57 protein-coding genes (1 of these 57 cut by a window edge) are annotated in these 57,671 nt (G+C 44.6%); 49 read left to right on the top strand and 8 right to left on the bottom strand.

Annotation, left to right across the window (positions count from 1 at the left end):
* Nucleotides 1–303: 303 nt before the first annotated feature.
* Nucleotides 304–561, bottom strand: coding sequence for a DUF1294 domain-containing protein (locus tag BM299_RS01090; protein ID WP_092481610.1), 258 nt, complete (start codon nt 559–561; stop codon nt 304–306).
* Between the two features lie 3 nt (nt 562–564).
* Nucleotides 565–828: a late competence development ComFB family protein gene (locus BM299_RS01085; protein ID WP_092481609.1), complete on the bottom strand. Its 264-nt coding sequence runs from the start codon at nt 826–828 to the stop codon at nt 565–567.
* 398 nt (nt 829–1,226) lie between these two features.
* On the opposite strand from BM299_RS01085, the gene trpE reads away from it, so the two are divergent.
* The 8 genes from trpE (at nt 1,227) to aroF (ending at nt 8,823) form a co-directional block, all read left to right on the top strand.
* A complete protein-coding gene (gene trpE, locus BM299_RS01080; protein ID WP_092481608.1) occupies nt 1,227–2,705 on the top strand; it encodes an anthranilate synthase component I in 1,479 nt (492 codons plus the stop codon).
* A 167-nt stretch (nt 2,706–2,872) separates the two neighbouring features.
* Nucleotides 2,873–3,448 carry an anthranilate synthase component II gene (locus BM299_RS01075; RefSeq protein WP_165608117.1) on the top strand — a complete coding sequence of 192 codons (576 nt, stop codon included), beginning with the start codon at nt 2,873–2,875 and terminating at the stop codon, nt 3,446–3,448.
* Between the two features lie 67 nt (nt 3,449–3,515).
* Nucleotides 3,516–4,553 (top strand): anthranilate phosphoribosyltransferase, encoded by a 1,038-nt coding sequence (trpD, locus tag BM299_RS01070; protein WP_092481607.1) that lies wholly within the window; start codon nt 3,516–3,518, stop codon nt 4,551–4,553.
* On the top strand, nt 4,550–5,374 hold the full coding sequence (trpC, locus tag BM299_RS01065) for an indole-3-glycerol phosphate synthase TrpC (RefSeq protein WP_092481606.1): 825 nt from the start codon (nt 4,550–4,552) through the stop codon (nt 5,372–5,374). The genes trpD and trpC overlap by 4 nt, the downstream gene beginning before the upstream one ends.
* Nucleotides 5,371–6,018, top strand: coding sequence for a phosphoribosylanthranilate isomerase (locus tag BM299_RS01060; RefSeq protein WP_245779585.1), 648 nt, complete (start codon nt 5,371–5,373; stop codon nt 6,016–6,018). The genes trpC and BM299_RS01060 overlap by 4 nt, the downstream gene beginning before the upstream one ends.
* Nucleotides 6,002–7,198, top strand: a complete 1,197-nt coding sequence (gene trpB / locus BM299_RS01055) for a tryptophan synthase subunit beta (RefSeq protein WP_092481677.1) — start codon at nt 6,002–6,004, stop codon at nt 7,196–7,198. The genes BM299_RS01060 and trpB overlap by 17 nt, the downstream gene beginning before the upstream one ends.
* Nucleotides 7,191–8,015 (top strand): tryptophan synthase subunit alpha, encoded by an 825-nt coding sequence (trpA, locus tag BM299_RS01050; protein ID WP_092481605.1) that lies wholly within the window; start codon nt 7,191–7,193, stop codon nt 8,013–8,015. Before trpB ends, trpA begins: the two co-directional genes overlap by 8 nt.
* Complete coding sequence (gene aroF, locus BM299_RS01045) at nt 8,002–8,823, top strand: 3-deoxy-7-phosphoheptulonate synthase (RefSeq protein ID WP_092481604.1); 822 nt, start codon at nt 8,002–8,004, stop codon at nt 8,821–8,823. The genes trpA and aroF overlap by 14 nt, the downstream gene beginning before the upstream one ends.
* 95 nt (nt 8,824–8,918) lie before the next feature.
* Here the strand turns inward: aroF and BM299_RS01040 are convergent, their stop codons facing one another.
* Together BM299_RS01040 and chrA are read right to left on the bottom strand one after the other, a co-directional pair.
* A complete protein-coding gene (locus tag BM299_RS01040; RefSeq protein ID WP_207545088.1) occupies nt 8,919–9,368 on the bottom strand; it encodes a DsrE/DsrF/DrsH-like family protein in 450 nt (149 codons plus the stop codon).
* A gap of 183 nt (nt 9,369–9,551) precedes the next feature.
* Nucleotides 9,552–10,811: a chromate efflux transporter gene (chrA, locus tag BM299_RS01035; protein ID WP_092481603.1), complete on the bottom strand. Its 1,260-nt coding sequence runs from the start codon at nt 10,809–10,811 to the stop codon at nt 9,552–9,554.
* 452 nt (nt 10,812–11,263) lie between these two features.
* Here chrA and BM299_RS01030 point away from each other — a divergent pair, with 452 nt between their 5' ends.
* Nucleotides 11,264–12,013 carry an energy-coupling factor ABC transporter ATP-binding protein gene (locus BM299_RS01030; protein WP_245779584.1) on the top strand — a complete coding sequence of 250 codons (750 nt, stop codon included), beginning with the start codon at nt 11,264–11,266 and terminating at the stop codon, nt 12,011–12,013.
* 656 nt (nt 12,014–12,669) lie between these two features.
* A complete protein-coding gene (locus tag BM299_RS01025; RefSeq protein ID WP_092481602.1) occupies nt 12,670–13,659 on the top strand; it encodes an MBL fold metallo-hydrolase in 990 nt (329 codons plus the stop codon).
* A 328-nt stretch (nt 13,660–13,987) separates the two neighbouring features.
* Here the strand turns inward: BM299_RS01025 and BM299_RS01020 are convergent, their stop codons facing one another.
* From BM299_RS01020 to BM299_RS01010, 3 genes are all read right to left on the bottom strand, one after another.
* Nucleotides 13,988–15,205 carry a M24 family metallopeptidase gene (locus tag BM299_RS01020; RefSeq protein WP_092481601.1) on the bottom strand — a complete coding sequence of 406 codons (1,218 nt, stop codon included), beginning with the start codon at nt 15,203–15,205 and terminating at the stop codon, nt 13,988–13,990.
* 137 nt (nt 15,206–15,342) lie between these two features.
* Complete coding sequence (locus BM299_RS01015) at nt 15,343–16,194, bottom strand: 3-hydroxybutyryl-CoA dehydrogenase (RefSeq protein ID WP_092481600.1); 852 nt, start codon at nt 16,192–16,194, stop codon at nt 15,343–15,345.
* 286 nt (nt 16,195–16,480) lie between these two features.
* A complete protein-coding gene (locus BM299_RS01010; protein ID WP_092481599.1) occupies nt 16,481–18,430 on the bottom strand; it encodes a sigma-54-dependent Fis family transcriptional regulator in 1,950 nt (649 codons plus the stop codon).
* 323 nt (nt 18,431–18,753) lie between these two features.
* Here BM299_RS01010 and BM299_RS01005 point away from each other — a divergent pair, with 323 nt between their 5' ends.
* From BM299_RS01005 to BM299_RS00995, 3 genes are all read left to right on the top strand, one after another.
* Nucleotides 18,754–20,520 carry an acyl-CoA mutase large subunit family protein gene (locus tag BM299_RS01005; RefSeq protein WP_092481598.1) on the top strand — a complete coding sequence of 589 codons (1,767 nt, stop codon included), beginning with the start codon at nt 18,754–18,756 and terminating at the stop codon, nt 20,518–20,520.
* Between the two features lie 226 nt (nt 20,521–20,746).
* Nucleotides 20,747–21,157, top strand: coding sequence for a cobalamin B12-binding domain-containing protein (locus tag BM299_RS01000; RefSeq protein ID WP_092481597.1), 411 nt, complete (start codon nt 20,747–20,749; stop codon nt 21,155–21,157).
* Nucleotides 21,158–21,212: 55 nt separating this feature from the next.
* Nucleotides 21,213–21,623 (top strand): MaoC family dehydratase, encoded by a 411-nt coding sequence (locus BM299_RS00995; protein ID WP_245779583.1) that lies wholly within the window; start codon nt 21,213–21,215, stop codon nt 21,621–21,623.
* A gap of 69 nt (nt 21,624–21,692) precedes the next feature.
* Here BM299_RS00995 and BM299_RS00990 read toward each other — a convergent pair whose 3' ends face one another.
* On the bottom strand, nt 21,693–21,926 hold the full coding sequence (locus tag BM299_RS00990) for a hypothetical protein (RefSeq protein ID WP_092481595.1): 234 nt from the start codon (nt 21,924–21,926) through the stop codon (nt 21,693–21,695).
* A 102-nt stretch (nt 21,927–22,028) separates the two neighbouring features.
* Between BM299_RS00990 and BM299_RS20370 the strand changes: the two genes are divergently transcribed.
* The 36 genes from BM299_RS20370 to BM299_RS00815 all read left to right on the top strand — a co-directional run.
* Nucleotides 22,029–22,151: an alpha/beta hydrolase family protein gene (locus tag BM299_RS20370; protein ID WP_425429452.1), complete on the top strand. Its 123-nt coding sequence runs from the start codon at nt 22,029–22,031 to the stop codon at nt 22,149–22,151.
* A 539-nt stretch (nt 22,152–22,690) separates the two neighbouring features.
* Complete coding sequence (locus BM299_RS00985; RefSeq protein ID WP_092481594.1) at nt 22,691–24,043, top strand: 2-hydroxyacyl-CoA dehydratase subunit D; 1,353 nt, start codon at nt 22,691–22,693, stop codon at nt 24,041–24,043.
* 16 nt (nt 24,044–24,059) lie between these two features.
* Complete coding sequence (locus BM299_RS00980; RefSeq protein ID WP_092481593.1) at nt 24,060–25,211, top strand: 2-hydroxyacyl-CoA dehydratase subunit D; 1,152 nt, start codon at nt 24,060–24,062, stop codon at nt 25,209–25,211.
* 101 nt (nt 25,212–25,312) lie between these two features.
* Nucleotides 25,313–26,161, top strand: coding sequence for an acyl-CoA dehydratase activase (locus BM299_RS00975; protein ID WP_207545087.1), 849 nt, complete (start codon nt 25,313–25,315; stop codon nt 26,159–26,161).
* Between the two features lie 27 nt (nt 26,162–26,188).
* A complete protein-coding gene (locus BM299_RS00970) occupies nt 26,189–26,974 on the top strand; it encodes an acyl-CoA dehydratase activase (protein ID WP_092481591.1) in 786 nt (261 codons plus the stop codon).
* A 499-nt stretch (nt 26,975–27,473) separates the two neighbouring features.
* Nucleotides 27,474–28,472, top strand: coding sequence for a BtrH N-terminal domain-containing protein (locus BM299_RS00965; protein ID WP_165608116.1), 999 nt, complete (start codon nt 27,474–27,476; stop codon nt 28,470–28,472).
* Between the two features lie 99 nt (nt 28,473–28,571).
* Entirely contained in the window at nt 28,572–29,354 is a 783-nt protein-coding gene (locus BM299_RS00960; RefSeq protein WP_092481589.1) for an enoyl-CoA hydratase/isomerase family protein, read from the top strand.
* Nucleotides 29,355–29,618: 264 nt separating this feature from the next.
* Entirely contained in the window at nt 29,619–30,443 is an 825-nt protein-coding gene (locus BM299_RS00955) for a thiamine pyrophosphate-dependent enzyme (RefSeq protein WP_165608115.1), read from the top strand.
* A gap of 29 nt (nt 30,444–30,472) precedes the next feature.
* Entirely contained in the window at nt 30,473–31,639 is a 1,167-nt protein-coding gene (locus BM299_RS00950) for a thiolase domain-containing protein (RefSeq protein WP_092481587.1), read from the top strand.
* Between the two features lie 12 nt (nt 31,640–31,651).
* A complete protein-coding gene (locus tag BM299_RS00945; protein ID WP_092481586.1) occupies nt 31,652–32,053 on the top strand; it encodes a Zn-ribbon domain-containing OB-fold protein in 402 nt (133 codons plus the stop codon).
* Between the two features lie 73 nt (nt 32,054–32,126).
* Nucleotides 32,127–32,894, top strand: coding sequence for a 3-hydroxyacyl-CoA dehydrogenase (locus tag BM299_RS00940; RefSeq protein WP_092481585.1), 768 nt, complete (start codon nt 32,127–32,129; stop codon nt 32,892–32,894).
* A gap of 347 nt (nt 32,895–33,241) precedes the next feature.
* Nucleotides 33,242–33,427, top strand: a complete 186-nt coding sequence (locus BM299_RS00935) for a hypothetical protein (protein WP_092481584.1) — start codon at nt 33,242–33,244, stop codon at nt 33,425–33,427.
* 4 nt (nt 33,428–33,431) lie between these two features.
* A complete protein-coding gene (locus BM299_RS00930) occupies nt 33,432–34,595 on the top strand; it encodes a 2-hydroxyacyl-CoA dehydratase subunit D (protein WP_092481583.1) in 1,164 nt (387 codons plus the stop codon).
* Nucleotides 34,573–35,802 carry a 2-hydroxyacyl-CoA dehydratase subunit D gene (locus BM299_RS00925; RefSeq protein ID WP_092481582.1) on the top strand — a complete coding sequence of 410 codons (1,230 nt, stop codon included), beginning with the start codon at nt 34,573–34,575 and terminating at the stop codon, nt 35,800–35,802. The genes BM299_RS00930 and BM299_RS00925 overlap by 23 nt, the downstream gene beginning before the upstream one ends.
* Before the next feature lie 188 nt (nt 35,803–35,990).
* On the top strand, nt 35,991–36,962 hold the full coding sequence (locus BM299_RS00920; protein ID WP_092481581.1) for an MBL fold metallo-hydrolase: 972 nt from the start codon (nt 35,991–35,993) through the stop codon (nt 36,960–36,962).
* 20 nt (nt 36,963–36,982) lie between these two features.
* Nucleotides 36,983–38,164 carry a DUF362 domain-containing protein gene (locus tag BM299_RS00915; RefSeq protein WP_092481580.1) on the top strand — a complete coding sequence of 394 codons (1,182 nt, stop codon included), beginning with the start codon at nt 36,983–36,985 and terminating at the stop codon, nt 38,162–38,164.
* A 337-nt stretch (nt 38,165–38,501) separates the two neighbouring features.
* The gene (locus tag BM299_RS00910; protein WP_165608114.1) at nt 38,502–39,542 is read left to right on the top strand and encodes a hydroxymethylglutaryl-CoA lyase-like TIM-barrel protein; all 1,041 of its coding nucleotides are present in this window, start codon (nt 38,502–38,504) and stop codon (nt 39,540–39,542) included.
* 156 nt (nt 39,543–39,698) lie between these two features.
* On the top strand, nt 39,699–41,729 hold the full coding sequence (locus tag BM299_RS00905; protein ID WP_092481578.1) for a thiamine pyrophosphate-binding protein: 2,031 nt from the start codon (nt 39,699–39,701) through the stop codon (nt 41,727–41,729).
* A 71-nt stretch (nt 41,730–41,800) separates the two neighbouring features.
* The gene (locus BM299_RS00900; RefSeq protein WP_092481577.1) at nt 41,801–43,039 is read left to right on the top strand and encodes a radical SAM protein; all 1,239 of its coding nucleotides are present in this window, start codon (nt 41,801–41,803) and stop codon (nt 43,037–43,039) included.
* Between the two features lie 18 nt (nt 43,040–43,057).
* On the top strand, nt 43,058–43,381 hold the full coding sequence (locus tag BM299_RS00895) for a hypothetical protein (RefSeq protein WP_092481576.1): 324 nt from the start codon (nt 43,058–43,060) through the stop codon (nt 43,379–43,381).
* Nucleotides 43,382–43,398: 17 nt separating this feature from the next.
* Complete coding sequence (locus BM299_RS00890; protein WP_092481575.1) at nt 43,399–44,583, top strand: acetyl-CoA C-acetyltransferase; 1,185 nt, start codon at nt 43,399–43,401, stop codon at nt 44,581–44,583.
* Nucleotides 44,584–44,642: 59 nt separating this feature from the next.
* Nucleotides 44,643–45,473: a 3-hydroxyacyl-CoA dehydrogenase NAD-binding domain-containing protein gene (locus BM299_RS00885; RefSeq protein ID WP_092481574.1), complete on the top strand. Its 831-nt coding sequence runs from the start codon at nt 44,643–44,645 to the stop codon at nt 45,471–45,473.
* A 52-nt stretch (nt 45,474–45,525) separates the two neighbouring features.
* Nucleotides 45,526–47,091 carry a class I adenylate-forming enzyme family protein gene (locus BM299_RS00880; RefSeq protein WP_092481573.1) on the top strand — a complete coding sequence of 522 codons (1,566 nt, stop codon included), beginning with the start codon at nt 45,526–45,528 and terminating at the stop codon, nt 47,089–47,091.
* Nucleotides 47,092–47,118: 27 nt separating this feature from the next.
* Nucleotides 47,119–48,648 (top strand): acyl-CoA carboxylase subunit beta, encoded by a 1,530-nt coding sequence (locus BM299_RS00875; RefSeq protein ID WP_092481572.1) that lies wholly within the window; start codon nt 47,119–47,121, stop codon nt 48,646–48,648.
* Nucleotides 48,649–48,726: 78 nt separating this feature from the next.
* Nucleotides 48,727–49,797 carry a ferredoxin oxidoreductase gene (locus tag BM299_RS00870; protein WP_092481674.1) on the top strand — a complete coding sequence of 357 codons (1,071 nt, stop codon included), beginning with the start codon at nt 48,727–48,729 and terminating at the stop codon, nt 49,795–49,797.
* Nucleotides 49,787–50,542, top strand: coding sequence for a thiamine pyrophosphate-dependent enzyme (locus BM299_RS00865; RefSeq protein ID WP_092481571.1), 756 nt, complete (start codon nt 49,787–49,789; stop codon nt 50,540–50,542). The genes BM299_RS00870 and BM299_RS00865 overlap by 11 nt, the downstream gene beginning before the upstream one ends.
* The gene (locus BM299_RS00860; protein ID WP_092481570.1) at nt 50,539–51,102 is read left to right on the top strand and encodes a 2-oxoacid:ferredoxin oxidoreductase subunit gamma family protein; all 564 of its coding nucleotides are present in this window, start codon (nt 50,539–50,541) and stop codon (nt 51,100–51,102) included. The genes BM299_RS00865 and BM299_RS00860 overlap by 4 nt, the downstream gene beginning before the upstream one ends.
* A 29-nt stretch (nt 51,103–51,131) precedes the next feature.
* A complete protein-coding gene (locus BM299_RS00855; RefSeq protein ID WP_092481569.1) occupies nt 51,132–51,389 on the top strand; it encodes a 4Fe-4S dicluster domain-containing protein in 258 nt (85 codons plus the stop codon).
* Between the two features lie 24 nt (nt 51,390–51,413).
* Nucleotides 51,414–52,310, top strand: a complete 897-nt coding sequence (locus BM299_RS00850) for an AEC family transporter (protein WP_165608113.1) — start codon at nt 51,414–51,416, stop codon at nt 52,308–52,310.
* Between the two features lie 20 nt (nt 52,311–52,330).
* Entirely contained in the window at nt 52,331–52,894 is a 564-nt protein-coding gene (locus tag BM299_RS00845) for a gamma carbonic anhydrase family protein (protein WP_092481567.1), read from the top strand.
* A gap of 139 nt (nt 52,895–53,033) precedes the next feature.
* Complete coding sequence (locus BM299_RS00840; protein WP_092481566.1) at nt 53,034–53,189, top strand: OadG family protein; 156 nt, start codon at nt 53,034–53,036, stop codon at nt 53,187–53,189.
* A gap of 20 nt (nt 53,190–53,209) precedes the next feature.
* Complete coding sequence (locus tag BM299_RS00835) at nt 53,210–53,419, top strand: acyl-CoA carboxylase biotin carboxyl carrier protein subunit (protein ID WP_092481565.1); 210 nt, start codon at nt 53,210–53,212, stop codon at nt 53,417–53,419.
* Between the two features lie 28 nt (nt 53,420–53,447).
* Nucleotides 53,448–54,563, top strand: a complete 1,116-nt coding sequence (locus BM299_RS00830) for a sodium ion-translocating decarboxylase subunit beta (RefSeq protein ID WP_092481564.1) — start codon at nt 53,448–53,450, stop codon at nt 54,561–54,563.
* Nucleotides 54,564–54,662: 99 nt separating this feature from the next.
* Complete coding sequence (locus BM299_RS00825) at nt 54,663–55,841, top strand: acetyl-CoA C-acetyltransferase (protein WP_092481563.1); 1,179 nt, start codon at nt 54,663–54,665, stop codon at nt 55,839–55,841.
* A gap of 25 nt (nt 55,842–55,866) precedes the next feature.
* Complete coding sequence (locus BM299_RS00820; RefSeq protein ID WP_092481562.1) at nt 55,867–56,649, top strand: enoyl-CoA hydratase-related protein; 783 nt, start codon at nt 55,867–55,869, stop codon at nt 56,647–56,649.
* Nucleotides 56,650–56,735: 86 nt separating this feature from the next.
* Nucleotides 56,736–57,671, top strand: the 5' portion of a protein-coding gene (locus tag BM299_RS00815; RefSeq protein ID WP_092481561.1) for an ArsB/NhaD family transporter. Its footprint extends 465 nt past the window's final position; only the first 936 of its 1,401 coding nucleotides appear in the window; the start codon lies at nt 56,736–56,738; its stop codon lies off the right edge, out of view.

Raw genomic sequence — 57,671 nt, 5'->3', positions numbered from 1 at the left:
CGGCTTTTCCGGTGCTCACGTATTGTTTCAAGTGCAGCGATATAAAAGTCCTATTTCATAACATGCGGATAATTTCTAAGCCTACATTGGACTTTTATGTCAAAGCTGCACGCTTTCAATGATACTAGTGCCGAAGGCACTAGTCGCTCCGCTCCTCAAGGCCTTCGCCGCCTTGAAATCTCGTGTCTATCGTGTTCCTTTTCGAACAAACACTTTAAGTATTATTATTGTTACCGGGGACGGAAAAAGTTATTTTGCAGGCTGACGAAAAAATATTTTACCGGTAAGGCAAAAGCAGCGCGGTTAAAGGCGCAACAAAAGGGCGGCCGGCGTTGTCTGAAGCAGCAAAACCAGCGGTATACCCAGGGTGAATTTGGGCCGCCGGGTTTTGTGGCGAAACAGGTACATGCCAGCCAGCGCCCCCGCGGAGCCGCCCGCCCAGGCCGCCAGAAACAGCGTCCTTTCGGCTACCCGGTAATGTTTGCGCCGGGCCCGGCGTTTATCCAGGCCGAACAGAAAAAAAGAAATGCCGTTGATCAATACGAGATAGGCCAGAAACATGGTTTATGCTCCGGCTTTATGATGCGGCTGGTGTTTAACCACTTCAACGGCCTTGGCAACCATTCGCATGGCGTCAATGCGGTATTGAGAAAAGTTTGATTTAATGCTTTGCCCTTCCGCCGTAACCACGTAAACGGGCGGTAAATTGTTCAGAGCGATGGCGGCGGTGTCGAGCCGGCATCTTGGGCAGTCGCATAACTTTTTTTGTTTGACCGTTTCATCAATTACATCCATAACCAGCGTTTCCATGACATTGAACAGGTGCATCTAACCCCTCCTGTACGATTTAATACTTGACCGGTACGTTTTTTTGCCGTAACGGTAATTCACTGTTGAAACATTTATATGACTAGTTTATAATATATTTGTCAAAAAGCAATATGGTCATTAGTTTAGTTGAGCGGAGTTTTAGTTTTAAAGTGTGTTTGAAAAGGAGCACGATAGACACGAGAATTTCAAGGCGGCGAAGGCCTTGAGGAGCGGAGCGTATACGTAATACGTGAGCACCGGAAAAGCCGAGCCAACGCAGAAATTCGACGTGGATCCTGCGCGGACTTTTCAAACAACCTCTTTTAGATGAGCTTAGGTGAGTGATGATAGGCGCATGCTGATGCGGCACTCATTTGAGTGCCGTTTTTTGATTTTTTGCAAAGGGAGTGGCCAATATGTTGTATCCCGAATTGCAGGAGTATCTTTCTCTGTCCCGGCAGTACAACCTCGTGCCCGTGTTTACCGAGTGCCACGCGGATACCGAAACCCCCATTACCTTGTTCCTCAAGCTGGCGGGCCGGGGGCCGTCATGCCTGCTGGAAAGCGTGGAGGGGGGACGGTACCTGGGCCGTTATTCTTTTATTGCCCTGGACCCGCTGCTGACTTTCCGGTCCCGGGACGGGCGGGGGGAGGTGGCCCATTGCGGCGGGGTGGTCAGGGTGGCGGACGGACCGCCCCTGGAAACCCTGGGCAAATTGCTGAGCTCTTTTCGGGTGCCGGAGATGACGCAATTGCCCCGCTTTTACGGTGGCGCGGTGGGTTTTGTCGCCTACGATGCGGTGCGTTCGCTGGAAGATTTACCCGGCACGCCCGCTGATGAATTGCATATGCCCGACTGCCTGCAGTTTTTCCCCGGTACGGTTGTCATTTTTGACCACGTCCGGCATAATGTCACCTTTGTGGTGAATATCCCGCAGGACGGAACCGACCCGGCGGTGTTATACGAGCGGGCGGCGCGGAAGCTGGAAACCATGCGGGCGGCCCTGCGTAAGCCCCTGCCTGTTTCAAGCCAATTTAGCTTGCGGGGTGCGATAATGGCGGATTTACCGGAGCACGAATTCAGACAGCGGGTGGGGCGGGCCCTGGAGTACATCCGCTCCGGCGAAATTATCCAGGTGGTACTGTCCAGGCGTTTCGCCGTGGGGTTTCACGGGGATGACTTTGCGGTCTACCGCCGGCTCAGGAGCGTAAACCCCTCGCCATACATGTACTACCTGAACCTGGGGGATATCAAGGTGATCGGTTCTTCCCCGGAGATGCTGGTACGGATGGAGAACGGGCGGGTAACCACCTGCCCTATAGCGGGTACGCGCCCCCGGGGAGACAGCCCGGCGGAGGACGGACGGTTGGCCGACGAGCTTCTGGCGGATGAAAAGGAGCGGGCCGAGCACCTGATGCTGGTGGACCTGGGGCGCAATGACCTCGGCAGGGTGTGCGTGCCGGGCACCGTGCAGGTCCCCAGGTTTATGGACATTGAGTATTTCTCGCATGTTATGCACATAGTATCCCGGGTTGAAGGCGATCTGGCGCCCGGCGCCGACGCCCTGGACGCGCTGGCGGCCTGTTTCCCTGCCGGTACGGTGAGCGGCGCGCCCAAGGTGCGGGCCATGGAGATTATCGACGAACTGGAGCCCTGCCGGCGGGGGGTATATGCCGGCGCCGTGGGTTACCTGGGCTTCAACGGAAACATGGACACCGCCATCGCCATCCGCACCCTGGTCATCAAGGGGAATACGGCCTACATACAGGCCGGGGCGGGAATTGTGGCCGATTCAGACCCGCTGCGGGAAAGCCGGGAAATAGCCAGCAAGGCCCGGGCCATGTTCAGCACGCTGGGGGTGGAAGAAAAGAGGGTTATTGACAGGTGCTGTTAAACGTAGTATAGTTAATACAATAACTGTATAATTTTTTGAGGCTAGTTGAGTTTAGTTTGAGTGGAGTGTTTTCCAGGGTGAGCTGAGATGAGTGATTTACCGGATTTCTATACCGGCGCTCATTTGAGTGCCGGTTTTTTGCGTTTTTATTGAGGAGGTTGAAATACGTGCTGCTAATGATCGATAATTACGATTCCTTCACCTATAACCTGGTGCAGTACCTGGCCGTGCTGGGGGAAACGGTGGCGGTGCGGCGCAACGATCGGGTCACCGTTACGGAAATAATCGACCTGCGCCCCGATTACCTGTTCTTGTCGCCGGGGCCGGGCACGCCGGATGACGCGGGGGTGCTTCTGGAGGCGGTGCAAAAATGCGCCGGCCGGCTGCCCGTGTTTGGCGTGTGCCTGGGGCTGCAGGCCATCGGCCAGGCCTATGGCGGCCGGGTGGTTCGGGCCAGGGCCCCCATGCATGGCAAGATTTCCCTGGTGCACCACGACGGGAAATCCATATTTGCCGGCCTGCCCTCGCCGTTTAAAGCGGTGCGCTACCACTCCCTGGTGGTGGAAAGGGAGTCTCTGCCCGCCTGTCTGGAAGTGAGCGCCTGGACGGACGAGGGGGAGATCATGGGCCTGCGGCACCGGGAACTGCCGGTGGAGGGGGTACAGTTCCACCCCGAATCCATGCTCAGCGAACACGGCCTGGACCTCCTCGCCAACTTCCTCAGGGGGTCAGACTTACACTAGTTTAAACTAACTATAATATTATTATATATGGATGTGTATTTTTAAGAGCTGAGAGGAGGAAAGCAGAGTGATCAAGGATTTATTGAACAAGGTAGTAGCCGGGGAGAACCTTACCGAGGCCGAGGCCATGCAGGCCATGGAACAGATTATGGAGGGCCGGGCGACGCCGGCCCAGATTGCCGGGTTCCTCACTGCGCTGAAGCTCAAGGGGGAAACCATTGCGGAGATAACCGGCTTTGCCCGGGTGATGCGCAGCAAGGCCACCCCGGTATGCAGCAGGCATCCCCTGCTGGTGGACACCTGCGGTACCGGCGGTGACGGGGCCAACACGTTTAACATTTCCACTGCTGCCGCGCTGGTGCTGGCGGGGGCAGGGGTCAAGGTGGCCAAACACGGCAACCGATCAGTGTCCAGCCGCTGCGGCAGCGCCGATGTGCTGGAGGCGTTGGGGGTCAACCTGGATCTGGAACCGGATGAGGCGGCGGCCTGTCTGGAGCGGGTGGGGATGGCCTTCCTGTATGCCCCGGCCTTGCACGGGGCTATGAAGTTTGCCGCCGGGCCGCGGCGGGAACTGGGTTTCAGGACGGTATTCAATATCCTGGGGCCGCTGACCAACCCGGCGGGGGCCCGGGCCCAGGTGCTGGGGGTTTACAGCCCGGACCTGGTGCGGGTGCTGGCCGAGGTGCTGCTGCGGCTGGAGGCGGAGCGGGCCTACGTGGTGCACGGTGCCGGCGGGCTGGATGAGGTGTCCCCGGCGGGGCCGGCTCTGGTTTGTGAGATAAAGGACGGAAATATAACGGAATACACCTTGGACCCCGGGCAGTACGGCTTTGCGCACGCCGGGGTGGAGGATTTGGCCGGCGGAACCCCGGAGGACAACGCGCATATTGTGCGGAGTATTCTGGATGGCGAGCGGGGCCCGCGCCGGGACGCGGTACTGATGAACGCCGCCCTGGGGCTCATGGCGGCCGGGGTGGCGCATGATTTCGCTGCCGGGGTGGAACTGGCCGCCCGGAGCATCGACCAGGGACTGGCCCGGGCCAGGCTGCAGGCCTTGGTCCGGTTTACCGCCGGGTGCCGAAAAGCCAGGGTGGCCGGGTTATGAGCAAAAACATCCTGGAAAAAATACTGCGGCACAAACGGGCCGAGATTGTGGACTGCCGGCGGCAACTACCGCTTCCGGAAATCAAGGCACGCCTCAAGGAAACCGTTATTACGCCGGCCCGCGATTTTGCAGCCGCGTTGCGCCGGTCCGGGGAAGTGGCGCTAATCGCCGAGGTAAAAAGGCGCTCTCCCTCCCGGGGGACCATCAAGGGAGATTTTGATCTTGCGCAAATAGTGTCAGCTTACCGGGAGGCCGGGGCGGACGCCGTCTCAGTGCTGACGGACCGGGAATTTTTCGGCGGGGCGCCGGAATACCTGGCGGCGGCGCGGGAGATGACCGGACAGCCGCTGCTGCGGAAGGATTTTATTATAGATGAGTACCAGGTGTACGAAGCAAGACTTTTAGGTGCGGATGCCGTGCTGCTGCTGGCCGGGGTGCTTACCGGCGGTATGCTGGGTGAGTTTATCGCCCTGGCCCGCTCCCTGGGCATGGAGGCGCTGGTGGAGACCCGCACCCCGGAGGAAATCGGGCGGGCCATGGAAGCCGGGGCCTCGGTGGTCGGTGTCAACAACCGCGACCTGCGCACTTTCCAGGTGGACCTCAATACCACGCTGGAATTAATTAAATATATAAATAACCCCGGGGTTGTCGTGGTCAGCGAGAGTGGCGTCAAAACCCGGGCCGATGTGGAGATGCTGGGGGCCTGCGGGGTGAACGCGGTGTTGGTGGGCGAAACTTTGATGGCCGCCGGCGATCCGCGGGAAGGCGTTCGCCAACTCCGGGGAGCCGCCGCGCGGCCTCGGGAGGCGGTCAGCGCGTGAAAACAGGCCGGATTGTACGGGTGAAAATCTGCGGCATCACCGACGCGGCCACCGCCCTGGCGGCGGTGGAGGCCGGAGCGGACGTCCTGGGTTTTGTTTTCGCGCCCAGCCGCCGCCGTGTCACGCCCGAAGAAGCGCGGCATATTACCCGGCAGTTACCGCCCTTTGTGGGCCGAGTGGGGGTGTTTGTCAACGCGTTGCCCGCTGAAGTGGCGGCTATCGCCGCCTTTTGCGGGCTGACCGCCGTGCAGCTTTGCGGCGATGAGCCGCCCGATTACCATATTGATATTGCCCTGCCGGTGATCAGGGCGCTGCGGGTGGGGCGCGGCCGGCCGGCGCCCGAACTCAGCGGCTACCGGGCCGACGCCTTTTTGTTCGATACTTACCGGGAGGGTTGCTACGGAGGAACCGGAGAGGTTTTTGACTGGAGTATATTGCAAGGTATGGATTGTCCAAAACCGCTGGTGCTGGCAGGTGGGCTGACCGCCGCCAACGTGCGGGAGGCGGTGCGGTCCGTCAGGCCCTACGCGGTGGACGTTTCCGGCGGGGTGGAGACCGGCGGGCGCAAGGATGTATATAAAATACAAGAGTTCATTGCTCAGGCCAAGGGGGTTTTAATATATGACCATGACAGTACCCGATGAGCGGGGGTATTTCGGCCGGTTCGGGGGCAGATTCGTACCCGAGACCCTGATGCCCGCCCTGGAGGAATTAGACGCGGCCTATGCACAGGCCAAACAAGATGATCGATTCCGGGAGGAATTGCAATATTACCTGGCGCATTACGTAGGCCGGCCTTCCCCGCTGTATTTCGCCCGGGGGCTGTCGGAATTTTTGGGCGGGGCCCGGGTTTACCTGAAACGGGAAGATTTGAACCACACCGGGGCGCATAAAATCAACAATACCATGGGCCAGGTGCTGCTGGCGCGGCGGATGGGCAAGCGGCGCATCATCGCGGAAACCGGCGCGGGGCAGCACGGGGTGGCCACGGCCACGGTGGCGGCCATGTTCGGGCTGGAGTGCGCCATTTACATGGGGGAGGAAGACATCCGCCGCCAGTCCCTGAACGTGTTTCGCATGCGCCTTTTGGGCGCCCAGGTGGTGCCGGTGACCTCGGGCAGCAAAACGCTGAAGGACGCCATGAACGAGGCCATGCGGGACTGGGTGACCAATATTGCCACCACCTACTACCTGGTGGGCTCGGTGGCGGGCCCCCATCCTTATCCCGTGATTGTGCGGGATTTTCAGCGGGTGATCGGCGAAGAGGCCCGGCGGCAGATTCAGGAACAGGCCGGCCGCCTGCCTGATTACGTGATCGCCTGCGTGGGCGGCGGCAGCAACGCCATGGGCATGTTCCACCCCTTCCTGGACGATGAGGAAGTGGTCTTGATAGGCGTGGAAGCCGCCGGGCACGGCCTGGACACGCCGCTGCACGCCGCCACCTTGAGCTGTGGCCGGCCGGGGGTGCTGCACGGCTCCCTGAGCTATCTGTTGCAGGATGACGACGGCCAGGTGGCCCCGGTGCATTCCATCTCCGCCGGGCTGGATTATCCCGGCGTGGGGCCGGAACACAGCCATCTTATGGAAGCGGGCCGGGCCCGTTACGTTGCCGCCACCGACCGGGAGGCACTGGATGCATTTAAAATACTGTGCCGCACCGAGGGCATCATCCCCGCCCTGGAAAGCGCCCACGCCCTGGCGGAGGCGGTGCGCCTGGCCCCGCAGCTTTCCCGGGAAAGCATTATCCTGGTGAACCTGTCGGGGCGCGGGGATAAGGACGTGCATACCGTGGCTAAAGAAATGGGGGTGTCCCTTGATGAATAAAATAGAAAAGAGGTTGCGCGAAGTTTTGGCCCGGGGGGAAAAGGGGCTGATTGCCTATATTACAGCCGGCGACCCGGACCTGGCCACCACCGTGGAACTGGCGGTGGCCATGGGCGAAGCCGGGGCCGACGTGTTGGAACTGGGGGTGCCTTTTTCCGACCCGGTGGCGGATGGACCGGCCATCCAGGCGGCCTCTCAGCGGGCTTTGGCCGGCGGGGTAACGGTGCGCGGCATCATCCGTGCGGTGGAACAAATCCGGCGGCGCAGTGACATCCCGCTGGTACTGATGACCTATTATAACCCGGTGTACCAGTACGGGCCGGGGCGGTTTGCCGCTGACGCGGCCCGGGCCGGGGCAAACGGGCTGATTGTGCCCGACCTGCCGCCCGAGGAATCCGGTCCGCTTTTGGAGGCTGCCGGCGATAATCAAATTGACCTGATCCCGTTGGTCACCCCCAACACCCCTGCCCGGCGACTGCCGGTGATTACCGGGCGGGCCCGCGGGTTTATCTACTGCGTTTCGGTGACCGGGGTGACCGGGGAGCGGGAAAGCATCATGACCGACCTGGCTGCCATGACTGACGGGGTGCGCAGCGTTACCCCATTGCCCGTGGCCGTGGGGTTCGGCATATCCCGCCCCGCCCAGGCCGCCGCCGTAGCCCGGCACTGCGATGCCGTGGTGGTGGGCAGCGCCCTGGTGAATACTGTGGCCCAAAAGGCCGGTACACCCGGATTGATTAAAGCGGTTTGCGAGCAGGTCCGGGAATTGAAAGAGGCTCTTACCGCGCGGGAGGTGCAAGGCGTTGCCGCCCTATAAACTGGTAAGCAGGGAAAACAAGCGGGAAAATACCGTAGTGCGGGTGGGGGATTGCCGGATCGGTGCCGGCGCGCCGGCGGTGATCGCCGGCCCCTGCGCCGTGGAAGATGAGGAAATGCTGGTCAAACTGGCCTGCCGGCTCAAGCGGATGGGGGTGCATATCCTGCGGGGCGGTGCCTACAAGCCCCGTACCTCGCCGTACTCCTTCCAGGGCCTGGGCAAGGACGGCCTGCGCATCCTGGCCGATGCCGGACGAGTGGCCGGCTTGCCGGTGATTACCGAGTTGACGGACGTGCGCCATTTGCCGGAAGTGTGCCGCTATGCCGATATCATCCAGATTGGCAGCCGGAACATGCAAAACTTTGAACTGCTAAAAGAAGTGGGCCGGGTTAATTTTCCGGTGCTGCTGAAAAGGGGCCTTTCCGCCACCCTGGAGGAATGGCTGCTGGCGGCTGAATATATACTGGCCGAAGGCAACCGGGAGGTTATCCTGTGCGAGCGGGGTATCAGGGGCTTTGAAACCTACACCCGCAACACCTTTGACATCAACGCCGTGGCGGCGGTGAAATACCTTTCCCACCTGCCCCTGGTGGCCGACCCCAGCCACGGCACCGGCCGCCGGGAACTGGTGCTGCCCGTGGCCCGGGCCGCCCTGGCCGCCGGGGCCGACGGGCTGATGCTGGAGGTGCACCCCAATCCGGAAAACGCTCTTTCCGACGGCCCGCAATCCCTGCGGCCGGAAGAACTGGCCGTTTTCATGCAGGATTTACAAGGGGCGGCCTGCCGCTGCCCCCGGGTGAGCGCATAATAAACTAAAAAGAGGCAAAAAAGGGGACTGGCACTTTTTTCAAAAAGCGAAAAAAGAGCCTGTCCCCCTTTTTGCTTTTTTAACCCGGTTCTTTGTCACATGAAAAGGTTGACTTCTGATTTTAAAGCAGTTTTGATATAACCCGCGGCATCGGATACTTCGACTCCGTCAATCAGATCCTCCGGGGTTAAATTCATCATTTGCATGGTCATGAGGCAGGCCTGAAATTTTACTCCTTCCAGTTGACACATTTCCATGAGCGTTTCAATATTGGGTACGCCGGCGCGGTCTTCAGCCAGCTTGGTCATTATTCTTGTCGAAGCGGCCGGGACACCCGGCAAGACGCCCATTATTCCTTTGGGGTAATATTTTATTTTATTAACGCCGTCTTTGCGTATAACATCTATACCGTCGAATGTAAAGAATATCATTGTTTCAGCCCCCGCCCTTTTGGCCTGCAAAGCCAGAATCAGCGGCGGGTATACGCCGTCTACCGTATTACGTGAGCATATGAAGTTGGCTCTTGGGGATTCACTGATCGTCACTGCAAACACCTCCTTGGGCTAATATTAAGCAAATAATATATATAAATAATACAATTAATTGGTTTATAAGTCAACATGCTAAAGGTAAAAAAGCCGATATTCTACAATTAAGAATACCGGCTTTTTTTATGCGAAATTCGGCCCGAAGCAAAGGTGGCACGGAGCACATTAGCAATATCACGCTTAAAATATCGAGAACAATACAACCGAAACCACTGCGCCACCCAGGATGATCCACAGGGTGTCGATTGGGGTAAATCGCTGCATTACCACCGCTCCCGCAGCCATGAACATGGTGGGGAAGTCAACGATAATATCGGTGGAAAGCCTGATCACCACCGCCCACAGCGTGCCGATAAACGCCGCCACCACGCCCCTGATGACCAGACGGATATTGGTCACCTGCCCGGCGCGCCGGTAAAAGTCGGCGGTCAGGTTGATGATGCCGAAGGTGGGCAGGTAAATATTCACGGTGGCCACCAGCGCCCCGGCCAGGCCGGCGGCCTTGAAGCCGATAAAGGTGGCTATCTTGGTCAGCGGGCCGGGGGTGACCAGGCTGAGGGCCAGGGCGATGGTAAAGTCGTGGGAAGTAATCCAGCCAAATTGGCTGACGGCTGTTTCTTGGATGAAGGGCAGCATTGCATAGCCGCTGCCGAACACCAGCCCGCCCAGCTGCATGAAGGTGACCCCCAGGTCCCGGAACACCGGCAAAGTCGATATAACCAGCGTGTTCACCGCAACCGCCGCCGCTACAAAACCGGCGGTGAAGCCGTAAGAGCGCCAGCTGACGGGCTGTGGGGTGAAAGCCCGGTCCCGGCTGGAACCGTCCGCAGCCATCTTATCCGCCCACCAGGTGGAGTGGATGTGCAGGTAAACAAAGAAGATGCTGGTGACGGTGGCGGCAAGGAGAATCCAGTAAATGCTCAGTTTGGCCAGATAAATCATGGCGAATCCGCCCAGCGCCAGAATCCAGTTTTGCTTGCTTTTCACGCCGGATTGCCACAGGCTCAGCACCGTGTTCAGCACCAGGCCCACCACCAGGGCGCTCAATCCCGTAAATAAGTCTTTTACAACCGGGTACTGGTTATACCGGGCGTACAAATAACCCAGCAAAAGCATCAAAAAGAAAGCCGGAATCATGTAGCCGGTTGCGGCGACCAGAGAGCCCCAGAAACCGCGCAGCCGGTAGCCCAGGTACATCATCAAGCTGACCGCCGGGGCACCGGGCAATAACTGGGAAAATCCCACTCCCTGCAGGTAATCCTCGTCGGTAAACCAGTTTTTTTCCTCCACCAGCCACCGCTTGGCCTCGCCCAGGGCCGCCAGGCTGAAGGAGGTGATGCCGATGCGGAAAAATGTAAAACCGATATCAGCCAGGGGAACAATGCGGCCCGTTTTGGCGGCGGCCGGTTGATCTTTCGCCTGAAGATTACTGTCACCCATTTTTTGTTACCTCCTAGCATCACTATATGCACTATGCATATAGTGATGCTAGGTATATATTAACATGGGATGCGCTTGCTGACAATAAATGTTGCAAAAATATTTTCTGTGGGAAAACGCTATAAAGTCTTTGTTTGCGGATAGGTATATAAGGTGCACGGGGCTTTTGGCGAGGTTGATTTTTGCGACAAACATACTTTCGTTATGTGACTGAATGTTGTAAAATATCAAGTGATAGCTTAGTAACGATTATCATAAAATCGCTGGGTTGAATTTGGCAGCCGTAATTTACTGTGATAATAGGAGGACCCGCCATGGAGCCATGGGGACGGTTCGAGCGTCCCCGAAGCGCAGCGAAGGGCCGAAGGGAAGACGATGGAACCGTCCCCGTGGCGTAGCGGACACAGCGAAATAAGCAATATTACGCTGTAGTGATAGGAGGAACCGCCTTAATGATGCTGAGACTTAAAGATATACTGGTGGTCAGGGATAAAAAGCCGATTTTGCGCGTGAATGATCTCGGGCTGGCGCAGGGGGAGAGGCTGGCGGTAATCGGTCCCAACGGGGCCGGCAAAAGCACCTTTTTGAAGGTGCTGGCATTGCTGGAACAACCAACGGCCGGGGAAATTTTTTTCCGGGGGGAAAGGGTGACCGCCAAAAACCTTCTGGCTTTCCGACGCCGTATGGCCGTAGTGTTTCAGGAACCCTTACTTTTAAATACCACTGTATTTGATAACGTGGCCCAGGGATTGAAGTTCCGGGGCGTCAGCGGCTCGGAGGCGGAGCGCCGGGTGGATTACTGGTTGGACCGGCTGGGTATAGCCGAGTTGCGCCACCGCAGGCCGCTGCACCTTTCCGGCGGCGAGGCGCAGCGGGTCAGTCTGGCCCGGGCTTTCGTACTGGAACCGGAAATTATTTTTTTGGACGAGCCCTTTTCGGCCCTTGATTTCCCCACCCGGATAGATTTACTGGAAGAACTGGGCGCATTGCTGGCCAATACCGGCGCCACCGCTGTTTTCGTGACCCACGACTTTAACGAAATTCCCCATCTGACCGACAATGTGGCGGTTATTGACCGGGGACAGCCGGTTTACAAGGGCGCCCTTAAGGAAATACTGGCCGGGAAAGTTACACTTCCCGTGGTGCGGCATCTGCTTCGCCCGCTGCAAAAAAGCAGGCAAATCAATGAGTATATAAAATAAACCGGCAGCGGGCGCTGCCGGTTACCATACAGGGAAAGTTACTCCGTGTTTGTTCAAATTTGGCCAACAGTTGGCGGAAAGTGCTTTCATCAGGTACCTGCTCAATCCTTTAACCTTACAGTAACCGGAGTCGGATTTTAATGCACCCATATAAATCAATTTTATTGCAGATTTATAGAAATCTTAACATAACAATTCTTTTATGAATTTGAGTAATTAAAATAAGGAAATTAATAAACTTTTCTTTTAGGGTATAATTCTTGCTTGATTCATATTAATGAATGGATTTAAAGGGAAAAGTGGCTGTTGTAACTGGAGGGGGAGAAGGTATGGGAGAGCAGCCTTTATTTGGCCCGTCATGGAGCAACGGTGATAGTAGGAGATGTTAACCCGTTAGTAGTCAAGAAACAGTACCGTTAATCAAAAGGAAAGGAGGATTGCTGCGCAGCCCGTATTTAATGTAACCGATTTTGATCCAGTTTTTGATCCAGTTAAGGAAGCAGTGCAAAAAAACGACAGCCCGATTTCCGTAGATTTCTAAAGTAATTTACGCAAAGATAGAATTGTAAGATAATAGGGGTAAATAAAATTCTAAGGGATAGTAAAGATTGTTGAAAGATTTAGCTTAACACTACTGTGATGGGAGCTGAATGTAGATGGCTGATATTATTGAACTGAGCGGAGATATTTTCCAGGTTGATTTAAAAGAGTGCGGCTATGAAGGTAGGACTGCCGGGTATTTTGTGCGGGGGAAAGACGGCTGGATGCTGCTGGAAACAGGACCAGCTAGTTCAGCCGGAGCTATTATGGAAGCAGTCAAACTTCTGGGGATAAAACCAGAGCAACTAAAATATATAGCTGTAACGCATATTCACCTGGATCATGCCGGAGGATTGGGTGTGGTGGCAAAATATTTCAATGAAGCCCGGGTGGTCCTTCACCCCAAGGGAGCCAGGCACATGATTAACCCTTCCAGGTTAATTGCCGGAGCCTATAATTTTTGGGGTAAAGAAAAGATGGAACAATATGGCGAAGTTATACCGGTGGCAGAGGAAAGGGTTATTAATGTTCTCGAGGGTGATGTAATTGATTTGGGAGATAGAAAAATAGAAGTGTGGGAAACCCCGGGGCATGCAAAAAATCATGTTTGCTATTACGACACAAGAACTAGAGGAGTCTTTAGTGGTGATGCTTTAGGAGTTTTTTCCCCGAAGCTTTCCCGGTTGCTGGAGCGGCCAGTTTTACGTCCAGCAACCCCGGCGCCGGATTTTAACGGAGAGTTAATGTTTAAATCGCTCTACAGGGTGGCAACGAGTAAAATTGAACAAATATACTTTACTCACTTTGGTGTGGGACGGCCATCCCAATTGTTGATAGAAAATATTTTAGGGCAGCTTAGTGTATTTATGGAAATGGGTAGAAGTTATAGCGAGCAAAAAGGTGCAGATGAAAAAAATAATGAGCAAAAAAATCTAGAAAACCTGCAGCTCGAAATGGAACAGTATATACGGAAGGGCTTATTGGGACCGAAAAAAAATTTAGAAAAGACGGGTATTTTAACAGAGCAGGATTGGGAATTTCAGGTAAATATGATTAGAATGTCTGCGGGAGGTATTTTACAATATCTCAATAAAGTAAAATGTTAGGTTTTATTATTAGGATTTTAATATAATATACTTAACCTTTTTAGAGTTAAGTCCGGTTACCAACGGGGCCTTAATTGTGATGCCCCGTCGGTTTATCGTTTAATACAAATATACCCATGTTGCATATACTTTCACAGGCATTATGATTTGCTTGTTAAATGTTTTGTAAGCTAACATTTTATATAGTTAAATCTTATTTATCTAAGAATTTGTTTATAAATTTTTGGGCTTTCGTATATGGATCAGTCTTTCGATCAACCATTCGATCCAAAAATTTGCTAAATTCATTGTTTAGGCTAAAATAGTCCACATAAGTATTTACACTACCTTAAATATTAATAATTTTATCATCTGGGAACGAACTAAGTTTTTCCAAACCCGATTTATTTAATATAAAAGTATTTTCTAATCCTACACCCGCAATACCTGGGAATACAAACTTGGGCTCAATGGCAAAAACCATTCCTTCTTGTAAAGGCTCTTCTATTCCCTTTGCTAAAACTGGCAATTCATTTAATTCCAAGCCAATACCATGACCTATAAAAGATACGGGATATGGTGCACCCATAAAATGGTCGATTAGGTTGTATTTTTTGGCTATTTTATAAGCTAAATCATAGAGCATTTTTGCAGGTAAACCGGGCTTTGCTTCTTGTATTATCGCTTGTTGAATTTCTTTTGCAACCTGATAAGATTTATCTAATTTGCTATCAATCGAACCTATTACGAATGTTCTTGTCATATCTGTAATATAGCCACTTTTTGCTCCTACATAATCAAATAATATTGGTTCATTACGCTGAATAATTTTCCCTCCCGGACCAAATGGTACTTCGGGGTATAATCCTACACCATTTATAGGGCCATCAAAATAGCTGGTTATTGCTGAATTCACTCCGGTAAGCAATTGCCCAAAATAAAATTCTGCGTTGAAACCACGGACCCTTATTAAACCTTGGTGACCTTCACGGCGAGCTACACTTTCTATTTCCCCAACTAAATCAAATTCACTTAAGCCAGGCCTTATAATTTCAAAAAGGGATCTAAAAATTTTGTCCATCATTTTTGAAGTTTCCTTGATCCTGGAAATTTCAAAAGAAGATTTGATGGCGCGTAGTTTACGAATTATATGTGTGCAATCAAAAAATTCAGTATCCAAAAAAATCTTTTGGTAACGTAAAAAAGATGAGACAGGAAGAACGTCCATTTCAAGTCCAAGTCTTTTTGGCAATGGCAGGTTATGTTGTTTAATAAAATGTATTATTTCTGACATGCTTTTAAAAGGAATAATTGGCACATCAAGTTTTGAATCGGTTTTCATCCTATCGATATTCCTGCGTACCATGATAATAGGTCTACCTTCAACCGGTATATAAAGATGGGCATTTTGATATGTTCCAGTAAAATATACAAGATCAGTGCTTTGAATGATTAGTGCCCCATCTAGGTCATATTGTCTTAGCTCCAGCTGAAGCTTTTCAATTCTTTTTTGCAGTTCTGCTTTAGGTGTCAGTAAATTATCATTAAAGTTTTTATTTATCTGCATGTAATTACCCTCGTCCTGTTTTTTTTGTGTGTATTAACTTTATTAGAGATAAACCAAACAAAGCACTTCTTTAAGATTACTTAATATATCAAAAAGAGTGCTTTGTTTTTATAAAATAAATCTTTTAAATAAAAGTATTAAGAATAATTATAGAACCCTTTTCCTGATTTTCTTCCCAGCCAACCTGCAGCAACATATTTGCGAAGCAGAGGGCATGGCCTATATTTGGAGTCGCCAAAACCTTGATGCAAAATTTCCATAATATAAAGGACTGTATCCAATCCTATCAAATCAGCTAATTCAAGCGGACCCATGGGATGATTCATTCCCAATTTCATTACCTGATCCACCGCTTCTGGAGTAGCTATTCCCTCATAAACTGTGTATATAGCCTCATTAATCATAGGGCATAAAACCCGGTTACTGACAAAACCCGGAGCGTCATTTACTTCCACTGGTATTTTGCCCATTTGTTCGGACATTTCCTTTACGATATTAAATGTATCACTAGAGGTAGCCAATCCTCTAATAATTTCCACTAACTTTATTACCGGCACCGGATTCATAAAATGCATGCCCACAACCTTATCAGGTCTTTGGGTAGCTGCCGCTATTTCTGTAATAGGCAAAGAAGATGTATTGGTAGCTAAAATGGTTTGGGTGGGGCAAATGTGATCAAGCTCTTTAAAGATGCCGGTTTTAATTGTTATATTTTCAACTGCAGCTTCTATAACTATATCAGCGTCATGCGCATCTTTCAGGCTGGTTGATTTTTGTAATCTACTAAAGATTTTTTGTTTTTCTTCTTCACTGATACGTCCTTTTGATAAGTTTCTATCCAGGTTTTTTTCAATAACTTTAAGTCCTTTATTTACCAGGTCGTCATGCAAATCATTTAATTTTACACTATACCCGGTGGCAGCTGCTACTTGTGCAATACCGCTGCCCATTTGCCCTGCGCCGACTACAAAGACTTTTTGTATGTTCATTAATACAAACCCCCTCTTTTATATAAAAATTTAAATTTTGCTCATTTTACATGCATTATTCAAGCCAGTTAGCAAGTACTTGCAAGAGGAAGTAGCGGCTTATTTTTATACAGACCTATTTGGGGTTGTATTAATTGTAAATAAGGAGCTAATTAAGGCGGTTTAACCTTTTATAACACAATTTTTGAAAAAGGCAACTTAATTTTCCATTGATAGGGTAATTATTACCTTTCAGGTTAGGATATTGACCATTTAATTCTTGTAACGCAACAAAAAGTTACGATGTTTAATTTTGAAACTCTTCTTTTTGAATGCCCAAAGCTTTTAATTTTCTATAAAGTGTTGTACGACTTATTCCTAAACGTTTAGCCGCAAGAGTACAATTTCCTTTAGATTGTTTTAATATTTCCACGATAGTTAGGGATTCCAAATTTTTTAGGTTAAATGACTTGCCAGTTGTTAGGATATGGCTGTTGCTTGATTGAGTTTTTCGCTTTATTTCATTGGGTAAGTTACTTGGAGTGATTATTCCGCTTATGCAAAAACTAGCTGCTCTTACGATAATATTTTCAAGCTCTCTGACATTACCCGGCCAAAAATATTTACATAATATCGATTCAGCAGGTGGCGAAATACTACATTTCATTGGAGCCTTAGATAGGAAATGGTTTGCCAACGGTAGTATATCTTCCCTTCGCTCTCTGAGTGGAGGAATTTTTATATTTATCACATTTAATCTATAATATAAATCTTGGCGAAACTGTCCTTGTTTTATTTCAGATTCAAGGTCTTTATTTGTAGCAGCTATTACCCTAACATCAATGGGTATAGTTTTCACTCCCCCTACCCTGACAATTTCTCTTTCTTGTAATACACGTAATAGCTTAACTTGAATATATAAAGGCATTTCACCTATTTCATCTAAAAAAATGGTCCCATTATTGGCTAGTTCAAATTTTCCAGGACGGCCTCCTTTTTTGGCACCTGTAAAAGCCCCATCTTCATATCCAAAAAGCTCACTCTCGATAAGTGTTTCAGGTATTGCTCCGCAGTTTATTGCAATAAAAGGGCCTTTATTATAATGACTCTCGTTATGGATAGCCCGGGCAAAAACTTCTTTACCTGTTCCCGTTTCACCAGTTATTAGAATAGTTAAATTGGTAGTAGCTGCTTGCATGGCCAATCTAATGGATTCTTTCATTGAATTACTATTGCCTATTATGTCTTCAAAGGTAATCTCGTTCTTTTGTTTGCGGGGTTTAACCACAGTAATAGTTGAGGTTTTAGGAGACAAACTAAAGGCAATTCCAAGCTTTTCACCTAATGGCCCTACTAAAGGTTTAAGCTGGCACCAAAGAGTATTACCTTGAAAATCTATTTTAATTTGGCCTGAACGATCCAGAAATTTGACGTTGTCACTAATCATTTCCTTGAATGAAGCCGGCAAATTAAAAACATCTTCGATATGACGTCCAATTAAATCGGAGGCATCAACACCAAGTTTATTGCTGCATATAGAATTCAAATAAGTAATGTAACCAAGCTGGTTTACCCAAAAAATTCCATAATCTATGTTGTTAAGGATGAGATTAGATTGTTTTACGCTATTTAACAGTCGTTTTTTTAAGTCATTAGCATAGAGTTGTGTTTCAATGGCTTTTGCAGCTGCGATAACTAGTGCCATTAGGTGAGGATGAGCTTGCTTTGCTAATAATGTAACATCCAATAAAGCAATAAGATTTTTGTTTGTGTCAAAAATTGGGGCTGCAAAGCAACTTAAGTGATGGAATGGCTCACAAAAATGCTCTTCCGCATGGATGCTTACAGGTTTTTGTTCTATAAGTGCGGTGCCAATGCCATTTGTCCCTTTACTTTTTTCATGCCAGTTTGCACCTTCCACTAATCTTATTTTGGTTAATTCATTTAATATTTCGTTGTCTCCAATTGCCTTAAGTATATAGCCATCTTTTTCGATCAGGTATATAGCTGTATTCGTGCCTTTTAACGTAAAGTATAGGTTGGTAATTATTGGAGTAGCAATAAATATTAATTCGCCATATTTATCTCGCAATTCTTTAAAAGCAGTATGCGATAACTCATCATCCCTATTATTTATGTTATAGGGAACAATTCCAAACTGCACGCTTCTTTTCCATGATTTTAAAATTAGTGGCTTATTCTTTAATAAGTTAAAGTCTCCGTTATTAATTACTTTTTGCCATATTTTCTTTGGCACTCTATCACCTCCTTTGGGGAAATATTTTAATCAGGCACTTTTTTTGCATGTTTAATTATGCAAAATTCATAATTTTCAATATTTATTAAAAATTATTTGCTTATCATTATACTAAACGTTGGAAGGAGGAACAAGCCAATTGGGAAGAAAAACAATTTTTGGCGAAGGCTGCATTAAAGCGCTAATTCGGGAAAAAGAAAGGTAGGAAAGGAAACTTTAAGAGGTAAAAACGATGCATTTATGAGGAATCTTTTAATGAATATTTAATACTGGCTTGATTAAATGACTGAAAAATCACGTAATTTTAGGAAGGGTGTGGACATATGCCAGAAGAGGTTGCCAAAAAGAAAACCACCAGAGGGATTTTGCAGGAAAGCTTAACTGGAAGGAAGCGTACTTCTCTTTACAATCCCGAGGCTTTAGAAAAGTTAAGCCATGAATTTAATGTTTGGAAGGAAAGTATTCTCCGAAAGGAGGACCGGGAAAACTGGCATGTAATTCCGCGTACAGTATTAGGTTCTGAATTACCAAGGGAATTACTTTATACACCTCTGAGCGTAGCCGATGTTGATTATATGGAAGATATAGGTTTTTCTGGGCAGGAACCCTTTGCCAGGGGTATTCACGCTAATATGTACCGGGGCAGGACATTTACCCAGCGACAGTTAGTGGGCTTTGGTGGGCCTGAGGATACTAATGCTAGAATGAAATTTTTATTGCAACACGGAGCCACGGGCTTAAATCTTCTTTTTGATATGCCCACTATTCAAATGTACGATTCAGATGACCCCATGTCAAGAGGGCAAGTTGGGTCATGCGGGGCCTGTATTGATTGTGCAAATGACTGGGAATTGTTGTTTGATGGTATAGATATAGGAAAAGAAACCACATCCATAGTGACCCATTACCCGTCTAATACAGCCATATTATTCCCTATGTATTTAGTTTTAGCCGAGCGTAGGGGAACTTCCTGGGATCAGCTGCGAGGCAGCGTGCAAAACGATATGACCCTGGAAGAGTTAGTTCGTAACGCTTCCGAATATATACCGCCCCGGGATTGCTTCCGAATTGAATGTGATAACATAGAATTTATCAGGCAGCATGTACCCCGCTGGAATTTCATTACCCTTAACGGGTACAACTTGCGGGAGTTTGGAACTTCGGGAGTTACTGAAATGGCTGTCGCTCTAGCGCATGCCATGGAAATTTTGGATGAAATGATCAGGAGAGGTCATGATGTTGATTGGATAGGGGAAAGGTTGGCATTTTTCTGGTCTCCGGCCATGGACTTCTTCGAAGAGATCTGTAGGTTACGGGCAGTGCGTAGGCTATGGTACAAGATCATGAAATATAAATACCAGGCTAAAAAACCCCGGTCCATGTGGATGCGGTGTCATGTGCAAACTTCCGGGATAAGCTTGGTTAGGGAAGAGCCGTTAAATAATATAATCAGGTCTGCTTATGAAGCTTTAGCTGCTGTGCTGGGTGGCGCTCAATCCCTGCATGTGGATTCTTATGATGAAGCATACGCCATTCCTTCCGAAGAAGCATCATTGCTATCCCTGCGCAACCAACAGATTTTGGAAAATGAAACGGGCGTTACTGCAGTAGTTGACCCGTTGGGTGGCTCTTTCTATATTGAGGCGTTAACAAACGAAATAGAACAAAAAATTCTCTCTGAAATAGCCGAAATCGAAGAACAAGGTGGTTATGTCGAAGCGGTAAGCAGCGGTTTTTTGCTGCAAAAAATTTATCATTATTTTTACAACGAGCATAAAAGGATTGAAAACGGTGCGATAAAAATAGTTGCTCACAATTGGCAAAAAAGCTCTCGCGGGGAGGATTTCGAGGCATTCCGGTACCCGGAAGATGCGGAGCAAAGACAAATTAGGAGGCTAAAAGAATTCAAAGCTCAAAGGGATTCGCAAAAGGTAGAAAGTGCTTTGAGGGCCTTAGAAGATGCTTGTAAAAAAGGAGTTAATGTCGTACCCTATACGCTCGAATGCGCCAGAGCCGGTTGCACTGTGGGAGAACAATGGAAGGTTTTCAAAAAAGCATTTGGTTTGTGGTCAAAACCCAGCTTTTTCTAGCACTACAGCGTAATTTAAAAGTTAGCGGAGCCATGGGGACGGTTCGAGCGTCCCCGAAGCGCAGCGAAGGGCCGAAGGGAAGACGATGGAACCGTCCCTGTGGCGTAGCGGGCATAATGAAATAAGTAATATTATGCTGTAGTGCTAGATAGTAAATTAGTTAATTCTATTTACTTAATATTTACTTAATATAAGGACATCAGATTATTTGACTGGGGGAGATTAAATGCAAGAAAAAAGAAGGATAAAAGTCCTCATGTGTTGTTTGGGCCCGGAAACTCATAACAGAGGGATTCTAACGGTTTGCGGTATGCTTAGAGACGCGGGTATGGAGATAGTCTATTTAGGTAACGCATCTCCTGAAGAAGCAATAAAAATTGCTATAGAAGAGGACGTAGATGCTGTTGGAGTGAGCTCTTTGTCGGGCGGTCATTTAGGTGTAGGTAAAATACTTATGGATCTAGCCAAGGACCAGGATTTAGATAAGCAAATAGCTTTCTTTATAGGTGGCGTAATTCCACCCAAGGATATACCAAAGTTAAAAGAAATGGGCTTTGATGGTGTATATCCCAGCGGAGCAACAAGAGAGGAAATAATTAATGGTATGCGGGAGCCTATTCTTGCCAAGGCAAATTAAAAGTAAGTTTTCTTAACCAAGCCGGATGTCATAAGGCTGCAGAGGGGGTAAGATTTTGAGCAGGTATGATTCAATAAAAGTTGGTGATAAGGCGTCTTTTACTAAAACAATAACTGAAACAGACATTACCCTTTACGGAGCTGTAAGTGGTGATTTTAACCCTGTTCATTTTAATAGTGTTTACGCCGAAAAAACAATGTTCAAAAATCGTATTGCGCACGGCATGTTAACAGCGGGCTTAATTTCAGCAATATTGGGAATGCAACTTCCAGGCCCTGGAACTATTTATCTATCCCAAAGCCTGAGTTTCCGTAGTCCTGTTTTTATTGGCGATACCATTACCGCCCAGGTAGAGGTATTAGAAAAGGAAGATGAGAAAAAACAAATAAAACTAAGTACGGTATGTAAGAACCAAAATGATAAAAAAGTAATTGTTGGTGAAGCAATTGTGATGCTAAAAGATTAAGTCCAGACTTAAAGTGTGGGCTAATGCAGGTATGAGTTTAATGCTTATACCTGCATTAGATTTATTTTTTTATTCTTTTTCTATAATATTCTTTTGAAGTAATACTTCTTTGATTAGTTCCTTGGCAAAAGTTATGGCATAACTTGACGAAATCCCTGCAGATATTCCTGCTATGGAAATTAATTGTTCCGTTGAAATTTCTGATATGTTTGACAAGCCTTGTTCTTCTAATTCATTTAGACACCCTGGTATTACTTTAACTAATGTTTTTTTAGCCAGCATTTCAAATTCATATTCCTTCAATTTTTCTACACACCTCCTTTAAAAATAGATTTTGCTGCTTTATGACGTAGGAACGAATGTTCCTGCGAGCAACTCCTTTGAAATTATAAAGTCGAATATGATATACGCTCACCAATCAGATTTGTCAATAAGATGATGGCACCGATTTTAATAGTACATGGTAAAAAAGATTCGGTTGTACCTATAATCACGCTTATAACATGGCTCAGGAGCTTTCTCGTTTAAAGAAAAAATTTGCACTGCATGTGTTCGATAAAGAAGATCATAACTTTACCTACTGGGGATTAAAAAAAGCCTGGGATATAACGCTTAATTTTTTTCAAAAAAATTTGTTATAAATTAATGTATCATAAAAACATACCTCATGTCCAAATTAATATCCTGAAAGTTTTGACAAAAAACTTATGAAGCCTGCATTAAGGATTGGGTTATGAAGTTTTTTATTAGTTAACCGAGTTATAGAACAAATCAAACGGGGGCAGTGTGGGAAATGAAATATCCAGGAGTGGGAGCGGCTGTTGTAATAATTCGTGATTCTACAGTTTTAAACCCTTTGATAAATTGGTCTTATTATTAAAGTTGTAATGTTAGGCATAATTTTTGCGTGTGTTTATAGAAAATTTAAAATATTTATAAACCTAATTCCATTTTTTAATGAACTAATCGTTTTAGGCCTGCGGAAGGGCGGAACTTAAATCATTTTCAGGCTGCAATAAACTTTGGTGTAAAGTTAGTGTGGAAGTGAAACATCGGGAGGTTAAAAAATGGGAGATAAGAAGAAAAAAAAATCATCAGCCAAAACTTTGCAAACTGCAAGAGAGGCTGGGAATTTTGGGAAAAAAATACTTGCCAGTGCGCGCACGGCTGCGGAAGAGGGTAAGCCCATTGCATGGTCCATGGTTGACTGGTGGTTGGGGGGTACAATCGCAAAAGCGATGGGTGTTGAACTTTGTTATCCGGAAAATTATGGTGCCTTCTGTGCTTCAGTAAGGCGGGCAGAACCCTATTTGGATTATGCAGAAAGTGATGGTATTCCAAATACCACTTGTGGCTATGCCAGAAACTGTATAGGTTATACGCGTAGGTTGCAAGAAAATAATTTTGTTATACCGCAAGATGCACCTGGTGGAGGTATGCCTAAGCCACTTTTTTTGTTAGCTTGTGGGGCTGTCTGTGATGCTAGATACAAGTGGTTTCAAAGTTTAGGCCGATATATGAATGTGCCGGTTTGGACATTGGAATTCCCTCAAACAGGAGTAGCAGAATATTATTTGGCAGGGAATAAAGAGGAAAATATAAAATTCATGGTGCAAGAATTAAGGGAATTTGTATCTTTTTTAGAAAAGCTTTTAGGCAAAAAAATGGATTGGGACAATCTTAGCGAAAGGTTAGATACAATATTCAAGACACACCAACTGGCACACGAAGTGGATATCTTAAGAAAATCAGTTCCATCTCCTGCGGTTAATACAGACTTTTGGGCTCTTATGATACCGCATTTATATTTACCTGATGACCCGGAGGCGCTGGAATTTTATAAAAGAGTGTATGAAGAAGTAAAATACAAAGTTGATAACAAAATAGGCGCTATACCCAATGAGAAATACCGCATGGCGTTCAGTGAATTACCGCCGTGGCATACCCTTGGTTTATTTGATGAATTTGCTGAAAAACATGGGATCGCTTTTGTTATTGAAAGCTGGAATTATCATGCGCCAAGTCCATTGCCAGAGTCTGAGCGGGAAGGTATCACTGATCCTTTGGAATTAATAGCCAGATATTCCTATCATAAATTTAACGAATCTGCTCCTACAGCAAAAAAGTATTGTATGGATCCTACAATCTTCACAGCACCTTATCTTAAGTGGGTTGAAGAGTATAAAGTTGACGGTTTATTCTGTCATCCTTTGATGTCTTGTCGGCCAGCTACCTATACTTTGATGCATTTGCGCAACCTACTTATGGAAAAATTTAAAGTGCCTTCTGTAGTTGTTGAAGGAGATATTGTTGATTTAAGGGTGTTTAATGAAGAAGAGGCGCATGCCAAAATAGATGCATTTATTGAAACTATGGATTATTACAGAGAAATAAGAAGAAAAGAAGGTTTTGGATGGTAAATTGGGAGGTGTATTCATGACTGTAATTAAAGGTCTGGCCCGGGCGGAACAAATCTACCAGGATCGTGAAAAGAGAGCAAAAGAATTAAAGGCAGAAGGTAAAAAAATTGCAGGATATCTTTGTTGCTACCCTCCCCTCGAAATAATGACTTCTTTGGGTTACATGCCTATTAGAATTATGGGAGAGATGGATGAGCCGTTGACCGAAGCTGACACCTACCTGCCAACAGTAATGTGTGCTTTTTATCGAAGTGTTTTGGATGTTGCTATGAAGGGAAGGTATGATTACCTTGATGCCTTTATAGGGGCGCATGCATGTGACGGGGCGGAAAGAGTAAGTTATGTTTGGCGGTCCTATCTTAAAAGCCCGTGTTCTTTTTATTTGGATATTCCCCATACCAACCACGCTGCAGCCATAGAGTTTTTCAAAAAACAGCTATTTTACTTAAAAGAGGAGTTAGAAAAAACGGCTGGCAAAAAAGCAACAGCAGCCATGATCAAAGAAGCTGTTACACTTCATAATAAGCAAAGGTCTCTGGTACGCCAGTTGTATGAATTAAACAAGCAGGATCCCCCCCTCGTATCTGGTTCCGAAATGTTACAGGTTATGATAGCCATAATGTGCATCCCTCCTGAAGAAGGAAACGTGTTACTGGAAGAAGTTATTGAAGAAGTCAAGGGAAGGGCTGAAGGGCCAAAGAAAAAGAAAGGCAGAATACTCATTTGGGGCTCACTTATAGATAATATTGCGTTTACAAAACTTATCGAAGATTGCGGGTTAAACATAGTAATAGATGATACAGCTATTGGTACCAGAAGTTTTTGGATTGATGTAGATGAAACCGAAGATCCTTTTGACGGACTTGCTATTCGTTACCTTGATAAAATCGTTTGCCCGCGAACTTTTAGGGATACCAAGAATACCCGCATGGAAGACCTTGATAATAGATTTTCCTATTTAAAAAAGATGATAAAAGATTGGAATGTTAACGGCGTTTATATGAATATAATTCGCAATTGTGATATACACGGCTATGAAATTTCGGAAGTTAGAGATTATTTTGAAGAGATGGGGCTGCCGGTATTGGTTATTGAGCAGGATTATTCCACTACCGCTTTGGAGCCTTTAAGAACAAGGTTCCAGGCTTTTGCAGAGAGTATAAATTAATATTCACTTAGTTAAGTTGTCAAATATTTAACAACTTAACTAAGTTTTATAAACAGTTATTTTGTAAGCAAAATTATATAAAGTAAAAAGAAGGGATGAAAGTGATATTTGCAGGTATTGATATTGGCTCAACTATTACAAAGGTCGTAATAAAACAAGAAGAAGAGATACGCGCAATAATTATTCAGCCTACCGGAGCCGAACACCGCAGATTAGCTCACGAAGTAATCAAAAAGGCACTTAATAATGCAGATGTTACCTTTGATCAAATTGATTTTATCGTAGCTACCGGTTACGGCAGGATAAATGTGCCTTTTGCTGATGCTCAGGTAAGCGAGATCACTTGCCATATGCGGGGGGTAAGTTGGCTGTTTCCTAATGTAAGGACAGTCATTGATATTGGCGGACAGGATTGTAAAGGAATCAAAGTAGTCAACGGGAAAATACGCAATTTTATCATGAATGACAAATGCGCAGCTGGAACGGGAAGGTTCCTGGAGGTAATCTCGGAAACATTAGGCTTAAAGTTAGAGGATATAGGAGAAATCTCTTTACGGTCTAATGACCCGGCAGGAATAAGTAAAACCTGTACTATTTTTGCCGAACAAGAAATTTTACTACGCCTTTCGGAGGGAGTATCTATTGAAGATATATTGGCTGGTCTTCATAAGGCTCTTGCCGGAAGAATCTATTCAATGGTTGGTAAAATAAAAATAGAAAAAGATGTGGTTATTACCGGAGGAGGAGCCAAGAATATCGGTTTATGCAAATATTTAGAAAAACGGATTGGTTTTTCAATGCTAACACCTCCGGAACCATTAATAACCGGTGCATTAGGGGCATCTATAATAGCTCAAGAAATGGTTACAAAAGCCGGTGAAGAAAAATTGGCACATATTAAAAAAGAAAGAAAGCTCGAAGCAGTTACTTTTTTCGATGAGGCTGATTAATGGAGCAAAAATAGAGGGGTGCTTTATATGTTTTACAAAGCAGGATTAGATATCGGATCAGTAATGGCTAAAGCTGTGATAATGGATAATGATAAGGTTTTGTCTTATAGCATTATGCCAAATAGAGGGAGCTTTTATAATGCTGCAAATAATGTTCTTAAAGAAGCACTGGAGAAAGCTGGTTTAACCTATGATAAATTAAATATTATAGGAACAACTGGTTTAGGGGCATCTTTCATAACTTACCCTCACATAAAAAATACAGAAGTAGCTTGCCAGAGCCGGGGCATGAATTACCTTCTCCCTTCCGTGAGAATTGTAATTGAAGTGGGTGACCAATCAACTAGAGTTATAAAAGTAACAGAAAAAGGAAGAGTTGCAGATTGTGTAATTAACGATAGATGTGCGGCTGGAAGTGGAAGAATTTTGCTAATAATTTCAAAAGTTTTAAGAGTAAACATAAATGATTTAGGAAATTTTTCAATTACATCAACTAATCCGGTCAGATTCAGTACTAGTTGTTCGGTTTTCGCAGAAACAGAGGCAATTTCACGCATAGCTGAAGGTATCAAAAAAGAGGATATTATTGCAGGTCTTCATCAGTCAATGGCTATTAAGATATACAGCATGATACAAAAGGTAAAAATTGAAGAAAAATGTGCTATCACCGGCGGGGGTGCTAAAGACTTAGGACTGGTTAAGATGCTTCAGAAAATCATAGGAAAAGACCTTTTAGTACCAGATGAACCATTTATTAGCGGTGCTATTGGTGCTGCACTAATGGCTGCTGAAAAGGAAGTGGTATTTACATAAGATATACAACCTATTATTTCTGTTAGGGTGTTTTTTTGTAAAGTTACCTTTTATTGGTAATATAATATGAATATTAATTTTATCAACTAGTTTCTAAAGGGTTTATGTATTTAAATATTGCTGAAAATTTCGAAAAATTATTGGCCTCTGGCTGAGGTTGAATAAAAGTTTTTATCGGCAGCGATAAGCTCACAATTTATCCAAGTAGCTTGCGAACACCTTAAGATTGAAAACCATTGGTGCAACCGACTTAATTTTTAGTGTATCCACACAAGTGATCCTGAAGCGATAGAAACGCGCAAGTAAATCTTATATGACCTTGCCCATAAAATCCTGGTTTGCTGATGGTCTAGAACTGGATTGGGGAAATGAATATACAGTACAAAGGTTAATCCGGAAAACGGCTTATCGTGAAGGTTTTGGTATGTGTTATTTACCATTGATTCTAACAATTAATCTTGGTTATCGTTAATGTGAAATGAGACGAGGAGGTTTATCTATGAGTAAAATTATAGATAATTTTAAATATTTTTCAGGTGTTCACTGTGGTTCTACCTCCTTATTTAATATAGCCAGATACTATGGCCATAACTTAAGTGAAGCAATGTGTTTTGGATTAGGTTCGGGCTTGGGTTTTTTCTATCATCGTAATGAACAATTTTCACCTAGTATTATTTTTCACGGACGGTGTCGTTCCTTAGAGTCATACTTTTTTAAAAATCTTGGGGTAAATTTCCGCTGGCACAAAGATGAAGATTTTCCCTGGGAAAAAATGATAACATGGATTGATAAGAATGTTCCGGTCTTAATCCTAACAGACTTATATTATCTGGATTATTATCATACCAATACCCATTTTGGGGGACATACCGTAGTTCTTGTAGGGTATAACACCAAACGGGGGGTTGCATTATTAGTAGATACCGAAAGAAAGGAACTGCAAGAAACATCTATTCCTTCCTTGGCTAAAGCCATGAGTTCAAAAGAAGTCCCTTATCCGCTTTATAACTACTGGAGCGAAGTTCCCTTCTTTACTTTACAAGATTTATCAGGTTCAATTAAGTTAGCTCTTGCTTTAAACTGTCGAAAAATGTTGTTGCCCCAATCATCAAAGGAAGGGGTTTCCGGTATGGAGGAATTTATTAAAGAAATTCCGCTATGGCGAAATTTAAAAGATTTTTCATGGTGTGCAAAGTATGCGTATCAGGTTATAGAGAGGCGCGGCACTGGCGGTGGAGGTTTTAGGGCACTTTATGCTGAGTATCTTGAAGAAGCAAAAGAAATTCTACCAATATTAAAGGAAATCAATGCCGATACCAGAATGGCTGAAATTGCTTCAAAATGGACTGAGTTGGCTTTTATTTTTAAAGATATGAGTGAAAACGGCCTAATGAGATTGGAACAGGCAGCATCTTTAGCTATGGATATTTTTAAAAATGAAAAGGTATTCTTTCAAGACGTGCATGGACTATTATTTGGAACCAATGATTTAACATAATTTGAATATTTAATGCTATGTTTGATGAAGCATTCATTATTATATATATATATTCATTAGTTAGATATAAGCCATTACAATGTTTGGGGAGGTGCTGTATTGAGTTTTGAGAACATTCTTGTTTTTTCCGAGAGCGGAATAACTACGATAACCTTGAACCGCCCTGATGCTATGAATTCGTTAACCTTTGAAATGATTGAGGAACTGCATCAGTTATTGGAGGATATTTCAAGGGATGACCAATGTAAAGTAATTATATTAACAGGCAGTGGTAAGGCTTTTTCCGCTGGAGGCGACATAAAAGCCATGTCAGAAGGAATGGATGCAATGCAGGGTAAGGCATACCTGCAAAAGATTAATGGAATAATTCTAAAAATTGTAGAGATTGAAAAAATAGTTATTTCTGCTGTAAACGGCTTTGCGGTAGGGGCGGGTTGTAATTTAAGCTTAGCTTCAGATTTAATCGTGGCTTCCAATGAAGCAATATTTTCAGAGGCCTTTTTACCTGTAGGATTGGTCCCTGATGCCGGAGGAACTTATTTTCTTCCACGAATACTCGGCCTTCCTAAGGCGAAGGAACTTGTGTTAACTGGCAAAAAGCTAAGTGCTGAGGAAGCTGAACGCCTTGGTTTAATAAATCAGGTTGTGCCTCCGGAGGATTTAAATAAAACCGTAATGGACATGGCTAAAGAGATAGCTAAAGGGCCGTCCCGTGCAATAGGTCTTACAAAAGTATTAATGAACCGCAGCCTCTGGATGGATTTACGAAGTGCCCTTGAATATGAAGCATACTCACAAGGGCTCTGTATGCAAACCGCAGATCACAAGGAAGGGTTAAAAGCTTTTAGGGAAAAGCGCAAACCAATTTTTCTTGGTAAATAAAACCAGGATATGTAACCAGCAAATTGCGAATTCAATTAAGCCTTTATGACGCGGTGGCTGATGGAATAAGACCTGATACACCGGTGACAAATCTTTTTACCAGAGATGCCATTACTTTTTATGATAATATGTCCTACGATCAATTTGCCAAACTTGTCCGTGCCAGCCGTATAGGAACCGGGCAGGGCGGCTGCTGAAAAGCGGCGCCGTGACAAAGCCATGTATTACGGATTTGAACATCCGAAATACCAAAAAGAAAATTGTATGCACTATGGTTATCTTTCCCGGGCTATCGCTGATTACCTGGAAGAAAAATATGAGAGCAAGGTCCGCATCATGATTGACGGCTATACCATGTCAGATTTTGTGATGCCCTATCTTAAGGCTGTACGTCCCGCCCAAATTCTAAGTTCATCTGAACAGGCCGGTGTCGGTCATGGGGTTGCTATGGCCATGGGTGCGGCTTTTGCCCAGCTGGAAAAGGGAGATAAAACTCCTATTTTGGCACTGATGGGCGACTCCGGCATGTGTAATGCAGGTATGGAGATTGATACGGCTGCTCGCCATAAGCTCCCCATTGTTTACCTGGTGACAGAAAATAACGGCTGGATAGCAGGAATGAAGTATCACTGGTATGGCCCGAATTGGGAGAACCTTGGTGAGCAAGACCGTACGGGAGCTGAGTGGCTGGGAATAAAGCAGGGCTATGGCGGGCTGGCCGGAGAACGCGAACCCAGAATAAGATTTGACAAAATCGCTCGGGACCTGAATTGTTACGGTGAGATAGTGGATAGGCACGAAAACTTTACTGCTGCTCAGGACCGCTGTTTTCAGGCTGCAGAGAAGGGACAACCGGCTGTATTGCACTGCGTAATGGATATTGATCTGATTAACTCTGCTATGACCGGACCGGTCTATTGCCTGATGTTTGCTCACCTGCCCTGGGTAGATCTCCCGCCGCGCGGCAAGCGGGCACGTAGAGCTATTTGGGGTAAACCCGGCAAATTTGATGGATTAGTGGATCTGCCGGAGATGACACACCATGATCACTGGGAGCCGCTTACTGAAGAAGAAAAAATGAAACCTTAAAATTCTATGTGATTGGGGGGGCATAAACAATGCGAAGAGTTGCTGTAGTAGGCGTGGGGATGACTAAATTTGGTTCTTCGGATAAAAGTCAGGTTGAGATGTTCTCAGATGCAGCAATGGAAGCAATCAATGAGTCAAATATAAGGGCAAAGGATATTCAGGCCCTTTTTTTGGGTAATGGGCTGGGGGATTTTGAAGAAGGTCAGATGAACATGGCACCGATGTGTGCCGCTGAACTGGGCATGCCCATGGATGCCCCGGCTACCCGGGTAGAGGGAGCCTGCGCCTCGGCCAGCGTGGCGATCAGGGATGCGTTCATGTGGGTGGCCTCCGGGTTTTATGATATTGTCCTGGCGGGTGGCACGGAAAGGGCAACGGCCATGGGCACGCCCCTGGCCACGCGGACTTTTGCCATGGGTTCGGACAGCAAATACGAAGGGTTTAACGGTATCACCTTTCCGGGCGCATTTGCCATGGTTGCGCGGCTATATGCCAATAAATACGGTATCTCCCTGGAGAAACTCAAGGAGCGTATGGCTATGGTAGCCGTTAAGAATCACAAAAACGGGGTAAAAAACCCTCTGGCCCAGTTTCAAAAAGAAATAACCGTGGAAACGGTGCTCAACAGTTTCATAGTGGCCGACCCTCTCCAGCTTTTCGATTGCTGTCCCTTTTCCGACGGGGCGGCCGCCATCGTCCTCGCTTCCGAAGAAGTGGCGAAGAGGCTGACGGACAAGCCGGTATACATTCTGGGGGTGGGCCAGGCTTCCAACGGCCCCCTGTACCGGCAGAAGGACATCACCAGGATCAGGGCCAGGGAGGCCGCAGCTGCGCAAGCATATAAGATGGCCGGCCTGACCCCTGCGGATATAGATGTCTGTGAATTACACGACTGTTTCACAATTGCGGAAATAGTAGCCAGTGAAGGGTTGGGCTTCTTTGCATTCGGTAAGGGAAGTGAAGCCGTGGAAAAAGGTGAAACCGCCATTGGCGGTCGCATCCCGATCAACCCTTCCGGCGGTCTGAAGGCCAAGGGGCACCCCATCGGCGCCACAGGCGCCGCCCAGGCTTACGAGATAGTCAAGCAGCTGCGGGGTGAGTGCGGCGACCGGCAGGTAAAGGGCGCCAGGGTCGGTATGACCGATACCCTGGGCGGGGACTTTGCCACCGTGGTGAATATAATTTACGGCATTTAAGGGGGATTGAAAATGACCTATCCGCTGACGCACAGGCAATATTACGAAGGGTTAAAAGCCGGTAAACTTTTGGGGTTGAAGTGTAAAAATTGCGGTTCTTATACCGTGCCCCCGAAGATCTGCTGCGCGGAATGCGGCGGCACGGACGTGGAAGTGGCGCAGTTGAGCGGGAGAGGCGAGATCAGGACATTCACCGTGATCAGGGTGGCCCCGGAGGGGTTCAAGGCACCCTATATCGTGGCCCTGGCGGAACTGGAAGAGGGACCGTGGTTGATGGGTAATGTAGATGGTCTCGACCCCGCAAATACGGTGGAAGATATCACCGGGAAAAAAGTCAAAGTGGGGCACAGGGTTATTCCTCCCACAAACTATACCGCCGGCGAAGGGGTGGCCGTCACCTTTTTGCTTGAATAGGTGGCTGCAAAAACCGTACATGAATTAATAAACAAGGAATTTTCGTAAAACCAATGGATAGGAGGATAAATTTATGGAAATAAAAGATTCGGTTGCAGTGGTCACAGGGGGAGCCTCAGGGCTGGGTGAAGCCACGGTTCGGAATTTTGTTGAGCACGGCGCTAAAGCGGTCATACTGGACATGGCGGAAAAAAACGGTAATAAATTGGCCGGTGAACTGGGCGACAGTGTGATCTTTGTCAAAACCGATGTCGCAAGTGATGACAGCGTGAAAAATGCCATAAATCTGGCCGTGGAAAAGTTCGGAAGTATTCAAATCGTCGTTAACTGCGCCGGCATCGCTGTTGCCCAAAAAGTATTGGGAAAAAACGGCCCAATGCCACTGGAGAATTTTAATAAAGTGATCCAGGTCAACCTGATCGGGACATTCAACGTGATTCGCTTGGCCGTCGAGAAGATGGTGCAAAATATTCCAAACCGGGACGGTGAAAGGGGAGTTATTATTAACACAGCCTCTGTGGCCGCCTTTGAAGGGCAGATCGGCCAGGCGGCGTACAGCGCCTCCAAGGGAGGGGTGGTTGGGATGATCTTACCCATAGCACGGGAGTTCGCTGCGCACGGAATCCGTGTTATGGGTATAGCCCCGGGGCTCTTTGAAACCCCCATGTTCGACAGCCTGCCCGAAGCTGCCCGCGAAGCTCTCGGGAAGATGACTCCTTTTCCGCCCCGTCTCGGAAGGCCATCTGAATTTGCCATGCTTGTGCAGCAAATTGTCGGAAACCCCATGCTGAACGGTGCCACCATTCGCCTGGACGGAGCCATCCGGATGCAGCCGAAATAGTAATGAATGTTTATTTTTCCATGTCATTTATGTCAGTAGGCCAACATGATTAATGGGTCAGGTTTATGATTATATTTTTCAAAATAAATTAAACCTGCCCCCTCTCCTGCTGCTCCGGGTTGACCGGCTGCAAGTCGGAACGGGAAGGGGTTAATAATTCCCTGGAACTTATAGCTAGATATTCCTATCATAAATTTAGCGAGTCCGCTCCTACCGCAAAAATAGATGCCTTTATTGAAACGATGGATTACTACAGGGAGATAAGAAAAAAAGAAGGCTTTGAATGGTAAAATACAGGAGGATTATTTTATACCCAGGGATTACCGTGATGCAGGGCATGTAAATTATTGAAATTGGCAAATGTTAATCCGGACGATGTTAACATTGAATTAATTAATAAGAAAGTAATTATAGGACATAAAGTAGTCACCGAAATGAATTATACTGCCGGTGCGGGGGTAGCGCCTACTTTTTATTTTAAAGGGCATATGATATTGGGAAAATCTAATAAAATTATTTTATGGGGTGTATAACATTGTGTCAGAACTGAATTTGGTAACTAATATGTTCAGGGAAATTAACGATACTGCATCTGGCGTCGGAAATTGCCGGCAATATAACCGAGAAAAGTTTATAGGGTATATGTGTAGTTATGTGCCGGTAGAAATTATTATGTCTGCCGGATATGTTCCTTTTCGTTTGTCGGGGAGCACCAGGCCGATTACAAAAGCGTATGCCTATTTACCGTCTGCTTGTTGCAGCGTTGTATCCGGAGCGTTGGAGAGAGCATTACAGGGTGAATTTGACTTCCTTTCCGGACTTATTATCCCTCAAACCTGTGATAGAATGCGAGAAATTTTTGATGTATTTCGAGTTACAACAAATATAACTTTTTATCATAATTTAATTGTACCAATGCGTACAGATATTATCCCTGCCCGGCAATTCTATTATGACGAATTAAAAATGTTTATAGCGAAATTAGCAGAGATGTCAGGTAAGGAAATTGGCACAGACCAAATAAATATGGCTATAAAAAATTATAACGTTCTTAGAGGTTTGCTCCGCAAGGCATCGGATGCCCGCATATCAGCAACCTTAACAGGGCTAGAATACCACAAAGTATTAATGGCAGCCTTCACTACCCCCCCTGAAAAAGTCATTTCTGCAATTAATAATTTATTACAATCTTTATCGGAAAAAAGACCGGAATTGGAGGGGCGGGTGCGCTTACTGGTCAGTGGTAGTGTGATTGATAACTTAGAACAAATAGCTTTGCTGGAAAATTACGGTGCACTGGTGGTAAGTGACGACCTGTGTTATGGCTTGCGCGGGAATGTAGGATTAATTCCATCAGATAGTAAAGACCCGGTTAGTGTTTTAGCACAGAAATATTTAGGTAAGATAAACTGCCCATGTAAATATCCGTCCCAGATTCGTTGGCAGAACATTCTGGAAAACGCTAAAGCCAGTCAAGTGGACGGGGTAGTTTTGATGTTGAAGAAATTTTGCGATTGTCACTGGATAGAACAACCTGAGCTTGAACGCAGACTAAAAGCTGCAGGATATCCGGTGTTAGTCTTAGGGATTGACAATGAAACTGCAATTGAGGCATTACGTACACGTATGCAGGCTTTTTTAGAGATGGTAACAAAACGAAAATCAAGGGGGTTCAGTAATGACTGCCCCAAAAACTTCTAAGGCGCTAAAAAGTTCGCAAAAGCTTTCGCAATTAGTTAAGAAATACTATAAAGATATCCATGAAGCCAAGGCTCAAGGGAAAAAAATAGTTTGGTCCAGTGGGATTGCTCCTGTGGAACTTTTTCATGCTATGGATTTAGTACCGGTTTTCCCTGAAAATTATGCAGCGGCCTGTGCGGTAAAACAAATTAGTCAAGATTTGCAATATTATGCTGAGAAAGCGGGGTATATAAGTGATCTTTGTTCCTATTTTCGTTCTGACATAGGTCACGTACTAAGTAACTGTACTTATCTTGGTGGGCTTCCAAAACCAGATTTATTGGTTGCGTCCCGCAACCTTTGTACGACTCATGTAAAATGGTTTGAAGTACTTTCCCGTTACTTCAATTGTCCCCTTTTTGTATGGGATTTGCCGTTTGGTACATTAAATAAAAAATTTGCACCGGAATTTCACCGTTTAGAATATGCCATTAGTCAATTGCATGAGCTTATAAAAGTTATCGAAAACATTACTCACTGTGAACTTAACACTTGGCGTTTACAAGAAGCAATTTTCCTTGGTGATGAGGCGGCAAGGCTTTGGATAGAAATTAATGAAAGTCGTAAAAACCGCCCTGCTCCTATTTCTTGTACTGATATGTTGGGTAACCTCTTTGTGTTAGTGACACTATCAGGTACACCGATTGCTGTGGAATTTTTAAGGGAAGTGGCAAAAGAGGTAAATAATCGGGTTAGCAATAAAATAGGTATAGTTTCTCAAGAGCGTTTTCGATTGTTATGGGATGTCATGCCTTTATGGCATCATATGGAGCTGTTTGATCGATTCCAAAGTGCAGGAGCTGTATTTGTAGTGGAACTTTACAATTACGGTCGCGTTTGGGGGCAACGCCTTGACTGTGCCCAACCTTTGGAAAGCCTTGCCAAGCGGCATTTGACCCATATGTTTAATATTGACATGGATAGCAGGGTTAAGCTTTTACGGGAAATTCTGAGAGAATTCCAAATAGACGGTTATGTTAATCATGTTATCCGCAGCTGCAATGTCTTAAATGGAAGTACTTTGCATCTGGCAAATAAAATGAAAAAAGAGCTAGGTATTCCCACGTTAACGTTGGAATCCGATCATTGTGACTCCAGGGCTTTTGCTCCTGCTATGATAGAGAATCGTATTCAAGCATTTTTGGAATTGTTGGAAGCTAATCAATAATACACAAGAAACTATGTTTTATAAATATAAGTTAACCTTAATAAGGTCAAGTGGTTGGGGTTACGTGCCTCAACCACTTTTTTAAGCTGGAGAACATGTTTTGTTTATCTTTGGAACTAATCTTGCTTAAATATCAACAATAACAGTTATTCTTCCACTAAAAATTTTTTAGTCAAAGGAGAAGAGTAATGGGTTGTCCCAGGGAAGTGGTGAAAGACATATTCCTAGTTGAATTTACAATCCCCCTTTCGGTTTCAACAGTTAATTGCTATCTAATAGTAGACGGAAATGATGTTTTACTTGTTGATGCGGGAATTTTGCATGATGATTGTTTGGATCAATTGGAGCAAGCCATGAAATGTCTTGGGTTGGAGTTGAACACTCTTTGCGGGGTGGTGATTACCCATGCGCATGTGGATCATTATGGCCTGGCAAGTAAATTGCGCGAGTTTACCGGTGCGGCTATATACTTGCACGCAGAAGAACAAAAATTGATAAATGTACAATTGCTGAATTTAATTACCGAAGAAGAAGGGGCTATATGGTTTAAAGAAAATGGCACCTCTGAAAGAGAAATCGATTTAATAAAACAAGATTTTACCGATTTTACACAATACATTACAAATATATCACCGGACTTTTGGTTATGCGGTGGAGAGATGCTACCGCTCTCAGGTAAAAAAATTCAAATTATATGGACACCTGGGCATACGCCCGGACATGTTTGTTTATATATTCATGAAAAGTCGGTTTTATTGGCAGGAGACCATATTTTAAAGGATACGACAACACATATTGGTAATTTTTGGTGGACAGAGGGTAATCCCTTACAGGATTACTTTGCTTCATTGGACATAATAAGAAACTTAAATCCCAAACTGATTCTTCCTGCACACGGGGAAGCATTTGAAAATGTTGCGGAAAGGTGTGATGAAATTAAAAGCTACAGGTTAGAAAGGAATAGGAGGTTAATACAATACCTCAGATCAGGTCAAAAAAGTGCGTGGGAATTGGTAAACGATTTATGGGGTAGTGCTCTTGATATGGGACATAAGAGACTTGCCCTTGCGGATGTGCTGGCCCATCTTAAGTATCTTTATACTGAAGGTTGCGTTAGCTGTCAAAGACGTAAAAACATAGTTTATTGGGAGTTATCTTAAAGATACGCAGGGGGTGGATTATGGAAAAAAACCGTGTTGCAGTAGTGCGCTATACTCCTGGTAAAAAGGCGGTAGAAAAGGCAATTTCTTTATGTGAAGGTATTAAAGACTTAAAACCATATCACAAGGTGATGATTAAACCAAATGTGGTGCTTGGCGGTAAAGTTTACAAAAACTTACTAAAAGGAGTGGTCACAAACACGGTAATCCTTGAAGAGTTAATTTTGTTTTTAAAAGATTTCGGCTGTACTGATATTTGCATCGGTGAAGGTTCTGTACTTCTGCCGGACCTGGGGGTAGATACCGCTACAGCTTTTAATTATTCCGGCATTACTGAACTGGCTAAACGTTATGAAGTTAAGTTAATGGATTTTTACCAGTATCCTTTTGAAAGTGTGACATTTGAAGGAAAAAAAGTTGATATATCTTTACCTGTACTGGAGTCTGATTACATTATAAATGTGCCGGTTTTAAAAACGCATAACCAGACCAAGGTTAGCCTGAGTATCAAAAATCTTAAGGGTGTATTAAGCTTTAAAAGCAAAAAAAGCTTTCATGATTTAAATCTGGAAAGGTATATAGCTCTTTTGGGTTCTTATATTCAACCCCAATTAAATATTGTTGATGGTATTTACACCGTGAATAACGGGCCAGTTAGTTCAGACTGGCAACAGGTGGGAATAGTATTGGCAGGTAATGACCCACTGTCAGTTGATGTAGTGGGAGCAACAATTTTAGGGTTTGCGCCACATGATGTAGGGCATTTACGAGAATATGCGGATATTACTGGTGGATCTTTGGATATTGATAATTTGGATATAAAAGGCGAACCCCTTGAGAGCATTCACCTGGAAACTCGATGGGACGAGCCATGGCCCGAACAAATTTTAAAATTACACGGAATACAAGGAGTGTCCATACCCGCACCGGGTCAATCTTTGTGTTCCAGTTGTGGCTTCGGTATTGCAATGGCTTTGCACATGTTTTTCCGTGAAGTTCCCGGGCAAAAATTTGACAAGGTGGAAATACGCATGTCCAGGGACGTCAAGGTTTCGCCTGGTTCCAAAAATGTTTTCTTATTAGGTAAATGTGCTATTAATGCCAATAAACACATTATTAACGCTGTAAAAATTAAAGGCTGTCCCCCCTCTATTAATGATTGTTACAACAGCTTTAAGGAACACATGGTTATTGCAACATGAAACAATGTGCAAAAGTGATACGTTTCAGGTAATTAATGGTTTGTACGCTGGGTTGAATGGTAGATATTATGGCTAAGCAGTAGATGCTTAATTTTAATTCGTATATTGAATTGGGAGTTAACGCAACAATTATTTTAATTAACCTTTGTGACAGAAAAAAAAGTATTGAAGTTAGCTAATTTTACAGGCATAGATTTTGCGAGACATATATTTAAAATTAAGAAAATTTTTAATATTTAATCACCAGGTAAAAATGCTGGAAGGATCTTTAATAACTTTGGAATGGCCTCAAGTTTCTCAAAGGAAAAAAGCTGAGAGCCTGTAAGGAGGTATGATCATGAAATTAGAATTCCCAAAGAAAGTTAGGATGACAGAGCTGTTAGCAAGAGACGGTTTTCAACATGAGAGGCATTTTATCCCTACTGAAACAAAGGTATTTTTTATCGATGCTTGTACGGAAGCCGGTTTTGGTGTTGTTGAGGTTACTAATTTCAGTCACCCCAAGTATCTACCTCAGGCTAAAGATGCAGAAGAAGTTTTAAAACGAATCAAACGTAAACCTGGGGTTGAATACAAGTGCTATGGTATGACTGATAAGGCCTTTGAACGTGCGGTGCAGGCAAAAGAGAATGGTTATGGGCCGGATATTCTGGCGTTTACCATTTCCACTACGGATGCGCACTGTATGCGTAATGCCAATCGGCCGGTGGAGAAGTTCTTTGAGCAAATTCCAAAATGGGCCAAGATGTGTAATAGCGTTGATATCAAACTTGATATGGCTATCGCCTGTGTCTTTGGATGTCCCATTACCGGGCCTGTTCCCATGGAAAAAACCTTTGAGCTAATTGAAAGAGGACTGGAAATGGGTTGTGCCAGTGCGACTCCATGCGATACAACCGGCGAAGCGTCACCGGATCGCGTTTATGAATTTTATCGTAAGTTGAAAGAAAAGTTTCCCAATGAAGATGTGCACCGCGCGCATTTTCATGATTCCAGGGGGATGGGACTGCCCAATTATCTCGCCGCTTTGTTAGCTGGTGTTACTGAATTTGAAGCTTCTTTGGGCCAGTTGGGAGGACAGCCTTCCTATATCGTAGACGGCGTTCCCAATATTGGAACTGGCTGGCTATATACCCCAAGTGATATTACAGGCAACGGTTCTACCGAGGACCTTGTAGTAATGTTTGACGAGATGGGGATAGATACCGGAGTGGATGTTGATAGAGTTCTTGAATTGGGTCGCATACTGGAGCATGTTGTAGGTCGAGAATTACGTCCTTATACCACTAAAACAGGGCGCATTCCCAAGGGGCGTGTTGATTGGGGTAAAAGCGTCCCACCTTTTAATGCTCAGCCTTGGGCTCACCCTGATCGGTAATAATTGATTAACTAAATTTCAATTTTTCGCTGCAATAAATCTGAAAGGGGGTTATCATTATTAATTGCCTCGATATTGCAAATGAAAATAGCAGCGAAAGAAATGGGGTGTTAGTAATAGCTTACTTGTATTTTATTAAGGGAGGTTAATGCCGAAGTGAGTAAAATAGGGATTGAATTTGATAAAGAAGCTCAAAAGAAGCTGGACTACAAATTGGGTACACGGGAATTATACCCGAATGCCGGTGTGCATGCCGCAGAAGTTTTGAAAGATCACGGTGTTACAATAGCTTTTGGCGTACCCGGCGGCCATATATGGCACATTGTTGACGCTATTAGCCGTATAGGCATAAAGACTGTAACTTTTCTGCATGAGCAGAATGCAGTTTACTGCGGTGAAGCATATTCCCAGGTCAGCGGCAAGCCGGCAGTGTGTTATGCCACTGTAGGTCCGGGCGTCGCTAATGCCGTCAGCGCCGTGCAGCAGGCTAATCTCAGTAACTCCCCGATAATTTTTATCTGCGGCGGTCACGAAATTGAGCATGATAAACTGTACAACACTATACAGGAGAGTTATGCCACGGAGCTCATGGGGAGTATCTCCAAGTGGGCCCAGCGTATAACATATCCGAATACGGTCAAGCAATTCTTTACGCGTGCCTTTAAAGATGCCCAGGCTGCTCCCAAGGGGCCTGTAGTGATGGAAATGGGTATTAGCTGCCTCTTTACACAAGATGAAGTGAAAAATAAGGTTTGGTGGGGCCTTTGGGGCGACCATGCCACCTGGATTCCCGAATGGCGTGGGGAAGATACCACCAAGCCATTAACCAGCGGCGGAAATCCCGAGGATATAGCCAGGGCGGTAAAACGGCTATATGAGGTTGAGAAGCCGTTCATGATTTTCGGCGACGGCGCCACCTGGGCCGACGCCTCCAAAGAGCTTACCGAGCTGGTTACGCTGGCGAAAATACCGTTTACCACCAGGAGAATTGGCCGGGCGGTTGTTTCCGAGAAACACGATTACTATTATCGCGGGTTGCCTCCGTTCCGCAATGAAATTGAACTAATGCTGCCCGTAGGGGTTAAGGTCGGGTTCTTTGACGGTTATGGCGGAGGATGGCCGGAGACCATCCAGATCAGTGAAACCACAAACCAGATTTGGACCTACGTGCCCACCAGTACGGCCATAGTTGGCAGTCCCAAGGTAGTGGCCCAGCAGATGATTGATTACATTAAGGCCAACAACCTGCAGCCGCCGCCGGGCCGGGATGAGTGGCTGAAAAAAATCCAGCAGGCCAGGGCGGATGCTGAAAAGCGGCGCCGTGACAAAGCCATGTATTACGGATTTGAGCACCCGAAATACCAGAAAGAAAATTGCATGCATCATGGATACCTTTCCCAGGCCATTGCGGACTACCTGGAAGAAAAGTACGAAAGCAAAGTCCGTATCATGATTGACGGCTATACCATGTCTGACTTTGTAATGCCCTATATTAAGGCAGTACGTCCCGCTCAAGTGCTGAGTTCTTCGGAACAGGCCGGCGTCGGCCACGGGGTTGCTATGGCCATTGGCACAGCATTTGCGCAAATGGAAATTGGTGACAAAACTCCGGTTTTGGCACTGATGGGTGACTCAGGCATGGGTAATGCCGGGCTGGAAATTGAGACGGCTGCCCGTTATAAACTTCCCATTGTATATTTGGTCACAGAGAATAACGGTTGGATGCCGGGTATGAAATATCCCTGGTACGGCCCAAATTGGGATAACCTTGGTGAACAAGACCGCATGGGAACTGAGTGGAACGGAGCGGTGCAGCTGGGTCAAGAGCGCAAACCCAGGGTAAGATGGGATAAGATTGCCCAGGAACTGGGTTGTTACGGTGAAATGGTAGATAGGCACGAAAACTTCACTGCCGCCCTGGACCGTTGCTTCCAGGCTGCGGAAAAAGGGCAACCGGCTGTGTTAAACTGCTTCATGGATATACATCTCGTTAACAAGGCTGTTACCTCACCGGTATATTGCTTAATGTATGCCCACCTGCCCTGGTGTGACCTGCCGCAGCGCGGTAAGCGGGCGCGTCGGGCTATTTGGGGTAAACCCGGTAAGTTTGATGGTCTGGTTGATTTGCCGAAGATGACCACTGCCGATCCCTGGGAGCCCCTCACTGAAGATGAAATGAAACCTTGATTTATAAATACACTATGCCCCCCTCTTTAAATATCGGGGGGCATAGCTAAGAAGGAAGAAGTGAAAAAATAATGGCAGCAATATTGCATGTGGCTCAAAGCAATTCTAATTGTATAGACTGTGGCTTTTGTAAATACTTCACTTGTAGCTGGGATAGTAAATGCACCGGTTGTGGTGCATGCGTGATAGGCTGCCCCAACAATGCCCGTGAATTAAAGGAAACAAAAGAAAACAGAAGACCGGTGCGTTTAACCATTGACGGAGTGCAATGCGAAGTGCCCGGACAGATTACGATACTTAAAACATTGGAATTAAATGGCTATAAAATAAATCATCATCACGAACATGAAGAAGGCATACATGCCCCTTGCCGTACCGGGGGATGTGGTGAATGTTCCGTACTGGTGGATGGGGTACTTAAACCGAGTTGTGTAACTCCGGTTAAAGACGGCATGGAAGTTATCACTGACAATTCGGTCATAATTAAATATCCACCCCAGAGAATTGCTTCCATATTTAATAAAAATTTGCACCAAATGGCTGACCTGCAGGGAATTAACGAAACCTCGTTTTTTATGCACGGGTGTAATATGAACTGCGCGGCCTGTCATAATTGGGATATAACATTTAGTTCAATTGGTAGACCTACAACACCCGATCAATTGTTACAACAGCTCTCGGCAAAGAAAAACGGCTCCGGGATTAATCGCATTGGTATATCGGGGGGAGAGGCAACTTTAAATCGCAGGTGGTTAGTGGAATTTGTTAAGAAAGTATCCATGTATGCATCTGATGGTACAAGGATACAGCTTGATACCAATGCTTCTATATTAAGCAATGATTATGTGGATGAACTAATTGATGCAGGCGTAACGGATATTTCTCCCGATTTAAAGGGTGTTACAGTGGGAAGTTTTAAAAAGTTAACCGGTTTAAAAGATAAAACTGTTGCGGCCAGGTATCTAGGTAATGCCTGGCAAGTTGTGCGGTACATTATAGAGCAATGTGCAGATAAGTTATTTACTGTAGTGGGGATTCCTTTCCATAAAGATTTATCAACGGCTGAAGAGCTTTATCAAATTGGTAAGAAATTAGCTGCAATAAATCCTGATGTAGCAGTAAATTTAATTGAATATCAAGCGGCTTTTAGGAAAAGGGACTTAGCATACATATCCGAGGATGAAACAGAGAATTCACTGGCAATTCTTCAAGATGCCGGTCTCCGTAATGTTTTATGTCAGCGAGCAGCTGAAATGCCTTTAGCGGTACACCCCTTGGATTTATTAATCGGTGAAGAGTGTGGTTGGTAGAATAAGGAGAGTGGCTTTATGAATAACACTGCACAGGTAAAACTTGATAAAAACTACATTCTTCAAGCGGTCCTGAGGCTGCTTGAGCAGGGTTTAAGTACAGAAGGCGTAATGATCGTTCTATCACATAATTGGCATTATGCCCTGGGAGATGTAATTGATGTGGATATTTGGGAAGAAATGGGGTTCCTGGTGGGGGCTAGGCCGGATGAACTCATACTTAATTTACCCACGGTTGAAGATTTGGAAAAAGGAATGGTAGGTCTAGGTGAATTAAAGAGTGGCAGTTATCCTTGGCAACTGGTTGACGAGTATAAAAACATCAAACTTATATGGCAATAAAAAAAGGGGGCTGGTTTATGAAAGATGTGGCGATTGTTAGTGCTGTTCGCACAGCGGTCGGCAAGTACAGTGGTAGCTTGCAGAACATTTCACCGGTGGATTTGGGCTCGCTGGTGATAAAGGAAAGTCTCCGGCGGGCGGGCATTGAAGGTAGTCAAGTGAATGAAGTCATAATGGGTAATGTCCTGCAAGGTGGGCTTGGGCAAAACATAGCCCGGCAAGCTTCTGTTAAAGCAGGCATACCACAAGAAATTCCGGCATGGACCTTAAATATTGTCTGTGGCTCGGGACTTAAATCGGTTTCTACTGCCGCCAGTTTAATTGCCCTTGGCGAGGCGGATATAGTAGTAGCCGGTGGTATCGAAAATATGAGCGCGGCACCGTACCTGGTGGAAAAGGCCCGTTGGGGTTACCGTATGGGCGATGGGAATTTGGTTGACTTGATGATTAAAGACGGTTTATGGTGTGCTTTTGGCAATTACCACATGGGAATTACTGCTGAAAATATAGCTGAAAGGTATGGTATTACCAGGGAGGAGCAAGATGCTTTCGCTTTAAACAGTCAACAAAAAGCAATAGCGGCCATAGACGAAGGAAAGTTTAAGGACGAAATTGTTCCCGTGCCTCTTCCGCAAAAAAAAGGCGACCCGGTAATGTTTAATACTGACGAATTTCCCCGTCGCGGTACGTCCATGGAAGCATTGTCCAAACTTCCGCCCGCCTTTAAAAAAGGAGGTACGGTTACAGCGGGAAATGCTTCCGGTATCAATGATGGAGCTGCCGCAGTTGTGGTAATGTCTGCCGAGAAGGCCAAAGAGCTAAATGTTAAGCCCATGGCAATAATTAAATCTTCCGCCGTTGCAGGTGTCGATCCTGCCTACATGGGAACAGGTCCTATCCCCGCCAGTCGGAAGGCATTAGCTAAAGCTGGATTAACTATTTCAGACATGGATTTAATTGAGGCAAATGAAGCTTTTGCCAGTCAGGCCATTTCGGTCATGAAAGAGCTTGAGTTGCCTGTTGATAGAACTAATGTAAACGGTGGGGCTATTGCGCTTGGACACCCCATTGGGGCAAGTGGAGCAAGGATACTGGTAACCCTTCTTTATGAAATGAAACGAAGAAATAGCAAGTACGGTCTGGCAACTTTATGCATTGGCGGTGGCCAGGGTGCCGCAATGATAGTTGAAAACGCTTCCTGAAATTGTTGTTTGAATAGTGAGCTTCGGTTTTAGGGTTCGCTGTAAAGGGGAGAATTCGCATGAACATAGATCGCATAGTGATAATTTATGATGGCACCATTGGAATGGACTTGGCCAAAGAAGCAGAAGGGATTGGTCTTACTGTAGATTTGTTTGATATGCGTGATGATTTCATGCAGAAAATACTTAATCAATACAGCGCTCCTGCAAAGAAGGGCTATCGTCATGGTGTACAAAGAAACTTTAGTAAAAACTCATATATTCAAATTTTTAAGGATGTTGACATAATTTTGGAATGCACTGAAGAAAGCTTAAATACTAAAAAAATTTTATTTAAATTTCTGGATCAAATTTGTCCTGCAAAAACAATTTTTGCAACCAACTGTTTTTCATTTAATTTAACTGTGATTGCTGCGGAAACCAAGAGACCAGCAAAGGTCATAGGGTTACACATTGATAATCAAGGGAATGTTGTAGAAATTATTAGAAATGTCGCCACTTCTGATGAAACAGTGCTGCGATCCAAAGAATTTTTGCAAAAATTAAAGAAAAAAATTTTAGAATTTTCAGATTACCCGCCGCATTTAATTCACCATATGATAATGCCCATGATCAACGAGGCGGCATATTTTCTTATGCAAGGTGTAAGTACCGCTCCAGAAATTGACAACTTAATGAGAATTGGCGCCAATTTGCCGATCGGCCCATTGGCTCTGGCTGATTTGATTGGCTTGGACGATTGTCTTATTTTCTTAGAAAGACTGTATGCTAGTACAGGCGATAATAAATTTTACCCATGCCATTTATTTTACAAGTATGTTAAGTCAAATTGGTTAGGTTGTAAAACCAGACGTGGTTTTCACAATTATCAGGATAGTTTATCTGTATAATTTTTAAATTTAATTTACTTAATTCCTTGCTACTAGATGGGAGGTATTTTAAATGAATTTAGCAGACGGTTTGCGTATTAACTCTTGGCGCTTTCCTGATAAAGTTGCGGCTGTCTTTAATGAACAGCGGGTTACTTATAGTGAATTAAACGCTAGGGCCAACCGTTTGGCACATGGTTTATTGAAAAGGGGATTTAAACGGGGAGATAAGGTTTCGATAATTCTCTATAACTGCATTGAATTTTTGGAAATATATCACGCACTGGCGCGTATTGGTGTTGTTTCCGTACCTATTAATTTCCGTTTAGTCCCAAACGAACGGGAGTATATAGTTAACAACTCAGATTCCAGGGCATTATTTATGGGTTCTGAATTTTTAAAAGATTTTGATCCAAAGAAGGTTCCTAATGTAGCTAATAATTGTATAATAGTTGGTTCACCTGAAGACGTACCTGAAGGGATGGCTTATTACGAAAATATTATCGAAGGTATGCCGGATCACGAACCATTTGTAGATCAAAGTGAAGAAGATTTATTTTATCTGGGATATACTTCTGGTACAACAGGATTTCCTAAAGGGGCCATGATTCAAACCAGAGGAACCCTGGAAGTAATAAAAAATGCCCTTATTCGTAACTCCGGGCGGCAAGGTGTTGATATGACCAAGAGGGTTTTCCTGGCTATCATGCCTATTTGCCATTCCAATAGTATATGGGCTACTTTGATAACTTATTGGATGGGAGGTACCAATGTTATCTTTCCCTCAGGGAAGTTCGATCCTGAAAAAGTCTTGCAAATTATCCACAAGGAAAAAGTTACCACTACGTCAATGGTTCCCACTATGATTACTAGAATTCTTGAATTACCTGATGAAGTTAAATACAAGTATAGCATGGATTCATTAACCTCCGTGGGATCATCTTCTGCGCCGTTATTAACTAAAACCAAAGAAGCAGCTTTGGAATTTTTCAAAAATGCACGCTTCAGTGAAGGTTACGGCTCTACGGAGACGGGAGCTCTTACCACCCTGCGTCACAAGGACCAGCTTAGAAAAGTACGCAGTATTGGCAAACCTAACCCGGGTATTGAGATTAAGCTTATTGACGAAGAGGGACGAGAGGTTACCAAACCTAATGAAGTTGGCGTGCTTTGGGCTAAGGCGCCCTCAGCCTTTATCGGATATTACAAGGACCCTGAAAAAACAAAAGAGGCCATTAATGGTGAATGGGCAACGGCCGGAGATATGGCTTATCTGGATGAAGAAGGATATTACTACCTGGTGGACAGGAAGCATGACATGATCATAAGTGGTGGGGAAAATATATATCCTGCGGAAATTGAGGAAGTACTTATTAAGCATCCTGCTGTTTCGGAAGTTGCAGTTATTGGCGTGCCCCATGAACAGTGGGGGGAAGAAGTTAAAGCCTTGATTATTTTAAAAGAAGGGGCCCAAACAACTGAAGAAGAGATTTTAGAATACTGTAAGGAACGCCTGGCTGGGTATAAGAGGCCGAGGTCTGTGGAATTTAAAGACGATTTTCCACGTACAGCCACCGGTAAAGTTTTAAAACGGCTTGTCAAGAAGCCTTACTGGGAAGGGCAAGAGCGAATGATATGATTCATTTAGTTAAAAAGGAGAATCTTTATGTTAGAAGAGGCTCTTAAAAAATTTGAAGAAATGAAAGAGCTGGCTACCTTATCCCGGCCGGGTAAACAATTAGGCGCCAGAAAAATGAGTGCGCGGGAGATGTGCCAAAAACTTATGGATCCAGGTACTTTTGTTGAGGTAAATATGTTGGTGAAACATCGTTGCACGGACTTTGGCATGGAAAACAAGGGTGCACTCGGCGATGGTGTAATTACCGGCTATGGTAATGTTATGGGCCGTACGGTTTTTGTTTACGCCCAGGACTATTCTGTCTTGGGGGGATCTCTTGGTTTGGCCCAGGCTAAGAAAATATGGAACATAATGGATATGGCTGCCAGAGCCGGTGCCCCTATCGTGGGGTTATGTGATTCGGCCGGGGCAAGAATCCAAGAAGGGACAGATGCGTTGGCCGGGTACGGAGGAATTTTTCTAAGGAATACCCGTTATTCAGGGGTTGTGCCACAAATTACAGCGATCATGGGTATTTGTGCCGGAGGGGCTGTATATTCCCCGGCTATAACAGACTTTATTTATGTGGTAAAAGATGCCTGTATGTTTATAACCGGGCCCGCAGTGGTAAAGGAAGTTATGGGGCAGGAAGTAACAATGGAACAGCTGGGAGGGGCGGAAGTTCAAAGCAAGATTTCAGGCAATGCCCATTTTTTGGTAGATAGCCCGGAAGAATGTCTCAAGCAAATTAGAAAGCTGTTGACTTATATTCCGCAAAATAATAGGGAAAAACCTGCTCCAATAGATTCCAGAGAAGTTTTATATCCTGATCAGGACATAGCGGATCTGGTACCTGATGATTCCCGGGAGCCTTTAAACGTATATAAAGTAATTAAAGCTATAGTCGATAACGGAGAATTTTATGAAGTACAACAACATTATGCTCCAAACATTGTTATGGGCTTTGCGCATATGGCCGGTCAAAGTATTGGGATATTGGCAAACCAACCCCAGTTTTTAGCCGGTGTACTGGATTGCAATAGTTCAGATAAAGCTGCACGTTTTGTCAGGTTCTGTGATGCATTTAATATACCGCTGGTTACTTTCGTGGATGTCCCCGGCTATCTGCCCGGAACCCAGGAAGAACATAAAGGCATTATCAGACATGGCGCCAAGCTCCTTTATGCTTATTCAGAAGCTACCGTACCGAAAATTACGATAATTATGAGAAAGGCATACGGCGGCGCGTATATAGGTATGTGCAGTAAGCACTTGGGTGCAGACCTTATTTTAAGCTGGCCTACTGCTGAAATAGCCGTGATGGGCCCGGAAGGGGCGGTTAACGTTATTTTCAAGAAAGATATTGCATCTTCGTCCAACCCTGAAGAAACAAGGCAGCGGTTAATTAAAGAATACAGAGATAAGTTTGCCAATCCTTATGACGCTTGCTTTAAGCATCATGTGGACGATGTTATCGAACCAAATGAAACAAGGTCTAGAATAATTAGCGCTCTCGGGATTTTAAGAGATAAAAAGGAAAATGTTATTTGGCGGAAGCATGGTAATATTCCTCTTTAATAACTATTGGCAGTTGATTAAAAACTAAGGAGGGGGATTGTGATTAAAAACTTACTCCAAGGAGAAAAAAAAGTATTTATGACCGGAAATGAGGTAATCGCCTGGGCTGCAATTGCTGCTAAGGCAGATATTATGTATGGTTACCCTATTACACCCCAGAACGAAATAATGCACTACTGGACTAGAATGGCACCAAAAGCCGGAAAAAAGTTTCTACAAACTGAGGATGAACTTTCTGCGGGATTCACCACGATAGGTGGGGTTTTGGCGGGAAAAAGAGCTTTTACAGGTACTGCCGGGCCGGGAAACACTTTGATGCAAGAACCTGTGTCTATGGCTGAGATGATGCGCTTACCAATGGTAATTGTGATACAACAGCGAGGCGGTCCGTCAACAGCAACAGTAATTTATTCTCAGCAGGAAACTAATCTAACATGCTATGGTGGAAATGGCGAAGGTTTGCGTGTAGTATATTCCACTGCAACCCACCAGGACTTGTTTGACTATACCATTAAAGCATTTAATACCGCATGGAAATATCGTTTTCCCACGTTTGTTTTGGCGGATGGATATCAGGCCAAGATGAGAGAGTCTTTAACTATGTATGATCCCAAAGACAGGGGCATTGACATGGTGCCTGTTGAACCAATTTTGGGGAAACCAGGTGTGCCGGGTATAGACCGCTCTCCTACTCATATTAGAAACACTTATAATACTGAAGAAGAGTTATATGATGTAATTATGTCCATTGCGCAAGACTATGAGAAATTTGCCCCTGAAATTATTGAATACGATGAGCAAAACATAAACGATGCCGAAATAATTATAATATCTCATGGAGTTGTTAGCAGAGCTGCTTATGGAGCTATGTTGGAATTGCGGGAGCAAGGATACAAGGTAGGTTATTTCCGCCCCATTACACTACGGCCATTTCCAGCAAAACAATTATTTAACAGGGCCAGGCAAGCTAAAATGCTAATAGTCGTGGAATCCGCATTAGGTCAATTAGCTAAATTAGTTAAAGATGCTATTTATGGTTGCGCTACTCCTATAGAAAATCTATCAAAACCCGGGGTAGGTATAATTTCAGAAGAAATTGTTGAACGAGTTAAAACTTTATTGAAGGGGGGGCACTTTAATGTCAGTTGAACCTAAAATGCCAAAATGCTGGCGCAAGGAAAGTAAGCCCCATAAGTTTTGTCCCGGATGCGGTCATGGATTGGCCCTCAAGGCTTTAGGCATGGCCATTGATGAGCTGGGTATTCAGGATAAGGTTGTTTTTGGTTGTGATATTGGCTGTTCTTTGCTGGCATGGGATTTTTTTGACGTTGATATAGTGCAAACACACCACGGGCGTACAACGCCGGTTATTACGGGTTTAAAACGAGCAAACCCCGATCTAATAGGTATTGCCTACATGGGTGATGGTGGGGGTTATGCAATTGGTTCTCAGCATTTAGTAAACGCAGCAACAAGAAATGAAAAAATTACTGCCATACTCGTCAATAATACAAACTATGGTATGACTGGCGGGCAAATGGCACCGACCACTTTACCTAATCAAAAGACTGAAACAAGTCCTTATGGTAGAAGTATTGAAGAAACCGGTTACCCCACCCAGGGGCCGGAAATGGTAGCGGCCATAGCAAGAGATGAGGCATATGCTGCGCGTGGAACGGTTGCAAATATGCGCCAGCTAAAGGGATTTTTTAAAAAGGCATTACAAAATCAAATAGATGGCAACGGCTTCTCCTTCGTAGAGGTTTTATCCACATGCCCAACCAACTGGCGTACGGATGCAAAGGGCACATGGAAATATTTAGAGGAAGAGATGACGAAATTTTTCAAAGTAGGGGAATTTAAAACACCTGCAGCGAAGGGGGAACAATCATGAGTAACCTGATTAAAATTGCTCTGGCAGGTGAAGGCGGTCAAGGCGTGCAAGCTGTAGCTGAGATAATCACAGAGGCGGCTCACGAAGATGGCCGGGAGGCTTTATATATACCTAACTTTGGTGTGGAACAACGCGGCGGCGTTTCCATCGCTTTTGTGCAAATTTCAAGCGACCAAATTAGAGCCCCGAAATTTCAAAAAGGTGATATTGTAATTGCTCTGAGTGAAAGAGCTATAATCAGGACCAAGCAGTATGTTGATCAAAATACTATCTTTGTCTATGACAAAAGTATAACCAACGTTGAATATCTTCCGCAAAACGCTAAATATGTTTTGGGCATCCCGGCGGTTGAAATTTCCAAAACAGAGCTGCATCCGCGTGTCTTTAACGTGGTTATCCTGGGTGCGGTAGTTAAAGCAACTGGGGTAATTAGTGAACAAGATGCCAAAAATGCTCTGGAAAAGAAATTGGGTCACAAATTTGAACAAGACTCAAACTTGCGTGAATTAAATTATAAGGCATTACAACGGGGTATGGAACTTGTTGAAAAAGTAATATAAGTTTTGGCGGGAAGGGGTGACTTTAGTAGGTGAACACGAATTATATTAGGATAGAAAATGGCAAAGCCGCATTTCATATTTTCCCTGGGCTATGCAAAGGTTGTGGTTTATGCATTGAAAAGTGCCCTGTCAATAATCTTGGTTGGTCTCAAGTATTAGGGGTTTATGGCACGCCGAGTGTTGAGCCCGGGCATGGTGAAAAAGAATGCACTGCCTGTACAATATGTGAAATTGTTTGCCCGGATTGCGCTATATATGTTGAAAAGTTAAAAAATAAACAAAATTAATTTATATTTATTAGATGTATGAATATGGCAAATATTTTGTTGCCTATATTGCTTTGTATATCCGTGGGTGTTATTTCAGGAAGAGTGCTGCGGCTGGAAGTAAAAACACTTTCACAACTTGTCCTTTATATACTCGGGCCATGTTTAACATTTAGTTTATTAATCAAAGTCCAATTAACTTCTTCAGAAACATGGCAGATTATTTCCTTTACGGTATTACATTTTGTTTTGGGTATTGCAATAATGGCCGTAGTACTTTACCTTACTTGCTATGCGCGTGAAATTAAGACATCCGCAATATTAAGTGCGGTTTTTATGAACAGCGCAAATTATGGTTTGCCGGTAGTACTTTTTGCTTTTGGCGAAGCAGGTGTGGAGCGGGCGATTATTTTTGTTGTAATGCAATTAGTTTTATTTAATACATTAGGGGTTTTTTGGGGGGCACAGGCTGCTGCGAGTTGGTTAAAAGCTTTTAAAAAGATTGTTTATTTGCCTACTATATTTGCAGTGGCGCTAGCCATCATATTAAGGGTGACAGGTTGGCATTTACCTAAATCATTAATTTCCACAGCGGATCTTTTAGGTCAGGGAGCAATCCCTGTTATGCTGGTGCTGCTAGGTGCTCAGCTGGCAGGTAAAAAAGAACTTAATTTTATAAATTTAGTCTTTGGGGTAACTTTTTTTAGATTAATAATTTCGCCTTTTTTAGCATTTCTAATTTTATATTTTCTTTTTAAAACACAAGATGCCATTACCTGCAAGGTTTTGCTGGTAGAGTCAGCAATGCCTACAGCGGTAAATAACATACTTTTGGCCATAGAGTTTAAAGGAGAGCCTGACGTTGTTTCAAACATTATTTTGGTAACAACTATATTTAGTTTTATTACTTTATCCGTACTTATCAAAATTTTATTGAGCTAATGTTTTCGGGGTGAATCTAATTGACATGTTATTCCTTTGGTCCACATAAACCTGAAATTGCCTTAAATACTTTTATTGCACCTAGCGCACTTATCATAGGCAGAGTTAACATATCAGAAGGAGCTAGTATTTGGTATAATTGCGTTTTACGTGGCGATGTTGCAAATATTAAGGTAGGTTATAATACAAATATTCAAGATGGAAGCGTATTGCATGGCGCAGAAAAACCAGCACAAATGGATGTAGAGGTTGGAGATTTCGTCAGCGTCGGTCATAATGCTGTATTACATGGATGCAAGATTGAAACTAACGCTTTTATAGGCATGGGAGCTGTTATATTAAACGGTGCTCATATCGGGGAAGGAGCTATAATCAGAGCAGGGTCCCTTGTTCCTGAGAGGTTTGAAATTCCCCCTAACGTTGTGGCTATGGGGGTACCTGCTAAAATTATACGGCCGGTTACTGACGAAGAAAAACAATGGGTTATGGCAATTAATATTGCTTATTATCGAAGGGCTGTGCTCTACAACCAGGCTGTAAAACCAGTGCCGTTAAGTTCCATAAAGCCTTTTACCGGCGGGTGAATTTCTCCCAATTCTAAAAGAAGAGGTTCTTCTTTCTTAAATATACGGTAATAAAGGAGTGATGTTTACTTAGATTAATAATTAGCAAGACTATCTTTTAAATGTATGTCATTATTAACTAATGAATGGGGGGGTATAGGTGGTTGATTGGGATGCTGCTTTGTCGGTAGCGATTACGGGTATTGTGTCTGTTTTTATAGTATTAGGTGTTCTAAGTTTAGTGGTAAATTTAACTGGTACCTTATTAAATAAAACTACGAATAAACAAAAAGATAAGGTGCAATTAGAAAAATAAAGAGGAGGTAATAAAATATTATGCAAGTTAAAGCGCCAATGGTGGGAAAATTGGTTTCTATCGATGTAAATGTTGGTGATAAAGTTAATGAAAATGATACCTTGGCTACTTTGGAAGCTATGAAAATGATTATAAAAATATTTGCTCCTTCAGATGGTGAGATAAAAGAAATTTTGTCATCGCCTGGTGCTGTTGTTGATCCAGATACGCCGATTGTTACTTTAGTATAGTTTTAACCCGGGAAAGGGGAAATTACTTATGTGGGAACAGTTTTTAGAAAATTTTATGAATATTGGCTTGTTCCACATTGAAATTGGCCAGGTAATTATGTGGATGATTTCATTTATTTTATTTTACCTGGCTATTAAGAAGGGCGTAGAACCTTTATTGCTTATACCTATTGGTTTTGGTGTTTTTGCAGCAAATTTTCCATTAGCGGGCTTAATGGAAGAGGGTGGATTATTCTATATATTTTTTCACTATGGCATTGAAACGGAGTTAATTCCACCGCTTATTTTTTTAGGGCTGGGTGCTATGACGGATTTTGGCCCTGTAATAGCCAACCCGAAAACTTTTTTCCTGGGTGCGGCGGCTCAAATAGGTGTATATATGGCGTTTTTTTCTGCCCTTCTTTTGGGGTTTAGCGTACCTGAAGCCGCTTCCATCGGCATTATAGGGGGGGCAGACGGGCCTACCTCCATCTTCTTATCCTCAAATTTGGCACCGCATTTGTTAGGTGCGGTTTCTGTAGCTGCATACTCTTACATGGCTTTGGTACCTATTATCATACCACCCATTGCTAAAGCATTGACCACCAAGAAAGAGCGGCAAATTATCATGAAACAAATGCGTCCCGTGAGTAAGACAGAAAAAATTATCTATCCTATTTCAGCGAGCATAGTAATCATATTATTAGTTCCCCAATCCGCACCGTTAATTGCCATGTTTATGCTGGGTAACCTTTTTATGGAATGCGGTGTTGTGGACAGGTTAACTGATGTATCGCGTAATGCGTTAATGAATATAGTTACCATTTTCCTTGGCATCGGTGTGGGGGCTACTATGTCAGCGGAAAACTTTCTGCGGGCTCAAACGATTTATGTATTTATACTCGGGGTAGTTGCTTTTGCTTTTGCTACTGCCGGTGGAGTAGTATTTGCAAAAGTAATGAACCTTTTTGCCAAAGAAAAAGTTAATCCGTTAATTGGTGCAGCTGGTGTTTCTGCTGTTCCAATGGCCGCCAGGGTTGTACACGTTATGGGTACGGAAGCAAACCCGCAAAATTACCTTTTGATGCATGCTATGGGTCCTAACGTTGCGGGAGTCATCGGTACGGCGGTAGCGGCAGGAGCATTTATATCGGCAATTATGTAAATTTGAGGCCTCGTCTTTAAATAAAGGTGAGGCCTCAAATTACAAAAAATTTTAAATTTTATAAAACTTAAATTTTATTTATTTTAGAGGAGGTATTTAATGAAAACGGTAATAGTAAGTGCTGTCAGGACGCCTTTTGGAAAGCTAGGTGGTAAGCTATCCAGCATTAAGGCAACAAAATTAGGTGGTATTGTTATTAAGGAAGCATTAAACAGGGCCGGGCTTGGAAACGGTGCAATAGTTGACAACGTAATTATGGGGCAAGTCCTTCAAGGGGGATGTGGGCAAATCCCTTCTCGCCAAGCTACACGCGAAGCCGGTATGCCTTGGGAAGTGCCCTCGGAAACCCTAAACAAAGTTTGTGCATCGGGTTTACGCTCCGTAACTATGGGCGACCAGATGATTAGGTGTGGAGATGCAGATATTATTGTCGCCGGCGGTATGGAAAGCATGAGTAATGCACCTTATTTTGGAAATTGCCGTTGGGGGTTACGTATGGGGGATGGCAAGCTTGTGGATCTGATGGTACATGACGGACTATGGTGCGCTTTTTACAACAGACATATGGGCATTCATGGTGGGGTAGTTGCTAAAGAGTATGGGGTCAGCCGTGAGGAGCAAGACGAGTGGGCCCTTCGAAGCCATGAATTTGCAATAAAAGCTATTGATTCCGGTAAATTAAAGGAAGAGATAATATCAGTACCCATTCCCCAAAAGAAAGGTGATCCACTGGTAGTGGATACTGATGAGGGACCTAGAAGAGACACTAGCATGGAAAAGTTACGCAAGCTACCACCTGTGTTTGATCCCGAAAATACTGTTACTGCGGGTAATGCTCCAGGCATAAATGATGGTGCAGGAGCACTGGTTATAATGTCTGAAGAAACAGCAAAGGAATTAGGCCTCAAGCCATTAGCTACAATTCTAGGCCATGCATCTGTATCACAGGAAGCCTCTTATATTGCTACAGTTCCAGGATTATCAATCAATAAATTATTACAAAAAGAGCATCTAAACATTAATCAGATAGATTTATTTGAAGTTAATGAGGCTTTTGCGGCAGTTACCCTGGTTAGTGGTAAGATTTGCAACTGGGACAGCAATAAAGTAAACGTTAACGGGGGAGCAGTTGCTTATGGACACCCCATCGGTGCCAGCGGGGCTAGGATTCTTATGGCGCTGGCCTATGAATTGCGCCGTCGCGGGGGTGGATTGGGCGTCGCGGCTATATGCAGCGGTGCGGCTCAGGGGGACGCTGTTCTAATTAAAGTGGAATAAATTGTTAAATTAAGGAGGCATCGTTATGGATTGGAAAAACATCATTATCGAAAAGGAAGATAACATTGCAATTATCACAATTAACCGGCCAAAGGTTTTAAACGCTTTAAATTATGAAACTGTTATGGAGTTAGGGAATGCTATTTCGCAATTAGAAAACGAAAATGGTATCAAGGTGATTATATTAACAGGTGCAGGCGAAAAATCTTTTGTTGCCGGTGCGGATATAGCTTATATGCAGAACCTTACCCCACTGGAAGCGAAAAAATTCGCCCGGTATGGCCAATCTGTATTAAGTAAGATTGAAAATTTTCCTAAGCCTGTTATTGCTGCAATAAATGGCTATGCACTGGGAGGCGGGTGCGAGTTGGCCATGGCCTGTGATATTAGAATAGCGAGTAGCAATGCTAAATTTGGGCAACCAGAAGTAAATTTAGGGTTAATTGCGGGTTTTGGAGGTACTCAACGTTTAACAAGGCTTGTAAACCCGGGTCTAGCCAAGGAAATTTTGCTAACTGCAAATGTTTATGATGCTGAGGCTGCATGTAAGTTTGGTTTGGTTAATCATGTGGTTGAGCCGGGAGAATTAATGAATTATTGCAAAAAGATGGCTTCCGTAATTGCCTCTAGAGGACCTATAGCCGTGCAGCTGACTAAAGAAGCAATAAATGATGGGTTAGAGATGGATTTAGAAAAAGCCTTGGCTCATGAGGCTGATTTATTTGCGATTGTTTTTGCAACCAAAGATAAAGAAGAGGGTATATCCGCCTTTTTATCAAAACGCAAACCTGAATTTAAGGGACAATAGTGTTCATATCTATACTGTTATTTCTATAACAGAATTACGACTAAAAATTATTATTTTATTTGGGGTGTTTATTGGAGGGATTGATCATGTCCGAACAGACCCAGGTGATTTTTGCTACATCAATTTTCTTACTTACCTACGCTATTATTGTTTCGGAAAAGATTCATAGAACGGTGGCCGCTTTAGTAGGAGCAGCTTTGTTGGCATTAAGCGGCATCATTAAACCCGAAGAAGCAGTTCACGCGATTGACTTTAATACCATTGGGCTTTTAGTAGGGATGATGATCATTGTTGGGATCACCCGCCAGACTGGAGTCTTTGAATATCTGGCTATCAAGGCGGCTCGTCAAGCTAAAGGTGAGCCCGTGCAGATATTGGCAGCTCTTTCTCTGGTAACCGCATTACTCTCTGCTTTATTGGATAATGTAACAACTGTACTATTAATTGTTCCAGTTACCTTTGCCATTGCCAGCAGGTTGCAAATCAGTCCTATCCCCTTTTTAATTAGTGAAATAATCGCATCGAATATAGGTGGCACGGCCACATTGATCGGCGATCCTCCCAACATTATGATCGGCAGCCAGACTCACCTGGGATTTATGGATTTTGTTATCAACCTTACTCCGGCAATTGTGGTAATTTATATTTTAACTATTTTCTGCCTGCGCATTATTTACCGCCGGCAAATGAAAGCCCGTATAGAATTAAAGGCTAAAATCATGCAGATGAATGAAAAGGATGAAATTAAAAACCCGATTTTGTTAAAAAAGTGCCTGATAGTGCTGTTCATTACCATTACGGGATTTGTACTGCACCAATACTTGCATTTGGAATCATCTGTCGTTGCCCTATCATGCGCCAGCCTCCTTTTACTAATCACCCGGGAGGATCCCGAACATGCCCTGCATGCGGTGGAATGGCCAGTAATCTTTTTCTTTGCCGGTCTTTTTGTGGTGGTAGGCGCGCTGGAAAAAGTAGGTGTCATTGAGGCAGTTGCCCGTTTTTCTTTAGATGTTACCCAG

It is taken from the genome of Desulfoscipio geothermicus DSM 3669 (assembly GCF_900115975.1).
Classification (GTDB): Bacteria; Bacillota; Desulfotomaculia; order Desulfotomaculales; family Desulfallaceae; genus Desulfoscipio; species Desulfoscipio geothermicus.
This window is presented reverse-complemented; position numbering and strand designations above follow the sequence as displayed.

What these genes read in the sequence shown, in the direction of transcription:
- BM299_RS01090 (WP_092481610.1), bottom strand. Translation starts at nt 561, where the DNA reads ATGTTTCTGGCCTATCTCGTATTGATCAACGGCATTTCTTTTTTTCTG.
- BM299_RS01085 (WP_092481609.1), bottom strand. Translation starts at nt 828, where the DNA reads ATGCACCTGTTCAATGTCATGGAAACGCTGGTTATGGATGTAATTGAT.
- trpE (WP_092481608.1), top strand. Translation starts at nt 1,227, where the DNA reads ATGTTGTATCCCGAATTGCAGGAGTATCTTTCTCTGTCCCGGCAGTAC.
- trpC (WP_092481606.1), top strand. Translation starts at nt 4,550, where the DNA reads ATGAGCAAAAACATCCTGGAAAAAATACTGCGGCACAAACGGGCCGAG.
- trpB (WP_092481677.1), top strand. Translation starts at nt 6,002, where the DNA reads ATGACAGTACCCGATGAGCGGGGGTATTTCGGCCGGTTCGGGGGCAGA.
- trpA (WP_092481605.1), top strand. Translation starts at nt 7,191, where the DNA reads ATGAATAAAATAGAAAAGAGGTTGCGCGAAGTTTTGGCCCGGGGGGAA.
- chrA (WP_092481603.1), bottom strand. Translation starts at nt 10,811, where the DNA reads ATGGGTGACAGTAATCTTCAGGCGAAAGATCAACCGGCCGCCGCCAAA.
- BM299_RS01030 (WP_245779584.1), top strand. Translation starts at nt 11,264, where the DNA reads ATGATGCTGAGACTTAAAGATATACTGGTGGTCAGGGATAAAAAGCCG.
- BM299_RS01025 (WP_092481602.1), top strand. Translation starts at nt 12,670, where the DNA reads ATGGCTGATATTATTGAACTGAGCGGAGATATTTTCCAGGTTGATTTA.
- BM299_RS01020 (WP_092481601.1), bottom strand. Translation starts at nt 15,205, where the DNA reads ATGCAGATAAATAAAAACTTTAATGATAATTTACTGACACCTAAAGCA.
- BM299_RS01015 (WP_092481600.1), bottom strand. Translation starts at nt 16,194, where the DNA reads ATGAACATACAAAAAGTCTTTGTAGTCGGCGCAGGGCAAATGGGCAGC.
- BM299_RS01005 (WP_092481598.1), top strand. Translation starts at nt 18,754, where the DNA reads ATGCCAGAAGAGGTTGCCAAAAAGAAAACCACCAGAGGGATTTTGCAG.
- BM299_RS01000 (WP_092481597.1), top strand. Translation starts at nt 20,747, where the DNA reads ATGCAAGAAAAAAGAAGGATAAAAGTCCTCATGTGTTGTTTGGGCCCG.
- BM299_RS00985 (WP_092481594.1), top strand. Translation starts at nt 22,691, where the DNA reads ATGGGAGATAAGAAGAAAAAAAAATCATCAGCCAAAACTTTGCAAACT.
- BM299_RS00980 (WP_092481593.1), top strand. Translation starts at nt 24,060, where the DNA reads ATGACTGTAATTAAAGGTCTGGCCCGGGCGGAACAAATCTACCAGGAT.
- BM299_RS00970 (WP_092481591.1), top strand. Translation starts at nt 26,189, where the DNA reads ATGTTTTACAAAGCAGGATTAGATATCGGATCAGTAATGGCTAAAGCT.
- BM299_RS00965 (WP_165608116.1), top strand. Translation starts at nt 27,474, where the DNA reads ATGAGTAAAATTATAGATAATTTTAAATATTTTTCAGGTGTTCACTGT.
- BM299_RS00955 (WP_165608115.1), top strand. Translation starts at nt 29,619, where the DNA reads ATGCACTATGGTTATCTTTCCCGGGCTATCGCTGATTACCTGGAAGAA.
- BM299_RS00950 (WP_092481587.1), top strand. Translation starts at nt 30,473, where the DNA reads ATGCGAAGAGTTGCTGTAGTAGGCGTGGGGATGACTAAATTTGGTTCT.
- BM299_RS00945 (WP_092481586.1), top strand. Translation starts at nt 31,652, where the DNA reads ATGACCTATCCGCTGACGCACAGGCAATATTACGAAGGGTTAAAAGCC.
- BM299_RS00940 (WP_092481585.1), top strand. Translation starts at nt 32,127, where the DNA reads ATGGAAATAAAAGATTCGGTTGCAGTGGTCACAGGGGGAGCCTCAGGG.
- BM299_RS00925 (WP_092481582.1), top strand. Translation starts at nt 34,573, where the DNA reads ATGACTGCCCCAAAAACTTCTAAGGCGCTAAAAAGTTCGCAAAAGCTT.
- BM299_RS00920 (WP_092481581.1), top strand. Translation starts at nt 35,991, where the DNA reads ATGGGTTGTCCCAGGGAAGTGGTGAAAGACATATTCCTAGTTGAATTT.
- BM299_RS00915 (WP_092481580.1), top strand. Translation starts at nt 36,983, where the DNA reads ATGGAAAAAAACCGTGTTGCAGTAGTGCGCTATACTCCTGGTAAAAAG.
- BM299_RS00910 (WP_165608114.1), top strand. Translation starts at nt 38,502, where the DNA reads ATGAAATTAGAATTCCCAAAGAAAGTTAGGATGACAGAGCTGTTAGCA.
- BM299_RS00900 (WP_092481577.1), top strand. Translation starts at nt 41,801, where the DNA reads ATGGCAGCAATATTGCATGTGGCTCAAAGCAATTCTAATTGTATAGAC.
- BM299_RS00895 (WP_092481576.1), top strand. Translation starts at nt 43,058, where the DNA reads ATGAATAACACTGCACAGGTAAAACTTGATAAAAACTACATTCTTCAA.
- BM299_RS00890 (WP_092481575.1), top strand. Translation starts at nt 43,399, where the DNA reads ATGAAAGATGTGGCGATTGTTAGTGCTGTTCGCACAGCGGTCGGCAAG.
- BM299_RS00885 (WP_092481574.1), top strand. Translation starts at nt 44,643, where the DNA reads ATGAACATAGATCGCATAGTGATAATTTATGATGGCACCATTGGAATG.
- BM299_RS00880 (WP_092481573.1), top strand. Translation starts at nt 45,526, where the DNA reads ATGAATTTAGCAGACGGTTTGCGTATTAACTCTTGGCGCTTTCCTGAT.
- BM299_RS00875 (WP_092481572.1), top strand. Translation starts at nt 47,119, where the DNA reads ATGTTAGAAGAGGCTCTTAAAAAATTTGAAGAAATGAAAGAGCTGGCT.
- BM299_RS00870 (WP_092481674.1), top strand. Translation starts at nt 48,727, where the DNA reads ATGACCGGAAATGAGGTAATCGCCTGGGCTGCAATTGCTGCTAAGGCA.
- BM299_RS00865 (WP_092481571.1), top strand. Translation starts at nt 49,787, where the DNA reads ATGTCAGTTGAACCTAAAATGCCAAAATGCTGGCGCAAGGAAAGTAAG.
- BM299_RS00860 (WP_092481570.1), top strand. Translation starts at nt 50,539, where the DNA reads ATGAGTAACCTGATTAAAATTGCTCTGGCAGGTGAAGGCGGTCAAGGC.
- BM299_RS00850 (WP_165608113.1), top strand. Translation starts at nt 51,414, where the DNA reads ATGGCAAATATTTTGTTGCCTATATTGCTTTGTATATCCGTGGGTGTT.
- BM299_RS00835 (WP_092481565.1), top strand. Translation starts at nt 53,210, where the DNA reads ATGCAAGTTAAAGCGCCAATGGTGGGAAAATTGGTTTCTATCGATGTA.
- BM299_RS00830 (WP_092481564.1), top strand. Translation starts at nt 53,448, where the DNA reads ATGTGGGAACAGTTTTTAGAAAATTTTATGAATATTGGCTTGTTCCAC.
- BM299_RS00825 (WP_092481563.1), top strand. Translation starts at nt 54,663, where the DNA reads ATGAAAACGGTAATAGTAAGTGCTGTCAGGACGCCTTTTGGAAAGCTA.
- BM299_RS00820 (WP_092481562.1), top strand. Translation starts at nt 55,867, where the DNA reads ATGGATTGGAAAAACATCATTATCGAAAAGGAAGATAACATTGCAATT.